The following is a 57,671-nucleotide window of genomic DNA, read 5'->3' as shown; positions in this document are numbered from 1 at the left end:
GATGGACTGCAGGAAGCCCGGCATCTGTTGGATCACTACGAAATGATCTGGCGGCAGCGCGCCGACCGGATCGCTGAAATTCTCACTGAAGATGAGGAAAGGGATCTGCCATGACTGTTGTCAGCGTGGACAAGAATGTTGAGAAACTGAGCCTCACTGTCGTTGCCGAATTTGATGCCGACGTGGAGCGCGTCTGGAAAATCTGGGAGGACCCGCGCCAGCTCGAGCGGTGGTGGGGACCGCCCACATGGCCCGCCACGTTCGAAACCCACGAGTTCACCACCGGAGGCAAGGCCTCCTACTACATGACGGGCCCGGACGGCACTAAAGCCCACGGCTGGTGGCGGTTCACCACCATCAACGCCCCGGACCACCTGGAATTCGACGACGGTTTCGCCGATGAGCATGGCGCTCCCGACGACGCATTGGGCGTCACCCACGCCAGCGTGAAGCTCGAACCCGTGGGCGACCGCACCCGCATGACCATCTCCACCGCCTTCGAATCGGAGGACCAGCTGCAGAAGATGTCCGAGATGGGCATGGAAGAAGGCTTGCGCGAGGCGATCAGCCAGATCGACACGCTCCTCGCGGAGACGGCCAACGCCTGACGCGTCTGAACCGAATAACAAACTAAGCCGACGACGGCGGGGGCGTCCCGTCGTCGTCGGCGTATCGTTTTAAGTCCCGGCCGCCTCTCGAACGGACTTGTGTCATGACGCGATTGATCATCATGGGGCCTCCGGGCTCCGGCAAGGGCACCCAGGCAGAACACATCGCGCACCACTTCGCGATCCCCGCCATCTCCACCGGAGACCTTTTCCGCGCCCACGTTCGGGATAAAACCACGCTGGGAGCCGAAGCCGGCAAGTATATGGATCACGGCGAGTTTGTTCCCGACGGCATTACGACGGCGATGGTCAGTCAGCGGCTTGAGGAACCTGACGCCGGGGCCGGCTTCCTGCTGGACGGATTTCCCCGAACCGTTGCACAGGTTGATGCGCTGGAAGACCTTCTTTCGGCGAAGCAACAGCCCCTGGATGCGGTGCTGGCGTTGAGCGTCGATGACGACGAGTTGGTGGCGCGCATGCTCCGGCGTGCTCAGGAACAGGGCCGCAGCGATGACACCGAATCGGTGATCCAGCGCCGGCTCGAGTTGTATCGGGATGAAACGGCGGCGGTGGTTTCGGCGTACTCCAAACGCGGCATCCTGCTGATAGTGGACGGCTCTGGCGATCGGGAGCAGATCACGGCAAAGGCCATTGCCGCGGTAGAGAGCGCGTTGACGGGCTGATCCCAGAGTCTTTTGGCGGAACCCCCCAACGCCCCGGACCCCCGCAAAAGTTCCCGTTGGTCCCCATGTGAAGCGCCATGTTCACAGCTTTTGTCATACGTGTCACATCACCCTGTCATTACGCATGACACTTTTCCTAGGCTGGAGAGGCAAGTACTCCCGAGCCAAAGGAACACCATGCCGAATTCACAACAAACGTCCATTTCAACCGATTCCCACAGCCCTCCGGGCAAGAACCGCGGCACAAGCCCACTCAAACCCGGCTTCCTCAGCAACCTCAGCGCGGACCTCCCCGCATCCCTCGTCGTCTTCCTCGTAGCTCTCCCACTATCGCTCGGCATCGCGGCCGCGTCCGGGGCGCCCGTCATGGCAGGCCTCATCGCGGCAGCCGTTGGCGGCATCGTCGCCGGCAGTCTCGGTGGCTCCCCGTTGCAGGTGAGCGGCCCAGCCGCCGGCCTGACCGTCGTCGTGGCCGGTCTGGTTGACGAGTTCGGCTGGCAGGTGACGTGCGCCATCACCGCAGCTGCCGGCGTCGTGCAGCTCTTGCTGGGCGTTAGCCGCGTTGGCCGGGCCGCGCTGGCAGTGTCGCCAGTGGTGGTCAAAGCCATGCTCGCCGGCATCGGGATCACCATTATCCTGCAACAACTCCACGTTCTCCTGGGCGGTCAAGCTGCCGGTTCCGCAATCGAGAACTTGACCAACCTTCCAGCGGCCATCACCAACGTTGAGCTGCATGCCGCTTTGCTTGGCCTGGCCGTGGTGGCAGTCCTGCTCGCCTGGAAGTACCTCCCCGCTGCGGTGCGGAAAATTCCGGGGCCACTTGCCGCCGTTGTTGCCGTCACTGGGCTCTCGGTGGCCGTCGCGCCCAGCGTCGAGCGCATCAGCTTCAGCGGCTCCATCTTCGACGCCATGGCACTGCCCGGCCTGCCCGACGGTAACTGGCGCGGCGCAGCCATGGCAGTCATCACCGTGGCCCTGATCGCGAGCATCGAATCGCTGCTCTCCGCGGTGGCCGTCGATAAAATGCACACCGGCTCCCGAACCAACCTCAACCGCGAACTCGTGGGGCAGGGCTCCGCGAACGTGGTCTCGGGCATGCTCGGCGGCCTCCCGGTGACCGGTGTGATTGTCCGCAGCGCCACCAACGTGGAGGCCGGCGCCGCCAGCCGCACGTCTGCCATCCTGCATGGCGTGTGGGTGTTGGTGTTCTCGGCGTTGTTCGCCGGCCTCATCCAACTGATTCCGCTGTCTGTGCTCGCGGGCTTGTTGCTGGTCATCGGAGCGAAGCTCATCAAGGTGGCCGATATCAAGACGAGCCTCCGCACCGGCGACCTCCTGGTCTACGTCGTCACGCTGGGCTGCGTGGTCTTCCTCAACCTGCTCGAAGGCGTGATCATCGGCCTCGCGCTTGCCGCATTGTGCGTGCTCTGGCGGGTGCTTCGCGCACAGATCCACGCGCACGAGCCGTCCGCGGAGCAGCTTCCGTGGCGCGTTACCATCGCCGGTTCCTGCAGCTTCTTCGCCTTGCCGCGGCTCAACCGCGTCCTCCATTCCGTGCCTGAATCCCGGAACGCAGTAGTGGAGCTCAACGCCGACTACCTCGATCACGCCTTCCGGGAGGCCTTGGTCGCATGGCAGAAGCAGCACCGAAATTCCGGCGCCACCGTGGTCCTTGAGGAGCACGGCACCACCGCTTTCCGTGATGCCGCTGACAGTACGCCCCAGCGGCAGGATTCCCGCGAATTCCCGCTGCCGCCCCGGACCTCCTGGCAGGCCGGCCCACCTTTGGAGGCGGACAACCAAGCAGACGACGACGGCGGCCGGCGCCTGCCGCTGCGGTCAATCCTCCTGGGCATCGACAAGTACCACCGGCGGCACGCGGACAAGGTTCGTCCGCTGGTGCAGGATCTCACCGAGGGCCAGAACCCGGACACACTGTTCGTTGCCTGCGTCGACTCCCGGGTTAACCCGAACCTGATCACCAGCAGCGGCCCCGGCGACCTGCTCACGCTCCGGAACATCGGCAACGTGGTGTGCAGCGACGGTCACGATGCCTCGATCGACTCCGCGTTGTCCTTCGCCGTCAAGGGGTTGTCCGTGGATTCGATCGTGATCTGCGGACACTCCAACTGCGGCGCCATGAAAGCCGTCCTTTCAGATGCCGAGGGTGCCGGCAACGCCGTGCTCGGGGCGGGCTTCGATTCGTGGCTCGGGCATGCCCGGCCCAGCTACCGTTCGCTCCTGAACGGCCATCCAGTGGCTGTGGCCGCCGAGGCCGCCGGTTACAGCCGCCTCGACCAGCTCAGCATGGTGAACGTCGCAGTCCAGCTCCGGAAGCTGGAGGAGCACCCGGTCACTGGACCAGCTCTGGCATCGGGTCGGGTGCAGGCCACCGGATTGTTCTATGACATCTGCACGGCCCGCGTGGTCCTTGTGACAACAGAAGGAATCGAGCAGTTGGATCCGAGCCTGGCAGTCCGGTAAGCGCTTGGCAGTCCGGTAAGCGCGAGCGCTTCTTCATGACCCGCTTTGCCGGGAGGACAGCCCCGACACGTCGAATTTCCCGGCGTGTCGGGGCTGCCCGGGGTTCAAACAAGGTCACGAAAGGAACGCCCAGATTCAGGACTCAATCGATATGTTGCAGTTTCGCCAATTTCTATGACGAGATCGGTCAATAATCCCAAAAACTGGATATGCTCCATTTGTGGCTGTCGGGTTGGGGGACTGCAGCTCATTCCCTTGCCTGTCGGCGCAATTCTCAGTTGGTTCTCTTCAGAATTCACTCGAAAGGCGCACCATGGCTAAGGACAATACCCAAACCTCATCACGCATTGCTGAGCTCGACGCTGGCCCCGCGTTGCTTTCCCGGCTCGGAGCCGAGGCTATCGGCACGTTCATTCTAGTGTTCGGCGGCGTGGGCACGGCATTGCTTGCGGCGAAATTCCCTGACTCCTCCGATACCTTGGGCGTCGGCGTCCTGGGTGTGGCCCTGGCTTTTGGCCTGACAGTGGTCGCGGGGGCCTACGCCTTCGGCCATATTTCCGGCGGACATTTCAACCCGGCCGTGACCATTGGCTTGACCGTGGCAGGCCGCTTCCCGTCGAAGGATGTTGTGAGCTACATCCTGGCCCAGATTGTGGGCGGCGCAGTCGCTACGAGTTTGCTGGCCGTGATCGCTGCCGGTGGTCCTGACGGTTTCTTCAGTGCTGCCCGAGCCGGCGGATTCGCGTCGAACGGCTTCGGGGAGCATTCCCCGGGAGGCTTTGGCCTGGTGACCGCGATTGTCATCGAATTCATCCTGACGGCGGTCTTCCTGCTGGTCATCCTGGGCGTCACGGACCGGCGTGCGACCCCCGGTTTCGCGGCACTCGCCATCGGCCTTAGCCTGACGCTGATCCACCTCATCAGCATCCCCGTCACCAACACATCAGTGAACCCGGCCCGCTCCATCGCCACTGCCATCTACGCAGAAGGCTGGGCTTTCGGTCAGCTCTGGGTATTCATCGTGGCGCCCATCGCCGGGGCCGCCGCCGCGGCACTGCTCTACAAGGTGGTTTTCGAGCGCAAGGCTGCCTGAACCACGCTGTTCAAAGCAAAGACGTACGACGACGGCGGGAGCCTCCAGCCGTCGTCGTACGCGTTTCTCTGTCCCAGGAGCCAGGGCCCTGCAGCGACCGGGAGTTTTGCGGAATACTGGACGCAGAACCACGATGTCCGGCGGTCGAGGGCTGCCGTGCGAGGGGGTGGCACGCGTGAATACGGAGAACAGTGCCTTCAGGCGGCGCCTGGAGCGCGGGGCCGAATTGCGCGCGGTGCGGGCCTCCGGAGGCAATGCCCGGGAGGACGCGGAGCTTGAAGCCGCAGAAGCCGACGAACGCGGGAAGCGCCGAAAGGTCGAAGACGCCGCCCGGGTTGAATACCTCATTCGTGACGCCATGGCCCAAGGCAAGTTCGACAACCTGAAGTATGCCGGCAAACCGATCCCCGGTTTGGGGGAAAGCTACGACCCCGACTGGTGGGTGAAGGGGCTCATCCAGCGCGAGCACCTGAGCGGGATTGGCCCTCCGGCGATCCTGCTGCGGATCGAGGACGCGGAACTCGACGCCAAGCTGGACCAGCAATACACCGAGAAACAGGTTCGCGACATCCTGGAAGACTTCAACAAGCGGGTCATCGAAGCCCGCCGACAGCTCCAGGGCGGCCCACCGGTTGTCACCAAACTCCGCAATGTGGACGGGGAGCTTGAGCGCTGGCGTGAACGAAGGGCCGCGGCGGCGGCGCCTGAGCCCGAAGCCGGTCCGCAGGCGAAACGCAGTTGGTGGCAGCGAATCTGGAACGGCCCAGGCTCGGCGTAGGGCGTTCCCCGCTAGACCAGGCTGTCTTCCTTGGCCCCCTCGGAGCGGGTTTGCTCCGGCTCCTTGCGTCCACCCTTGATCAGGGAGGACAGGTGCGCCTGCTGCTGGCGGAAGTGGCCGTGCGCGGTCAGGCCGAATTCGTAGGCCGACTCGGCGTGTTGGGTGAGGTCCACTCCGGTGACTTCGTGCTCGTGGGTGACGCGGAAACCGATGGTCTTGTGGATGGCCCGGCCAATGACCCAAGTGCCCAATCCTGACAAGGCGATGGTGATGAGGACGGCAACCGTCTGAGCCACGAGTTGCTGAAGACCGCCGCCGTAGAACAGACCACCGGCGACACCGTCCTGGGGGAAGGCGATGAAGCCCAGGGACAGGGTGCCTATCACGCCGGCGCCGAAGTGCACGCCCACAACGTCGAGGGAATCATCGAACCCAAACTTGTACTTCAGGTCCACGAAGACTGCACATGCGGCGCCGGCCACCAGGCCGAGGCCGAGTGCTGCGAGCGGGGTGATGTTGGCGCAGGAGGGGGTGATGGCCACGAGGCCGGCAACCACACCGGATGCTGCACCGAGCGAGGTTGGGTGTCCGTGGCGGACCTTCTCCACAACCAGCCAGCTGAGCATGGCCGCGGCGGGGGCCACCAAGGTATTGACCCAGATGAGGCCTGCCTGCGCTGCCGTGGTGGCGGCGCCGCCATTGAAGCCGAACCAACCGAACCACAGGATGGCTGCACCGATCATGATGAAGGGAACGTTGTGCGGGCGGTGGTTGGGGTCCTTGGCGAATCCGTGACGCTTTCCCACGATCAATGCGAGGACGAAAGCGGCTGTCCCGGAGCTGACCTCAACTACCGCACCACCGGCAAAGTCGATGACCTGGCCGAAGATTTCGGTGACGGCACCGCCTGCGCTCATGAGGCCACCGCCCCAGATCATGTAAGCCAGCGGGCAGTAAACCACGGTGACCCAGATGGGGACGAAGAGTGCCCAGGCGCCGAACTTGGCGCGGTCGGCGATGGCGCCGCTGATCAGGGCCACCGTAATGATGGCGAAGGTGGCGGCGAAGCCTGCCTTGATCAGGTCGGGCGAACCCATGAGGTCCTGGAGGCCGAAGTGCGCGAAGGGGTTGCCGAACAGGCCCAGGAAACCGTCGCCGGTGGTCATCGAGTAGCCCCAAAGGATCCATACGACGCCGACGATGCCTGCCGAAATGAAGCTCATCATGATCATGTTGAGCGCTGCCTTGGCCCGGGTCATGCCACCGTAGAAGAGGCCGAGCCCCGGAGTCATGAAAAGGACCATTGCCGCTGACAACATCATCCAGACGTGTTGCGCAGAGATCTCCACCTGCGTTTCCCTTCTGATCAAGCCTGTCCGAAACGGGCCTGAAGTTGTCCGGCCCTCGTTACCCCCGATCAATACTCGGTGAGCTATGTTTCCGACTCAGAAGAGCTAAGTTGCAGGAAAGTTACAGAAAACCATCCTTCGTGAAGATCACGTGACTGACGTGTTTCGGGGATGTTAACGGCGCTTCTCGCGCGCCCCCGCAGGGTAGCCCCCGCGGCGGCTGACGACCATGATCACCAGCGCGATTGTGGTGGGCACTGCTGCCGCCAGCGGAACCCCGTGCGCTCCAACGGTTGTCAGGGCCAGAGCGCCGTACCCCGCCCCGACGGCGATGCCCAGCTGGATGGTCACTACCGTGAGTCCATTGGCGGCATCCTTGTGCTCACCTCCGGCGCGTAGGATCGCCGCCTGGTTGTAAATACCAATGGCCCCGAAGGAAACGCCCCACAGCGCCATCAGCGCGAAGACACCAATCCAGGTGCCGCCCAACACGGGCAGCAGGGCGAACGCAAGCAAGAGAAGGGCGACGGCGGCAATCACCGAGCGTCGCGGATGGGAATCGGCGGTCAGGCCGGCGATCCAGATCCCCGCCAAACCGGAAATTCCCACCACGGACAGGGAAGCGCCGGTAACAGCTTCGGGCATGCCTGAGGAAAGGAGGAACGGGGCCACATAGGTGAAGAGCGTGAAGTGGGCCAGCAGCAGGAGCGGCCAAGCCGTTGCAACAGCAATGACTCCGGGTAGTTTCAAGGCCGCCCTGATGGACGGCGTCTTGTGGGTACTGGCATCGTGAGCCGCAGGAAGAAGCCATACTGCCATGAGCGCCAAAACCGCGCCCACCCCCGCGAGCACAATGAAGGAAACACGCCAGGTCAGTACGGATCCCATGAAGGTTCCGATCGGAGCCCCGACGGCCAACGCGATGCTGGTTCCGCTGAAGACCACCGCCATTGCCTTCCCCACAGAGTGGGCCGGGACGATCCGGGACACGTACGGCGCCATGCTGGACCACAGCATTCCATGGGCAATGCCGCCCAGAAGCCTTGCGGCAATGGCCAGGCCAAGATGTGGGCTCAAAGCCAACAACACGTTGCTGACCGCGAAGGTGAGGACGGTGGCGATCAGCAGGGTTTTCCGCGGAACCCTTCCTCCCAGCAGCCGGGACAAAGGGAGGGCCGTGAAGACAATGACAGCAGCATAGACGGCGGTCAGCGAACCTACAGCGGATTCTTCCACTCCCAGATCGCGGCTGATTTGGGGAAGCAAACCCGACGGGAGGAGCTCAGTGGTGACGGCAGTAAAACCTGCCGCAGCAAGAAGTAACAGGCCGCCCCAAGGGATTTTGGCGGCCGGCATGGGAGAGTTGGCCGCTGCCTGCGTCCGGGCTGCCTGGGTTTTGACCGCGGAAGGGTCCTGATTCAACGATTGCTCCTCGGTGATGAAACGCGCTGGGATGCGAGTAATGACAACGCTACGCAGTCCGCGCAGGCCGTGGGAGTCTCTGACAGACACCCCCAACCCCTTGGAAAGCCCGGGGCTCCTCCCGCAGACTTGGCCTGTGAAACCCTTCCTATTGTTGGCCACCCGTGACGAAGACGCCGCGGCCGATGACGAGTATCAGGCGTACCTGCGCTATTGCGGGCTCAAACCTGAGGAACTGGTCCGCGTCAGGCTGGAATCCGGCCCGTTGCCCGCCCTTGACCTGGCCGACTACTCCGGCGTGATTGTCGGCGGCAGCCCTTACACCTCCAGCGACCCTGTTGAGGAGAAGAGCGAAGCCCAGCTGCGTGTGGAAGCTGAGCTCTCAACTCTTCTGGACTTGATCGTGGCCGAGGATTTCCCGTTTTTTGGCGCCTGTTACGGAGTCGGCACGCTCGGCCTGCATCAAGGGGCCACCATCGACCGCCGATTCGGTGAGCCGGTGGGATCCACGGAGATCAAACTGACGGCGGAGGGCGAGCGTGACCCCATGCTACGCGGCGTCCCGCACACCTTCGACGCTTTCGTCGGGCACAAGGAAGCGTGCAGCAAATTGCCGGGCCACGCTGTGTTGCTCGCGAGTTCGGCGGCCTGCCCGGTGCACATGTTCCGGATCAAGAACAACCTGTACGCCACGCAATTCCATCCCGAACTGGACACAGACGGCCTCATCACCCGCATCAAGATTTACAAGAACGCCGGTTACTTCCCGCCACATGCGGCCGAGCAGCTCATTGAAACAGCCCGGCAATCTTCGGTGACGGAGCCCATGCGGGTCCTGCGGAATTTCACGGAGCTCTACGCCCGCTAGTTGTGGGGCCTGCTTTGCGCCTCTAAATCCAGGAGTGGCGCGCAGATCGGGCCCCGCAACGTGGGGTGGGTTTGTGTGGGTTTGTGTGGGTTTGTTGTGGGGCCTGCTTTGCGCCTCTAAATCCAGGAGTGGCGCGCAGATCGGGCCCCGCAAGGTGGGGTGGGTTTGTTGTGGGGCCTGCTTTGCGCCTCTAAATCCAGGGGTGGCGCGCAGATCGGGCCCCGCAACGAACGACGACGGCGGTCGTTGAGCGCCGCCGTCGGGCCCCGCAACGCGAGCCTTACCGACCCGTGAGCCGCGGCACGGCGGGCACAGTCGCAATCGGCGCCGGCGCCGGTGGGGGAGCCGGGGACGCGAAGGCGCCGCTGGGGTAGAGCCTGGTGGCTTCCATCATGTAGTTGGCCCACTGCGGACCGGCGATCATGTAGCCGTCCAAGGATTTGTAGAACTTGCCATTGATGGTGACGTTCTGGCCTGCCCGCTGTTGTCCCGCGGTCGTGTCACCAAAGAACGACGCCGTTGCGAGCGTGGTGGTGTATCCGGCCACCCAGGTGGCACCGTTGTTGTTGGACGTGCCCGTCTTGGCGGCAACCGGAACCTGGCTCTGGACTTTGGGGTTGATGTAGACGCCGGAGCCCATCTTCAGCACATCCTGCAGCACCGCATTGACGCCGCGTGCCACGGAAGGTTTCACGGCCTCCCTGCATTGGGGAGTCTGCGCGGTGTACTTCCTGCCCTGGGCGTCGCTGATCTCGGTGATGGCGATCGGCGCGCAGTACGTTCCGTCGTTGGCGAACGTGGCGTAGGCGCTGGCCAACACCAGGGGTGCGACGCCGATGGAGCCCAGCAGGTTGCCGATCTGGTGCATGTTAATGGGCGCGTTGTCCAAGGCACTATGGAGTCCCACGGTGTCCACCATGCGCTGGATGCCGCAGAAATCCAGCTGCGCAGCGGTGGCGAACGTGGCGGTATTGATGGAGTTGTACAGGCCATAGTTGATGGGCATGGGGCGGTAGTAGCCGGCGTCGTTGTTCTGAAGGTCGTCATCCGCACCTAGGTTGGCAGCCTTCTGGGCGCTGCTGTACCCGCCCAGGACGCGTCCGCAACTGGACCGCCACGGGAAACCCACCGGGTACACGCGGCGGGAGGCATCCACTACGGCGGTGGGATTCTTGCCCTCGTTGAGCCACTCAGCGTAGATGAACGGCTTCATGGTGGAGCCCGGCTGGAATCCGCCGGCTCCGTTGAGGTCGTAGCCGTTGGCATCCTTGGCGTCCACGTTGAAGTTCAACTGGGTATCGAACTTCCCGTCCTGCGGAACGAACACCGTGTTTTGCGCCATGGACAGGATCTTGCCGGTGCCCGGTTGGACGGTGGTCATCGCGGCGCCCCATTTGTCAGGGTTGTCGCCAGCTGAGGCATCCACTTGTGCTTGGGCTACTGCCTGCAGCCGGCTGTCCAAAGTTGTGGTGATCTTCAGGCCGCCGCGGTACAGCAGCCGCTCCCGCTCGTTGACTGTTGAACCATAGGCTTCGTCGTTGAGGATGAGGTGCGAGACGTAGTCACAGAAGTACGTAGCGATCGAGGCTCCTGCACAGCCCTGCAAGGACGGCGTGATGTTGAGTTCCACCGGCGTGGCAACAGCGGCATCGTGATCCACTTGGGTGATTTTGCCCTGCTCCACCATCCTGTCCAGCACGAGGTTGCGGCGGTTGAGCGCGGCGGTGGGGTCAACAGTGGGGTCGTAGATGCTCGGGCCATTAACCAAACCTGCAAGTAGCGCGGCCTGGGGCAGGTTCAGGTCCTTTGCGGAAGTACTGAAGAAGTAGCGTGAGGCGGCCTCGATCCCGTATGCGTTCCGGTTGAAGAACACAATGTTCAGGTAGCCCTCAAGAATCTGGTCCTTGGTGAAGCGTTTCTCCAACTCCAAAGCCAGCTTGACCTCGCGGAGCTTGTCGCCCATGGTCTTCTGGCCGCTCAACACCACGTCTTCCGGACGTCCTTCCGACAGTCGCGACTCGTTGAGTACGTTGGTGACGTATTGCTGCGTCAGCGTGGAGGCGCCCTGCCGCGTTCCTTTGGTCAGGTTCGATGTCAGTGCCCGCATGATGCCTTGTGCGTCCACTCCGGCGTGTTGGTAGAAGCGGTTGTCCTCAATGGCAACGATTGCGTCGCGGATAAACGGCGACATCTGGTCCAGCGGAACCTTCACCCTGTTCTCGGCGTAGAACGTTGCGATGAGCGTCCCGTCGGCTGCGACAACGGTGCTGGACAAGGACGGCGAATCGACGTCCAGCTGGCTGGGCAGGCTTTCGTAGAAACCGATGGATCCGCCCACAGTGGTGCTCGTGAACGCCACCACGGGAACAACCAACCCGGAGATCAGGACCCCGCAAAGGATGCTCACCAGGAAGAATCCGAGGACCCTCGTGAGGGACGCGGCCAGACCGAACTTGTGTCCTCTGTTCCGTGACATTCCGTGCCATTCCGTCAGCTGTCAGGCTTGAAAGTAGCTACAGAATACGTCCGGTGACGCCGCCGATCCATGCTCAGGGATCCAAATAAGGTCCCAAATCGGACTCAATCCAGCGGCAGTGTGACCTTCACTGTGGTGCCCTGCCCAGCCGCAGAATCAATCACGACTGTCCCGCCGGCGTCGTGCACTGCTATCGACATCAGCAGCAGTCCGAAGCCATGACGCCGGCCACTTGGGGCGGCGTGAATCTCGAAGCCTTTGCCGTCATCCGTGATGGTCATCTGGATGCCGTGGTAGACGGCATTGAGCTTGACAGTGAGTTCGCTGGCTTCCGCGTAGTTGAGGGTGTTGCTGAGCGCTTCCTGGGCCACGTGGTAGAGGAGCGCGGCGCTCGCAGCCGAGATCTCGATGCCGTGGTGGGGAGTCTGCCAGTAGACCTTGACCCCCGAGCGGCGAAGCGGCTCCGCAAGCCTGTCGATGCATCCCGCCACACCCAAAGCATGGAAATCCACGGGGTGCTGGTCCTGGATGATGCCTTTGACGGCCATCACCTCGCTGGGTGCTGGTGCATGTTCCATGGCTTCCCCCACATCATTGCGGTGCTGCTGAATCCGACGCCGGAACCCTTTGTTCCAGTGGTCCGTCTGCTTCCAGCGTGGCTCTGCAACATCAAGGGTTACGTCGCTTTGGCTCAATTTCGGCTCAAGTTTGGGACGGCGGGTTGCGGGGGCGGGCCACGTCGTGCGATGGGCTGCTGATACAGCCGGGCCCGACGGCGGCACTTGGCTGCCGCCGTCGGGCGCTGATCGGTTAGTCCTGCAGCAGTTGGGCGATCACCAGCCTGCAAGCGCTCGGGACAGGCTCGATGATCTCGACGGCGGTCGCTTCGACGAGCCTGCGGGCGGTGGCGCTGAGTGGGCCACCGGCAATGATCACTGCCTGTGCGCCGTCGACTTTCGTGGACTGCTGGACCGCGCGGGCCAACTCCTGGAATTGACGTTCGGGATCAGCCGCCAGGACCAATGGTTCCGAATCCGTCAGGCGCACGCCGACAAACTGATCCGGGAACCCGTGCTCGGCAACCAGTTTGCCGAGCGCATCCACCAGCAACGGCGTGCTGGTTGCCATGCCGAAGTTGCGGAGCTGTCCGTCCGGGGTGTGGGCGGCCGCGTGGATGGAGCCTTGGCCGATGCCGACCACAGGGACGTTGAGCTCTTCGGCCAGTCGTGCGCGGCCTGGATCGCCGATGGCGGCGACAACCACCGCGGCAACGCTGCCGCCGTCGGGACCTGACAAGTAGCCGTGGACCGCATCCCGCACGTGGGCTTCGGACTCAGCCAGGGAGACCGGATCCACGATCATTGCCGGTCCGGCTGCGGCGGTAATCCCTGCAACGCGCAAGCCCCGGGGCGTGAGCGTCTCCTTGGCAAGGTCGGTCATCATGGCCGTTGTATTGCTGTTGGTGTTCGGGTTGACCAGCAGCACGGTCCGTTGCTTAGTGTCCATAGATCGCGGCCTCCTGGTCGCCATTTGCGTCGGCGTCTTCTTCCAAGGGCTTGCCGAAGGTTTCCGGCGGGAATTGGACCACGATCGCTAGCACGCAGAACAGCACAGCCAATGTGGTGAACATGCCCGGTAGGCCTGCGGAGTCGAACACTGCGCCGGAAATCAGTGGGAACAGACCACCGGAGAGAGACCCTGCGGCCAGGATGATGGACGTTCCGAAGCCGCGGGTGCGGGTGGGGTAAAGCTCGGGCGCGAACAGCCAGATGGTGGTGTTCAGGATGATGACCGAGAAATTGAAGAGGACGCCAAAGATGACCACAAGAACGATGTCGCTGGCCAGGAACGCCATGGACAGTCCGGACAGGCAGCCGAGGATTGCGGCAGCCGTGAGCACTTTCTTGCGGGGAAGCCGGCTGGCCAGGTAGGCGGCCGTGCACGCGCCGAGCAACGAACCCGACTGCATGATCAAGGTGAACCAGAGGCTCGTGTTCACGGCATATCCACGGGAAACAAGAATGGTGGGCATCAGCGTCAGCATGGAGATCTGGGCGGCGTAGGACATGCAGACGGCGATGCACAACAGGACTGTGCGCTTCAGGAGTTTGCCGCGGAGAGCGTCCTTCCAGTGGCCGGACGACTTCACCACTGTGGAATCAGGGACGGCCGTGATGTACGTTTCGGGATCGGTGATGGGACCTGAAAGCTTGTTGCGCGCCAAGCGCGTGATGACCAGGTTTGCCTCGTCGATTTTGCCTTGGGACGCCAGGAACCGGGGAGTCTCGGGGACGAAGCGTCGGAAGAACATCACCAGCAGGGCTGGAATGAAGAGCAGGCCGAACACCCAGCGCCACTTGTCCGGGCCGTCGAAGAGGGTGAAGACGAGGATGCCGAAGGCCGGTGCCAGCATGTTGCCCAGGCCGGCGGCTGTGACATTGATGAGACCCACGGCAGTGCCGCGGTGTTTGGCGGCGAAGAACTCCGCCATCATGATCACCGCGACGGCGATTTCGCCGCCCAGCCCGAACCCGACGATGAAGCGTCCGGCCGCCAGTATGGGGTAGTTCGGGGCTACTGCGCAGAGCAACGAGCCGCCGGCGAAGATGATGAGGTTGATGACCAGCATGTGCCGCCGGCCGTATTTATCGACGATCAGGCCCGTCGCCAGCCGTCCGAGTGCGGTTGCCGTAAACGTCATTGTGTTCAGCAAACCGATTTCGGTAGCCCCAAGTCCCCACGACTGGCGCAGGATGGGGCCGGTAATGCCCACGGCGTTTTGCTCGAGGGCGTCGAAGAATACGCCCAACAGGATCATGAAGACGATCTGGCGGTGGGCGCCAGTCACCCCGATCCGCTGGTAGGCCCCTTCGATTTGTTGTGCCAGGGATCCGTTCTGCTTTGGTGCAGCCTCCTGGGCAAGGTCTTTTTCCACAGTGCGCTCCTTCACTGAGCTCCGAATGGTTCCGTCATGCGGAATAGGAATGTCGCATGAGGGAATGTGATGGAGATTACTCGTTGGGATACCAAAAGACCATGGGTGGCGTGTAAACAGAATGTGACCGGGTGCTCAAGGGGCTGCTGTGGATGGGTGTCCTGGTGACCTTGTTTGGGGTGGCCAGCTCTCTAATTCAACTGAATCAGGTTGGTTTATGGCCGTGAGGGGCGCAAAAGGGATCAGGTAGCGGCACGGAACAAGCTACTCTGCCTCACCAAGCCGGAGCCGCTGATCGGCGTCCCGATCGCAAAATAGTATGCCATCGCGGTGTGAGCTCCGCGAGGACCGAGGAGCGGTCACTTTGGAATACAGACGAATTCTGCTGGATCATTCGGCCCTGGGCCGTGCCGAACCCCTTGTTTCCAAGGGACCGAACCCCTTGTTTCCAAGGGACCGAACCCCTTGTTTCCAAGGGACCGTTCGGCCGATGCACCGAATGATCCAGCAGAAATGGACCGGAAACCCTAGCGGCGCCCGCCACCTCCTCCGGGACCCTGTGACTGCGTGTACTCACCCGCGGTCACAGTGCCCAGTTGTTCGGCGCCATCAATGGAGCCCGTGGTCACACCGGCTTTAGCCTCCGCGGTGCCTCCTGTGTAGATCGTGTAGGTCTCACCGGCAGTGATCGCGGACGAGGAGAACACCAAGGAAGCGATGGTCTTGGTGGTCACGAAGGTGGAGACCACGGTTCCTGATGAGTCCACGATGTGTACGGGCGTGCCCGCAGCCACCGATGAGTTGAACGTCAGTTGCACACCCGATTGCGTAGAGGAAGTCCCCGGGGTGACGGCCATTCCGGCGCTGCCCGCTGCAGCCACGGTGCCGCCGGTGACCGTCAATTCGCCGTTCACATCGAGCGCACCGTTGCCATCGTTGGTGGGTCCGTTGACCACTACGGTGCCGCCGGAGATCGTGGCGTTTCCGTTGGAGTCGAGACCGTCACCTTGCGAATTGATGGTCAGGTTACCGCCGGACACCTCCACGGTGTAGTCGCCCACGGTTTCGCCGCCGCCGCCCATCCCGCCGGCCTGAGCCCCTCCGGCGTCGCTGGAAGTGGAAGACCCGCCGGATGCATTCACGCCGTCGTCGTTTGACGTGACACTTACCGAGCCGCCGGAGAGCACGATGTGCTGGGCTTCCAGGCCCTCTTCGGACTCGGCAACAGTGACTGTGCCGCCGGTGATGGACAGCGTGTTGAAGGCCTTCACTCCGTCGTCGCCGGCGTTGACGGTCAAAGCGCCGCCGCTGACAAGGAGCCACCCGCGGCCTTCGTCGGTCTCGTTGTCAGCCTTCACGGCGTCGCCACCGGCTGTCACGTCGTAGGTGCCATCCAGCAGCACGGTGTAGTCCTTGCCGCGGATGCCGTCGTCAACGGCATCTACAGTGACTTTGCCGGAGGCCATGACCAAGCCGTCTTTGGACACGATGCCGTCGTTGTACTTTCCATTGACGGTCAAAGAACCGGGGCCTGCGATGGTCAGGTCGGCCATGGAGAAGAGTGCCGCATTGGGGGCGTCCTCGCCTTGATCGGCGTAGGTTGTGGCGTCGGTCAGCGTGTTGGTGCTGCCGTCTTCCAAGTACACGATTGCTTCATCCGTGCTCTGGACCACCAACGGTGAGCCCGTTGGGTTGCCGAGTTCCACGCCGTCGAGGATGATCCGCACGGTATCGGAATCTCCGGCGGCCACCACGATTTGGCCGTCGCTCAGCGAACCGCTGAGACGGTACGTGCCAGCCGCGCTGATGGTGACGGTGTTGCCGTCAACCGCCACGCCAGTGGATGACGACGACGTCACTTTGCTGCCGCCGTCGGCCAGGCTGACAGCCACTTCAGACGCGGCATCCCACGTGAGGTCGTCAGCGTCGTAGTGGGTGTCTTCTTCGATGGTGGCGGCTGTGACGGTTTGGGCGGTGCTGGAGGTGGCGGATCCGGAAGACGTAGACGACGACGTGGTGGCAGCGGCTGAGCAGCCGGCCAGTGATACGGCCAGTGCGACGGCGGCAACGGACAAGTAGGTGCGGAAAGAGCGCATGGTGGATTCCTAAAGGGTTGTGGGGAAATGCTGGTGGATGGGACGCAGGGGCATCCTGCGCCGCAATGTCTGGTTCCAGCGATTGGCCGGGAGCTCGGGGTGGAGGGCTGCCATGCCGGTCGCGAACTTGGAGATGCGGCAGGGCCTGACGCCGTTGGCCCACAAGTGCCGGTCCAGGGGGCCGGCGGCTGAGCCGGATTTCGTTTCGATGACCACGGCGTCGTCCAGGATCCAAGGTTGTCCGTCGGGGCGTTGCCACGTGACGTCCGAGTCGATGGTCGCCCGGCTGCCGGATTCGGGGAGGAACAGTGTGGTGCGGTCGTAACGCGTGGACAGGACGGGTTCCAGAGGGCCGAAATTCGCGTCACCAAGGGTGGCCGCAAGCGTCTCATTGACGTAGGCCAGGCCTTCGTCGGTCAGCCGGTCCCGGTCGCACAGCTCGTAGGGGATGCGTTCCTTGACGGTGGCTTCCCGTGCGCCTTCGGTCTTGACTTCCAGGAAACTGACCGCGCTGTCCAGATAAGTGCGCGTGCGGATCTTGAACCGACGACGCCGGCCGTGCGCCGCCAACAGGTAGCTGTCCAAGCCGGGAGTATCGAAGTACACCGAGTCGTAGGCAAACGTGCGCGACCCGTCCATTTCCAGGACGCGGGTTTCTGCGGTGAACGTGGACATAATCTTGCGGGCCGTCGCCGACGGGACCAGGTACTTGCGGTCCACCCGGGTCAGGAGCGCGGCCTCCGTGGTCAGTTCTTCGAGTCCGACGGCGGGCAGCTGGTGCAGCTGCGGCATGATCGGTTCGGCGTCGACGCGGCTCACGCCACACCTGCCGAGGTGGGCACGGACTGCTGGGGCTGGGTCGATGAAGGCCGGGTGCCGGGAGCCGGGGTCAGTTGAACCGGGAGTTCCTGGGGTGCAGGGGTCAGTGCGCCGGCCGGCTGGTCGAAGCCCAGCTGGTTCTGTGACGGGCTACCGTGCGGGTGCCCGGGCTGTGCCGTAGCCGGGAAGGAAGGGCGGGCGGCATACCGGACATCGACGATCGTCTTGTCATTGACCAGGTCCAGCTCCTGGATGGTGGCCGAGTGAACGGTGCCATTGAGGACTTCTTCGAGCCGGACGTGCAGTTCACTCTCGTTGCTGATGGCCCGGTCCAGGACCACGGTCTGATGGCGGTAGGCGGGGAGGACCTTGGGGTTGTCACCGATGAACATCACCAGCAGGACCATGCCCATAAGCGACAGCGTCAGCCACAGCGGCTCCACACCGATGCCGGCAATGAGGCCCAACGCCAAGGCCGAGAAGTAGTAAGCCACTTCATGCTGGGCAAGTTCCGTGGAGCGCAACCGGATGATGGAAAGAACACCGAAAAGTCCCAAGCCAAGCCCGATGCCGGCAGCCGAACCGGACAACGCCGTGGCGACTGCCAGGACGCCGACGTTCATGCCGAGGTAGGAAACTACCAGGTCACGACGCCGGTGCCGGCGTAAGTAGAGGGCGAAGGTCAGGACGGTGATGGCGGCGAGGTCCGCTGCAATGAGGATGATGGTGTTCATCGGATTCTCCGGAATCTGTTGGTGGACTGGTTTCCACGATTCCCGGTCCAGCTGTGCTGAAACTGTGTCGGGACCAAGGCTGGGATATGACTGTCGACGGCGGGCGGTTCAGCCGGGGTGGTGGGTGCCGGTTGTGCCGCCGCTGACTTGCCCGCGAAAAGGAACCGGTGCTGCACCGCGTAACTCACTCCCAGCAGTGTGGCTTCAGTGACGAGCTTGGCTGCGAGGTCCGGAACTGCCAAGGATGTGAGGGCCCACATGATGGCGTAGTTGGCCATCAGCAGCACAAACACCAATGCCGCGTAGCCGGTCGCTGCGGAACGCAAGGACGTTTCCTTGCCATGCTCAAAGACGAGTCGCCGGTTGACCAGGAAGTTCACGCCTGCACTGATGGCACGGGCGCCCACAACGGCCACCAAGAGCGAATCCGTCGCCGCCATCAGGAACAGGAAAGCCGTTGTATCCACCAGGAACGCCGAGAAGGACGAGCCCAGAAATTTCAGCAGCGGGGCGTAGATCCTGATGGAATCGGCCACTGGACGGAAATGTGAACCGGAATTGTGATCCAGGTACACAGTTGTGACATCCACAGTTTCGATCCCGTACCCGGCCCGCTTCGCCTCAAGCAAAAGGTTCAACTCGTACTCGTAGCGTTCGCCGCGGACGGAGACCAGCCACGGCAACATATCGGCCCGGTAGCCCCGCAAACCCGTTTGCGTGTCAGAGACCTTTTGGCCTGTGGCAAGCCGGAACAACCAGCGGGTCACCGTATTGCCGATCTTGCTCCTCGCAGGGACATTGCCGGTGAAGTCACGGGTTCCCAAGACCATCGCTGCGGCGACCCCGCGCACCCGGTCGGCCACAGCGAGGATGTCGGCCACACCATGTTGGCCGTCGCTGTCCGCGCAGACCACATCGTGGCCGGGAAACTGTGACGCGATAAAGCCGAAGCCGCTCTTGAGGGCGTGTCCCTTGCCGCCGTTCACGGCGTAACGCAGCACATGGCACCCAAGCCGGGCGGCGTCGTCGAACACGTCCTGGTAGTCCGGTCCGGAACCGTCGTCCACCACCACGATGGACAGCCACGGGTCGGCGGCCTGAATCGTGTGAACCAGGTTGATGAGTTGGTGGTCCGGCTCATAGGCCGGTATCAGGATGATCATGGCTACTGGGCGATGTAGAGGATGTCGGAGGTGCCGCGCTCTTTGTTTTCGCCGAGCGGATTGTTCACCAGTGAGCCGTTGAAGTACATGGTGGAGGAGCCGCCGCCGTCGATGTTGTACGCGGTGGTGGCGCCGAGGTCCTTCATGATCTGCGCGAGTCCGGTCATGGTGACACCGGCGGAGTAGCCCGGGCTGCGGCCGTCCACCACAACGAACACGAGGTGGTTCTCGTCAATGACACCCACGGCGGTGCGCGGCTGCTCGCCTTGGATGGAGTGGTTGCCGAAGTTCGTATCGACTTCAACGTCCTCGATGCCTGACGCGATCTCGCCGTTGTCCAGCAAGGAAGGCCCGAACGAGAGCGTGTTCCAGACCCCGTCCGCGACGAGCTGGTCAGCGGTGGTGCTGGTCTCGTCATACACCTTGACCGTGCCGTCTTTGTAGAATGCCAAGCCCTGCCGCGCCCCTTCGTCGCGGTACACCACGCCGTTGCGGATCACGATGCCCGTATCCCGGAAACCGTAGTAGTCGCCGTTGATGGCGAAGATTGCGTTGTGGTCTTCGGCGATCGCGGACGTGGTCTCCGTGATGTTCTCGCCGTAAGTGTCCTCGGCAAACGCCGACTTCAGCGTGGTGGCGTCATCAAGCACGACGTCGGCAACGTAGTACGTGACGGTGTCGTCACCGCTGCCCGTGGTCACCGTGGAGATGGTGACTCCGGTGTCGCCGGACGTGTAGGAGGTATCTGTGACCGCGGCGCTCGCGGACGTGCCGTCCGTCGTCGTGCCCGTGTTTATGGTGCCTGTTTGGCTGGCTTCGTATTCGGAGACGTTGGTGATCTGTGCGTGCGGCACGACGAAGCGGTCCAGTGCCCAGGCCGCGGCGCCTCCTGCAGAGAGAGTGACCGCCAGAACGGCGGAGACGACGACGCGCCGGGTCCGGCGGCCTTTACGGTGTTCAGTCTGTTGAGGAGTCATGCCTCATTTCTACGGAGGCAGGCTACGCCGGAGGTTTGCTCCACATATGCATAGGCTGTGAAGGTTCGGCTCAGTAGGTGAGATCCGCCTCCCGCGCGGCTTCCTCGATGCGGTACCGGTGCGCTGCCCATTCCTCCGAATTGCGCGCCGGTATGTTGGGATCGCCGGGTCGTTGGCCCGCGGAGCCGTCGATGAGTTCCCGGATGATGTCCGCGTGCCCGGCATGCCGCGCCGTCTCCACGCACATGTGCACCAGGATCTGGTGGAGCGTCACGTTCCGTTTTTCCCCCGACCACCATGGCACCACGCCCGGGGCGTCCAAGGGGAGGGACTCGATGGTCTCATCGCTGTGCTTGGCAGAGAAGTAGTGCAATTCCAGGATTTGTTCGCGGGTCTCAGTGACCGGCACCCACATGTCGGAATCCGGTTCGGCGCTCTCCGCCAACCACGGCAAATCGAGGCCGCTCGGACGCCCGAACGTCTCCCCGAAATACCCCAACTCCACGCTGGCCACATGCTTCACGAGCCCCAACAGGTTGGTCCCCGTGGGAGTCATTGGCCGCCGGGCATCGTACTCACTGAGGTTCTCCACCTTGCCGAGAAGGTCCGCCCTCCGGAGCCGCAAATAACTGAGCAACGTCGCTTTGTCATCCATGGCTTGCACTCTACCCAAGGGCCCCGACATCCCCTGCGAGGTACTGCTTTATTCCTCCCTTCCGCCTCGCGTTGACTTCAACGCAAGCCAGTGGAGGACCCGGCGAAAGGCGCCGGACCATGTCCAGCCACGAGTGTTAGGAGCAGCTCCTTGTCACTTCAATTCCCACGCCGAACCCTGCTTCAGGGTGCCGGTGCATTGTCCCTTGCGGCCGTGGTCAGCTCGATGTTCGCCCAAAACTCCTGGGCGTCCGAAGAGCCGGGTGCAGCGGAGTTCGCAGCGTTGCGGAACCGTTGGGTGGACCAGATCACCGGCCGTACCGTCATCCAGGCGGGGGATTCAGACTTTGCCACTGCCATCGCCGCATTGAACAACAAAGCCGCAGCCTCCCTTGCCAAGCTCAACAGGACCCCGGGCCGAACCTCAGTGTTCACGGATTTGTCGTTCGCCAAGGACGCAGAGATGGTCACCACCTATACGCGCCTGTCCCAGCTCGCCACCGCCTGGGCCACTCCTACGGCGGCGGTGTTCGGGGACGCCGCCGTGCTGGCGGACATCAAAGCGGGCCTGGCCGATGCGAACGCACTTTGCTACAACGACGCCAAGGAAGAAGTCGGGAACTGGTGGTCTTGGGAGATCGGTGTGCCCAGGGCCTTGGCTGATGCCATGGTCCTGCTTCACGCTGAGCTGTCCGCCGCTGAGATTCAGGCCTACTGCGCTGCAATCGACCACTTCGTTCCCGATCCGTGGCTGCAGTTCCCACCCAAACGCGGCAAGATCACCTCTGTTGGTGCCAACCGCGTGGACCTTTGCCAGGGCATCATCATCCGCTCGTTGGCGGGGGAGGATTCCGCGAAGCTTCAGCACGCAATCGAGGGGCTCAGCCAAGTGTGGCAGTACGTCACCAGTGGAGACGGATTCTTCCGGGATGGTTCCTTCATCCAGCACAGCACAACGCCATACACGGGTTCCTATGGAGTAGTGCTTCTCACCGGGCTGTCCAAGCTTTTCGCGCTCCTTGGCGGGACGGCGTTCGAGGTCTCCGATCCATCCCGGAGCATTTTCTTCGATGCAGTGGAGGGCTCGTTCGCGCCGCTCATCATTAACGGCGCCGTGGCGGATTCCGTCCGTGGCAGGAGCATCAGCCGGGAGGCCAACACCGGCTACGACCTCGCGGCCTCCGCCATCGAAGCCATCCTGCTCCTTGCCCGTGCCATGGATCCCGCCACGGCCAAGAGCTGGCGAGGCCTGTGCGCAGGGTGGATCACGCGCAACACCTACCGCCCCATCCTCTCCGGAGCCAGCGTGCCCCGGACGGCCTTGGTGAAAGAGCTGCAATCCAGTGGCGTTGCGCCTGTGGCCGAGGTCGCCGGTCACAGGCTTTTCCCGGCGATGGACCGCACCATGCACAGGGGGAGCGGCTGGGCCTTGTCCCTGTCCATGGCCAGCAACCGCATCGCCTGGTACGAGTGCGGGAACGGTGAAAACAACCGGGGCTATCACACCGGTTCAGGTATGACGTACTTCTACACCTCTGACCTTGGCCAATACGATGACGCTTTCTGGGCCACCACAAATTACAACCGTCTGCCCGGCACCACCGTGGACACCACACCCTTGCCCGACAAAGTTGAGGGCGAGTGGGGAGCAGCTGTCCCCGCGAACGAGTGGACTGGCTCCACAGCGCTGGGCGAGGTGGCCGCCGTCGGGCAGCACCTGGTGGGTCCCGGCGGTACCGGACTGTCTGCCAGGAAGTCGTGGTTCGTGAGCACGGGCGTAGCCGTTTGCCTTGGTGCCGATATCACAACCAAGAGCGGCGCCCGCGTTGAAAGCATCGTGGACCATCGCAACCTCCACAAAGGCAACAACAAACTCACGACGGCGTCAGGCACCATCGCTGCATCGGCCGGCAGCGCTGAGGTGCTGAGCGATGAGCGCTGGGTTCATCTGGAAGGGTTCGGCGGCTACGCCGTCCTTGATGCCTCACCGCTCACGGTTCTCCGCGAGACCCGCTCGGGTAGTTGGTCCGCGGTGAACATCAACGGCAGTGCAACGGTGCATCAGCGCAATTACGCAACGCTCTTCGTAGACCACGGAGCCGGGGCGGCGCAGGGCAGCTACGCCTATGTGGTGGCTCCGGGGGCGTCTGTGGACCAGACCCGGAAGCTGGCAAAGGGAAACGAGCACGCTGTAATCCGCAACGATGCCACGGCGCAGTCCGTGCATTTCAAGAACGAGGAGATCACGGCAGCCACCTTCTGGAAGCCCGGAACTGCGGGGGATCTTGGCTCGTCGGGACCCGCCTGCGTGGTCTACTCCAGGCACGGGGATGTCCTGGGCCTGGCGGTCAGCGAACCCACCCAGAAAGCAGCAAGCCTTACGTTGACGCTGCCGGAAGGTACGTGGCTGACTGTGTTGGAGGGCTCCAGGGCGACTCTCGGTGCTGATGCCGCAGGCCGTTCCACGCTTACCCTGGATACGGCTGGGCTTGGCGGCGGAACGCAGACGTTCAAGCTAGGGCGCTAAGTTCCCCTTGTGGGGCCTGCTCTTCGTGCCATGTGGCGACTATGGAACGCAGAGCAGGCCCTGCAACGGGCTAGAGATTCTTGACCAGCTTCGCTCCGCAGGAGTCGCGCACCACGATGCGCGGCCTGAGCCGGATCTGGTAGAGCGGGCAGGCATCGCCTTCGGTCAGTCGACGCAACAGGACATCAGCCGCCATGACGCCAAGCCTGTGCTTCGCAGGGGAGACAGCTGTAAGCGGGATCTGGGCGAGATCGGCCATCTCGTCGTCGTAGGAAACCAATGCCAAGTCCTGAGGAACCCGGATCCCTTGCCTGGCTGCGGCGCCTTCCAACAGGGCAGCCTCCCTGTCGCCGAAAACCAACGCGGCCGTGGCGCCGCTTCCCGCCAGCAGCTCGAACATATGCTCGGCTTGGTCGACTTCCCACTCAGGTTTGGTGGCGCTGAATGCCAAGGGGTGTTTAGCATCGGATTCCAATCCGAGCGCCTTGATGGCGCTCGTATAGCCGGCGATGACGGCGGCCTGGGTGGGATTGCTGCTGCGTGCGGCGAGGTTCGCGCGGGTCAGAAGCCCAATCTTTCGGTGACCCAAGCGGTGAAGGTGCATCACGGCGTCGTACGCTCCGCCCTGGTGATCCGAACAAACGTGCTCGGTACGGTCTCCTGGCCCCAGATCATCCAGGCTCCGCTCCAGCAGGACTACAGGCACGGGTAGCGCCATCAGCTCCGCAACACGCTGTTGGGGGTCATCCAGTCCAGTCAGCGTGGGCACCAGGATGAGCCCGTCGACGCCGGCATCCAGGAGAAACTGGATGCTGGCGTTCTCCCGGGTGAAGTCGTAGTGGTAGGTGGACAACTGCAGGCTCGCGCCCCGGGCGGACAGGTGTTCCTCGATGCCCTGCAAGACACGCGGATAATACAACTGCGTGTCCGGCAGCAGGACTCCGATGACGAATCGGGAGCGCTTCTGCAGGCGTTGGGGTGCGGCCACGAAGCTGCCGGCGCCCTGCCGCCGCACTACCAGCCCCTTGCTGACAAGGTCCTCGAACGCCCGGCGGACTGTGGTGAGCGAGAGCCCGGTTTCGAGGGAGAGCTGCTGCTCGGTGGGCAGTTTGGTGCCCACGGCCCACGTTCCCGCGAGAATGCCCCTGCGGAGGTCGTCGCTGAGGTTCTGGAACTTCAGGTTTGCCTTTGCTGTATCTCGGATGCTGGCACCTGCGGGCTCCGTCGGAACGGGTTCCGATGTCTTCCTTGGCATGATCGGGTTCCACTTCTCTGAGGACGTTTTCCTCCCATCATGCATCACTCGTTAGATAGTTTTTAGGGTGTAATTTCGGCGTGAGGCAGTTGTTTCGTGAGCGTTGGGGAAATGCATCTTGAATCCTTGCCTCGGCGCCACATAGGAATGGGCTGTGACCAACAAGAAGCCGAACATCCTCTTCATTCTGAGCGACGACCAAGGGGCCTGGGCCCTTGGCTGCACGGGAAACCAGGAAATCCACACGCCCAACCTCGATGCCCTCGCTGCCCGCGGCACGCGACTGGAGAACTTCTTCTGCGTCTCGCCCGTCTGTTCGCCCGCCCGGGCCAGCCTGATGACAGGAAACATCCCATCGCGGCACGGAGTGCACGACTACTTGTGGGGCGTTGAGACGGGCTCGGGAGCCGTCGACTTCCTGGACGGCCAGCGACTCTTCACTGATGACCTTGCCGACGCCGGATACAGGCTGGGCTTGTCCGGTAAATGGCACCTTGGGGCCAACGATGTTCCGCGCCTGGGCTTCAGCCATTGGTATGCCTTGGAAGGCGGCGGCAGTCAGTATGACCAATCCGTGATGCACAGGTCTGTGGCCGGAGGCAGCCAGCGTGAAATGGTCACCGAATACATCACGGACGCCATCACCCGGGACGCCCTGGAGTTCGTCACGGACGCCGCACGCGCAGCGGAGCCGTTCTTCCTCGCAGTCAATTACACGGCGCCGCACAAACCCTGGAAGGGCCAGCACCCTGCCGAATTCGAGGCCCTGTACAAGGATTGCGAGTTCGCCAGCTGCCCACAGGAACCGATGCACCCGTGGACTCCCACGGTGGACGGCGTTCCGATCGGCGGCGAAGCGGATGTCCGCGCCGCCCTGGTGGGGTACTTTGCTTCCATCAGTGCGATGGACGCCGCAATTGGTGACATCCTGCACCGATTGGTGGCGCTGGGAATTCGGGACAACACGCTGGTGATCTTCAGCAGTGACAACGGCTTCAACTGCGGCCATCACGGTGTATGGGGCAAGGGCAACGGCACTTTCCCGCAGAACCTCTACGACTCTTCCGTCAAGGTCCCGGCGATCTTCGCCCTGCCCGGCCGAATCCAGGAAGGGGCCGTCCGGACAGAGCTGTTGTCCGCATACGACGTGGCGCCCACTGTGCTGGAACTGGCCGGGCTCGATGCCACGGGTTTCGAGGCCGGGCCCGGGCAATCGTTCGCGGAATTGCTGCGTACCGTTGCGGTCCCGTCCCTGGTGACAGGAGGGGCGGACGTCACCTCTGGCGACCCCGACGACGACGCTCGCCTGGCCGGTGCATCGAAGCGGGCCGTTGTGGTCTTCGATGAATACGGCCCGGTCCGAATGATCCGCAGCGCCGAGTGGAAGTACGTGCACCGCTACCCGCACGGTCCGCACGAACTCTATGACCTGGTCGCCGACCCGGATGAGCGGACTAATCTGGCCGACCACCCTGCGCAAGCGGATCAGGTAGCGCGGCTCCGGACGCAGTTGCAGGGGTGGTTCCAGCGCTACGCAGTCCCGGGCCATGACGGCAGCTGGCTACCGGTCGCTGGGGCGGGCCAGACTGCACCCGTGCTCGCGGATCCCTTGGGCGCCTTCACTCCGCCCAATTGGGATGGCACGGCTGCAGCCGGTCCGCGCTCCTAGGGGACTTCGCTCAGTGTCCGCGCTGCGTCAAGGCTGTGCAGTGCGGTCGGCTCAAGCACCACGGGCATTCCGGATTCGGCTGACTCGTACGCCGCGAGGACAACCTCAACGATGTGCCGGGCGTGGCCCACGCTGACTTTCGGAGTCCCGCCGTCGAGCACTTTGATGAAATCCTGCAACTGCAGGAAGAAGCCTTCCTGGATGTCCTCGGGTCGCGGTTCCCAAACCGTGCTGGTGAGACCGTTCCGGCGTACCAAGGTCCCCTTGAGCGGTCCGCACAAGATCGTCCCGTGCTCGCAAATGATGAGTACTTCGTCCGTCCGCTGGGCTGCATCGGAGACCACGCTGATCATGACGTTGACCCCGTTCCGCAGCGTCAGCGAGATGGACCCATCCGTCTCCACAGGAACACCAAAGCGGTTGAGGGTCGAACAACTCACTGATTCAACCGGGGCTCCGCCGAACCAGATTGATCGGTCCAGGCAATGGCCGCCGATATTCATGAGTGCGCCACCGCCCGCCATGCCCTTGCTGAAGAACCACTCGGGCCGGGTCCCTGGGCGGTAGTCGGTGGTCCGGTAGTCCCGGATCATGAGGACGTGGCCCAGCTCGCCACTGGCCAGCAATTCCTCGACCGCCAGCTTTTCCGGCAGGAAGTGTTGGATTTGTCCGATCACCATCTTCACTCCGGACTCTTGGCACGCACTGATCATTCGGTCGCAATCGGCCACGCTGGTTGCCATGGGTTTTTCCACGAGCACATGAAGGCCGTGCCTTGCGGCGGCCAACACCATGTCCAGATGCAGGGCATGGGGAGTATTGATGATCACCGCGTCCAGGCTGGCCCCGCGGAACATTTCCAAGTAGTCCCCGTAGGTTCGGGCGCCCCAAGGCCTTGCCACTTTTTCGGCAGCTTCAGGTTGGAGGTCGCAGACGGCGGCCAACTCCACGTTACTGATCCGCCCGGCAGATGCCGCGTGGAAGTGTGCCACGGCGCCCGCCCCAATGATTCCAAGTCGTATCAATTTCCCTCTTTAGCTCGGAGCCGAAGCGCGGACGCCGGGAAATCGGTCTGCCCGCGCAGATCACCTTGATTGTTGGGGAGCCAAAAGGGAGGAATAAATGCCTAATCCAAGGCAATTCCCACTGTTTTCCCGGGCAAAGGCGCGTCATCAAGGCGCGCTGGAGAAAGTTTCGAAAATACTCATTGAATCCTGCTTTCCGGGGCTGTGAGAGTCGTCTAAACCGAACCGCTTCAGGCTGGTTCCCCTCACTTGAAAGGTGATCCCCATGGGCAAAACAGCCCGTCATCTTCGCCCGCTGGCCGTTCTCCTTGGTGCAGCGCTTGCCATGTCCACGGCCGCCTGCGGCGGAGCCACCGAAGCCTCTACGGCAGCTGAGGCCATCGACATTTCCGGCTCCATCTCGGGCCAGACCATCAACTACTGGTCAATGTGGAAGGACGGTGAGCCCCAGCAGAAAGTCATTGCCGCGGCCATCGCAGACTTTGAAAAAGAGACTGGCGCAACGGTCAGCGTTCAATGGCAGGGACGAAGCAACTCCGAAAAGCTTGTTCCTGCGTTGAATACCAACAATGTGCCGGACCTCGTGGACGGAACCTACGCCAAACTGGCTCCCGTCATCGGCGATACTGGCCAGGCGAGCCCGCTCACGTCCGTTTACTCCTACCAGGTTGATGGCAAAGCCGTCAGTTCGCTGATCCCGGAGAAGTTCACCAGCAACGGCGTGTTCAATGGAGAGGACGGACAGCCGTGGATGGTGCCCTACAGCATCAGCTCGGACGGCATCTGGTTCAACGCCGCAAAGCACCCTGAGCTCAAGGCGAAGCCGCCTGCAAGCTGGGACGAATTCATTGAGGTGCTGGACAGACTCAAGGCCAGCGGAAGTGCCCCCATCGCAGCTGACGGCGACATTGCCGGCTACAACTCCACGTGGTTCGTGACCACGATGCTGCGGCTGAAGGGAGCGGGCAGTTTCAAAGCGCTGGTGGAGGATAAGTCCGGCGCTGGTTGGGATGATCCCGCAGTACTCGAGGCAGCCCAAAAGGTGGAGACCCTGGTCAAGGGTGGTTACTTGAACACGGGCTACAACGCAAGCAAGTTCCCGGCACAGCAGCAGCTGTGGGCGAATGGGGATGCCGCGCTTATCCTCAACGGTTCCTGGACGCCCACCGAGACGGGAACGTATGCGGCCCCAGGTTTTGAATACTCGTCCTTCCAATTCCCATCGATTGACTCCAAACCGGCAAGTGCTCGCGTGGACTTCATCGGATTTGCCGTGCCTGCCAAGTCGAAGAACCAGTTGCCTGCGCAACGGCTTGCCGCGTACCTGCTGAGCTCCAAGTACCAGAATGCGCTGGGAACGGAAGCCAAAGTGCTGCCGGTACGGCCGGACGCACCGGTTGCGCCCGCCGTCGAGTCCGTCAAGGCTGCCATCGACGCAGCCCCGGCAACCCACCTGCAGAACGACGGCGTGACGTTCCCCGGCTACATGGAGAAGGTCTTCTTTCCCAAGGACGACGAACTGTTCCTCGGGAAGACCTCCGCAGCCGGGTTCGTCGCGAAGATGAAGGCCGCCCAAATCCAGTACTGGAAGGACAACGGCTAATGACCCTCGGCCTGAAGGAGAGCCGGAGAAGCGATGCGGCAACCCAACGTGAGGCTTCCCGGAAGCTGGTGACTCCACGGCAGTCCCCAAACGGCAGCCGTCCGCGGGGGAGTTCCATCGACGAGCAGCGGAAGAAGTTGTTGCTGCCCTTCGTTGGTCCGGCATTTGTCCTCTATACCGTGCTCTTCATCGTCCCCGCCCTGGGCGCTGTATGGATCAGCCTCCATAAGTGGGCGGGCTCGGGCCCCATGAAGTTTGTGGGACTGGACAACTACGGCAGGATCTTCCGGGACCCCCTGTTCCTGTCGTCCTTCGGTAATACCCTGCTGTTGTTGTTCGTAGTGGGGACCGCGATTTTCGTCTTGGCCTTTGCCATGACGTTGGTGCTCCGGGACATGGCCGGAAAGAAGATCGCACGCAATGTGATCTTCTTTCCCCACCTCGTCAACGCCTTGGTCTTCGGCGTACTGGCAGGCTTCGTGTTCAATCCGGGTGGAATCGTCAACAGCCTCCTCGCACCCTTTGGAGTCACCGACCCGCCCAAGTGGCTGGCCCAGGACAACATCTTCCCGCTCATCATGGTCACCCTGGTCTGCACCACCACCGGTTACTTCACAACCATCCTGATGGCCGGCGTCGACCGTATTCCGGCTTACTACTACGAGGACTGCGCACTGGCCGGAGCTTCAGCTTTTCAGAGGCTGCGCTATGTCATCCTGCCCCTCACTTGGGATGTCTTTGGCACCTGTGCGGTGTTGTGGACCATCTCCTCCGTCAAGATTTTTGAGATCGTCTGGGTCTTCGGCGGAAGCAGCGGGGCAGGAGTGCCGCCAACACAGAGCTGGACGGCTGCCGTGTACACGTATGTGAACGCCTTCTCGGGCCAATCCACACCGGCCTACGGCGCAGCGACCGCCTCCGCGGTACTGTCCCTGGCCCTGATTTCCGTCCTGGTTGTCTTGCTGCGACGCGCGATGCGCCGCGACGCCGTCGAGTTCTAGTCGTCGAATTCCAAAGGAAGAATCATGAGCGAATACAAACTCCTTGCACCTGACAGCCTTCGACGGCGGCGGGCCGGGCGTGGAACCAGTCCAGCCTTGCGCGGCGAACGGAGCATCGTTCGGGGTATCGGCGTCGGGCTGCTCTGGTTGGTGGTCGTCATCAGCATCGCTGCGCTGGGGTGGATGGTGGCTCAGGCTTTCCGGGATACGCGTGCCATCCTGGACGATCCGTGGGGCGTTCCGACGTCCTTGGATTTTGGGAACTTTGTCCGGGCGTGGACTGTAGGCGATTTCGCCGTCGCAACGTGGAACAGCCTGTTGACCACGGTGGTCTCCTCGGTCCTGACCGTGGCCATCGCCGCGCCGTGCTCGTACTACTTAAGCCGCGTGGAGAACAGGTTGACCCAAGGGTTGAGCCTGTATTTCATCCTGGGGCTAGGCATCCCTGCGCAGGTCATCCTGATTCCGCTGTTCGTGATGCTCAACAAGGTTTACCTGACGGACAGCATCATTGGCCTGAACCTCGTATACATAGGGATTTCCATGCCATTCACCGTCTTTCTGTTGACCGCGTTTTTCCGTTCCCTTCCCCTGGAGATGGAGGAGGCGGCCGCCTTGGATGGGACCACGGCGTTCGGTACGTTCTGGCGCATCACGTTGCCGTTGGCGAAGGGAGGCATCCTGACGGCTTTCATCCTTCAGGTCATCTCGCACTGGAACGAAACGCTGCTGGCGCTGACACTCCTGCAATCCACCGAGAAGTACACGCTGCCGGTGGCCCTGATCTCGTTCGTGCAGCAGCAGACCTACTCGGGAGCCGATTGGGGCGGACTCTTTGCCGGGCTGGTCATTGTGGTCCTGCCGATGCTGGTCATTTACGTATGGCTGGGACGTCGACTAACGGAGGGCCTCACCATGGGGATGGGCAAGTAGCCCGGCTCCACCCAAGTAGCTCGTATTAGTGGTTGCTCAACGCCCTCTCAGAACAACCACTATTGCCAGTTACTTGGGGCCAGTGCCACAGTGAGCCATGGCCACCGAAGAGGACGTCAGGAGAATCTGCCTGGACATGCACGGCGTCAGCGAACGATCCAGTTGGGGGCAGCCCGCATGGTTCGCCAAGACCCTCATGGCCCGCATCTGGGAAGCCGGGGTTGTCACGGTCAAGACCAATGAACGCGAAGCGCTCGGAGCCATGGAACCGGACACCTATTTCTGGACGCCGCATCACCAGCAATCCCCGAATCTGATGCTGATCCGGCTGGAAAACATCGACGTCGACGAGCTCGACGAACTCCTCCAAGAGTCGTACAGAATCGCTGGCGCCCCGGGCAAGCCCAACTAGGTAGCAGCAGAGCGCGTTTTGAGGGCTCATAACGCGCTCTGCTGCGACTTAGTTGGGTGCGGACGCGCAGTTGCCGTGGGCCGCCGCCGCTGAGTTCGCCGGAAACGCACGAAATCGCCGGAAAACTCCAGCGAACTGGCAGCCTTCCGGCGATCTCGGCGAAGCAAGGACTAGGTGAGCTTCACCTGGCGGTTCATGTCCTTGTACAGCAGGTAACGGAACTCGCCCGGGCCGCCGGCGTAGCAGGCCTGCGGGCAGAACGCACGCAGCCACATGAAGTCGCCGGCTTCCACCTCAACCCAGTCGTTGTTGAGCAAGTACATGGCCTTGCCTTCGAGCACATACAGGCCGTGCTCCATGACGTGGGTTTCCGGGAAGGGGATCACACCGCCGGGCTGGAAGGTGACGATGTTGACCTGCATGTCGTGGGCGAGGTCGCTGGAGTCCGTGAAGCGCGTGGTCTTCCAGACGTCGTCGGTGTCCGGCATGGAGGTGGGCTCCACGTCCTTCTCGTTGGTGACGAAGGACTTGGCCTCGAAACCTTCAAGGCGCTCGTAGGCCTTGCGGATCCAGTGGAAGGAGACGATGTCGTCGGAGACGTTCTCCAGGCCCCACTCCGCGCCGGCAGCAAGGTAGGCGTAGCCGCCCTCTTCAAGGTGGTGCAGTTCGCCGTCGAGTGTCAGGTTCACCTGGCCTTTGGTGACGAAGATGACGCCTTCAACGCCTGCCTCGAACTCGGCCTTGGGAGCCCCGCCGCCCGGTGCGATCTCGACGATCAGCTGGGAGAACGTGGTGGCGAAGCCGGAGATCGGCCGCGCGATGATCCACGAGCGCGTGTTGGAGAAGCCCGGCAGGTTGCTGGTGACGATGTCCGTCATGACGCCCTTGGGGATCACGGTGTAGGCCTCGGTGACGATCGCCCGTTCCGTGGTCAGGTGGGTCTGCGGCGGCAGGCCGCCCTGCGGGTAGTAGTACTTGCCCATGCGAGATGCTCCTATCAGTGCGAAGTTGGTTGCGCGAGCCGCGGGTGCGCCAGTGCAGTCAGCTGTGAAAGTTCGACGCCGGCAAGCGCCTTGACCTCGTCGGTCCCCACTGCGCCGCACTGGACGCCGCGGAGGACGAAGCCAGCCAGGGCGCGGGCGGTAGCAGGCTCGTCCATAACGCCGCCTTCGGTACGCTCCACGTAGTTGCGGAGGCGGAGAGCCGCTGCGGGCAGGCCCTCGCGGTAGAAAGCGTACGACGCCGAGAAGCGGCTGGGCAGCTGGGCTGCGTGCAGATCCCAGCCCTGGTAATAGCCGTTCTCCAGGGAGCGGCGGACCAGTCGGCCGTGCAGCTTCCAGGCGTCCTCAACGGCGTCGCCCACGGGGATGATGTTGGTGGAACCGTCAGAGAGACGAATACCAGTGCCGGCAACCGCAAGCTGCATGACTTCCTTGGCGAAGTCGGCCACGGGGTGCTCCATGGACTGGTATTCCGCAGAGATTCCCAGTGAGGCGCTGTAATCGTAGGTCCCGTAGTGCAGGGCGCTGATGCGGCCCGGCACCACGTGGGGGAGTTGTGCCACGGGAGACGTTCCGTCGGCGCCCAGAATGAGCTGCGGCGTTTCCACCTGGACCTCAAACCGGAGCCGTCCAGCCGGAAGCCCATGGACTTCCTCAAGGCGGGACACTGCGAAGTCCATGGCCTGCACCTGGGCCACCGTGGTGACCTTGGGCAGGGTGAGGATCAGTCCGGCAGGGAGTTCCCCGGCAGCAGCCAACGTGGACACGAACAGGTCCAGTGTCTTCAGTCCGCGGGCCCGGGTGGGGGCTTCGAAGCATTTGAAGCGGATGCCGATGAACGGCGGAGCTGTCCCGGCCGCAACCGCAGCGGCAACAGCCTTGGCGGCAGCAACGGCGTCGGCGTCTTCTGCCTCGTCGCCCCGGTCGCCATAGCCGTCTTCGAAGTCCAAGCGCAGGTCCTCGATCGGTTCAGAGGAGAGTTTCGCCGCCACACGGGAGGCAACAGCGGCTGCCAAGTGAGGCTCCTGGCCCAGCAACTGGCCGAGCTTTTCCAGACCACCGTGAGCTTCCGCCGTCGCGAGCGCCTGGGCGCCCCACTCTGCCGCTATGGAAGGCGTGAAGCGGTCGGCCGGGATGTAAACGGTGTGGATGGGTTGGCGGGAGCCGTCGTCGCCGGGGTAGTTACGGTCCAGGAGTTGGTCCGTCGCCTCAAGCTGGGACTCGATCCGAGCCAGATCAGCGGGGGAGAATGAGCCCATCTCAGCCCACCAGTTCGTAGGCGGGGGTGGTGAGGAAGTCCGTGTAATCGTCGGACAGGCAGATGTCCTCGATCAGCTTGGATGCGGGCTCGTAGTACGCCTTGAAGTTCTCGTCGCCGAACTCGATGCGCAGGCGCTCGGTCTCTTCGCCCAGGATCCGGCTGACGAGTTCGCGGGTCACGGTGTTGCCCGTGTCAGCGAGCACCGACTTGTTGCGGATCTGCTGCCACACCTGCGAGCGGGAGATTTCCGCCGTTGCGGCGTCTTCCATGAGGTTGTGGATGGCCACAGCGCCGCTGCCGGAGATCCAGACACCCGTGTAGGCGACGGCGACATACAGGTTCAGCCGCAGGCCGGCCTCGGTGACGGTGCCACCGGCCGAGGCGACGTCGATCAGCTGCTCAGCGGTGACGCTCACCTCTGGGCGCTGCTTGTCCAGCTGGTTGGGACGGTCGCCCAGCACGGAATCGAACACTTCGCGGCACGTGGACACGAGGTCCGGGTGGGCAACCCACGAGCCGTCGAAGCCGTCGTTTGCCTCACGGGTCTTGTCGGCGCGGACCTTGTCGAAGGCGGCTGCGGTCACGTCCGGCTGCTTGCGGTTGGGGATGACGGCGGCCATGCCACCCATGGCGAAGGCGCCGCGCTGGTGGCAGGTCTTGACCAGGAGCTCGGTGTAGGCGCGCATGAACGGCGCCGTCATGGCCACGGTGGCGCGGTCCGGGAGGACAAATTCTTCGCCTGCATCACGGAAGTACTTGATGATGCTGAACAGGTAGTCCCAGCGGCCGGCGTTCAGGCCCGATGCGTGGTGGCGCAGTTCGTAAAGGATCTCGTCCATTTCGAATGCGGCGGGGATGGTCTCGATGAGGACCGTGGCGCGGATGCTGCCCTGCGGGATGCCGAGGAAGTCCTGGGCGAAGACAAAGACGTCGTTCCAGAGGCGTGCTTCCAAGTGGCTTTCCATCTTGGGCAGGTAGTAGTACGGACCGTGGCCGTTCAGGAGCAGCTGCTTGGCGATGTGGAAGAAGTGCAGGCCGAAGTCCACCAGCGCACCCACGGTGGGTTCGCCGTCGATCAGCAGGTGCCGCTCTTCCATGTGCCAGCCGCGCGGGCGGGCCACCACAACGGCCAACGGAGCGTCGGTGCGGAGGCTGTATTCCTTGCCCTCGGGCGAGGTGAAGCTCAGGGTACCCTGGGCGGCGTCGCGGAGGTTGAGGATCGCGTCGATGACATTGGGCCACGTAGGCGTGCTGGCGTCTTCGAGGTCAGCGAGCCATACCTTGGCGCCGGAGTTCAGGGCGTTGATGGCCATCTTGGCCGGCGTTGCCGGGCCGGTCATTTCAACGCGGCGGTCCTGCAAAGCTGCCGGTGCCTCGGCGACCTTCCAGTCGCCGTCGCGGATGTCCTGGGTCTCCGGGAGGAAGTCCAGGCGACTCGTGTCGGCAACGTGCTGGCGCTTGACCTTGCGGGCCTCCAGCAGCTCGGCGCGGGTGCCGGCGAACCGCTTGTGCAGTTCTTCGATGAACCCCAGTGCCTTGGGGGTGAGGATTTCCTCGGCGCGATCGATCGGCCGGGGATCAGTGACAGTGATAGCCATTTGGCGGTGTCCTTTTCTAGAGTGCGCTGGCGGCGTTGGCGTGCGCAGCTGCTGCTACGGCACTAGCCACATCGGCGGCAACATGGGGATCGAAGACGCTGGGGATAATGTAACTCGCGTTCAGCTCATCGTCAGCCACCCGGTTGGCAATTGCCTCCGCCGCGGCCACCAGCATGTTCGGCGTAATGTCCGATGCTCCGGCGTCCAGCAGGCCCCGGAAGAAGCCGGGGAAGGCCAGCACGTTGTTGATCTGGTTCGGGAAGTCACTGCGACCGGTAGCAACCACAGCTGCGTGCTTGGACGCGATCACGGGGTCGATTTCCGGCGTCGGGTTGGCCATGGCGAAGACGATCGCGTCCTCGGCCATCGAAGCAACCTGCTCTTCGCCGATCACATGCGGGGCGCTGACACCAATGAAGACGTCCGCTCCCGTGAGGGCGTCGTGCAGGGTTCCGGAGAAGCCTTCCTCGTTGGTGTTCGCGGCGATCCAGCTGCGGTGCTCGTCGTTGTATACCTCGCCGGCGTGGATGGCGCCCGAGCGGCCGGCGGCGATGATGTGCTGGGCACCCTGGGCCTTGAGGAGCTGGATGATGGCGGAGCCGGCAGCGCCGACGCCCGAAACCACGATCTTGACCTCGGAGAGCTTCTTGTCCACGACGCGGAGCGCGTTGACCAAGGCTGCGAGCGTGACGATGGCGGTGCCGTGCTGGTCATCGTGGAAGACCGGGATGTCGAGTTCTTCGCGGAGGCGGTTCTCGATCTCGAAGCAACGCGGCGCGGCGATGTCTTCGAGGTTGATGCCACCGTAGACGGGGGCCATGGCCTTGGCGATCATGATGATTTCTTCGGTGTCCTGTGTGTCCAGGCAGACCGGCCAGGCGTCAACGTTGGCGAACTGCTTGAACAGCGCAGCCTTGCCTTCCATGACGGGCAGCGCGGCGGCGGGGCCGATGTTGCCGAGGCCCAGAACGGCGGAACCATCAGTGAGCACGGCGATGGTGTTGCGCTTGACCGTCAGGTTGCGGGCAGCTGCGGGGTCTTCTGCGATGGCCATGCAGACGCGGGCGACGCCGGGAGTGTAAGCGCGGGACAGATCGTCGCGGTTGCGAAGGGCTACTTTGGGGACGACTTCGAGCTTGCCGCCGAGGTGCATCAGGAAGGTGCGGTCGGAAACGTGCTGGACCGTGACGCCGTCGAGTGCGTTCAGGGCATCCTTCACGCGGGCAGCGTGATCATCATCCGTGGTGTTGCACGTGACGTCTACAACGAGCGTCTCGTGGTGGGATTCCGTGACGTCCAGCGCGGTGATTGCGGCACCCGCGGCGCCGACGGCAGCAGCCAGCTCGCTCGTAGCGGTGAAGCTGGACGGTGCGGCGACGCGCAGGGTGATCGAGTTTCCGGGGCTCGGATTCGCCATTGAAATTCCTCCTGTTAGGCCCGTTCCCGGGCCGCCGTTCCAAACTGAATGTTTTCGTATTATGGATATTATTATCTACAAAGTGGAAACACAACCCCTCGGTCGGTCATGTTCGGTGTCATCGCGCTCTTGGCTGGCGTGCTGTATCTTGGGTGTTCTAAGCAATTCTTTTCACGATGCGGATAAGAGTTGTCGGAATCTGAGTCATTGGAGACAAGGGAATGGCTGAAAAAGCCTCCGGAGGCGTGCAGTCCGTTGAGCGCGTCTTCGAACTGTTGGAACTGATCACGGATGCGGGCGGGGATGTCACGCTCAGCGAGCTCTCGTCATCCACTGACCTGCCCTTGCCCACCATTCACCGCCTGCTGCGCACGCTGGTGTCCCTCGGCTACATCCGCCAGCTGCCGAACCGTCGCTACGCCCTGGGCCCCCGGCTCATCCGGCTCGGCGAAGGTGCCAGCAAGCAGCTCGGCGCCGTAGCCCGCCCGCAGCTGAAGTCCCTCGTGGAGCGCCTGGGTGAGACGTCCAACATGGCCGTTCTCGACTCCGACATGGTCATCTATGTGGCCCAAGTACCGTCCATGCACTCCATGCGCATGTTCACCGAGGTCGGCCGCCGCGCCCACACGCACGATACCGGCGTGGGCAAGGCCATCCTTGCCCAGCTTGATGATGACGTAGTCCGCGGCATTGTGGCACGTACCGGCATGCCCACTCCCACGTCCAAGAGCATCGGCGACATCGAATCCCTGCTGGCGGACCTTAAGCTGATCCGTGAACGCGGCTACTCCATCGATGAGGAAGAGCAGGAGCTTGGCGTGCGCTGCTTCGCCATGGCGGTGCCCAACGCTCCTACTCCTACCGCGATCTCCGTCTCCGGCCCCATCACCCGCGTGGACAACCACTTTGGTGACCGCGCAGTGCCCATGCTCCGCGAGGCCGCCCTCGCGATCTCCGCGGAGCTCAACCAGAACTAGCACTTTCCTCCGCGCCCTCGCGCCGAGTTGGCATTTGACGCCCACGTTTTCCAAGAACATGGGCGTCTTTGTCATTTCGGCGGTGCTTTTGGGCGCGTTGCCCGCTTCAGCATGGCGTTCACCACAATGGGGTGGACCGGCCGCACGACGCCAAAGTACAGCTTCCCCCGCCACCCTTTGAGTACGACGGCGGTGGTCACCCGAATGATCCGGCCCACCGGATCCACGCCGACGGCGGCCGCAAAATCCAGGTGCTTGTCCCGGACAAAGATCAGGGCCTCTTCGCCCGACTGCTCGCTCACAGTGAAGGTGTCTTCCGGGGCCCTGGGGATGCCGATCAAGGGCACCAGGGCCTGCCGCAGCCCCATTGCTCCTGCGACCCACCGTGGCATTGACTCCATGGAGAACAACCGCTGGGCCCATTCCGTGGGATCCGTGCCTGCACCTTCGGGCAGGGTGGCCAGGCACACATCCGCATAGTCGGGACGGGGGATCTCGCGCAGGGCGAGTGAACGGAAGCAGGGCAGCTCGGTCATTCCGTGAGCCTACAAGCTGGGTTGCTACAAATGCAGTAACCCGGGCTTTGCGGTCCGTGACTGCCGCCGGGTGGCGAGTGTCGCCCGGCGGTGTGTACCGCCGTCGTACGTTTGCGTGAGCCGACAAAAGGCGGCAGTGTCCCCCAAGGAAACACTGCCGCCTGTCACTGCTGAAGAGTGTCAGTGGTCCGACGCTGTGGACGTCTTGACCGGAACTTCCTTGCCGTCGGCGTCGATCAGCTTGCCGTTCTCGAAGCGATCGCCTTCAGTCAGGCACTTGATGTCCTCCTCGCTGACGATCCTGTCCGTGCCCGCAACGAAGACGGACTGGTTGTCAGAGTTGCCGGCCTTGAAGTGGTTGAACAGGATGTTCAGCAGGATCGCCATGACTGCCGCGGAGCTGATGCCGGAATGGAAGATCGTGGAGAACCAGGACGGGAACTGGTCGTAGAACTTCGGGGCCGCGATGGGGATCATGCCGAAGCCAATCGAAGCGGCCACGATGATCAGGTTCATGTTGTTCTTGTACTCGACCTTGGCCAAGGTGCGGATACCGCTGGCTGCTACCGTTCCGAAGAGCACGACGCCGGCGCCACCGAGGACGGGTGTCGGAACGGCTGCGACAACGCGGCCCAGGATCGGCAGGAGACCGAGGACCACCAGGATGAGGCCGCCGGCGCTGACCACGAAGCGGCTCTTGATGCCTGTAATGGCCACGAGTCCGACGTTCTGTGCGAAGGCGCTCTGCGTGAAGGAGTTGAAAAGCGGTGAGATGGCGCTCGAGAGCATGTCGGCGCGGAGGCCGTCACCGATGCGGCGGGAGTCCACCTTGGTTTCGACGATTTCGCCCACCGCGATGATGTCGGCGGAGGTCTCGGTCAAGGTCACCAGGATGACGATCAACATGGAGACGATGGCAGCGATTTCAAAGGTCGGAGCGCCGAAGGCGAAGGGCGTGGGGAAGGCAACGATGTCGCCCTGGCCAACCTTGGAGAAGTCCGCCATGCCGGCAACAAACGCAATGATGGTGCCGATGACCATGGCAAGCAGGATGGAGAGCCGGGAAATCGCGGCGTTGCCAACCTTGCTCAGGAGAAGGACCACACCCATGGTTGCTGCGGCCAGCCCGATGTTGGCCATGCTGCCGTAGTTCCCGGCCTTCGCGTTGCCGCCCATGGCCCAGTTGGCGGCAACGGGCATCAGGGTCAGCCCAATGGTGGTGATGACTGTGCCGGTCACCACGGGTGGGAAGAATTTGATGATCTTCGAGAACAGGGGAGTGATGGCCAGGCCGATCAGCGAGGCCACAATGACCGAGCCGAACACCGCCTGGATCCCGCCGCCGCCTTGGACGATTGCCACCATGGTGGAGACACCGGCAAAGGAAACGCCCTGGACCAACGGCAACTGCGAGCCGAAGAATGGGATGCCAACCGTCTGGAGGATGGTGGCGAGACCGCCGACAAACAAGCAGGCGGCAATGAGGAGGCCGATGTCCTGCGAGGACATGCCCGCAGCTGCGCCGATGATCAGCGGCGGTGCGATGATGCCGCCGTACATGGTGAGGACGTGCTGGAAGCCGTAGGCGAACGTGCTCCCGATGGAGAGGCGCTTGTCCTCGGGCCGTGCCGGCAGGGTATCCGCAGGGTGGGATTTCTTCTTCGTGTTCATGGCAGACTTTCTGGGTTCATGACAGACGCCTTCGTCTGACTAACGTGGTCTGGCTAACAAATTCTGGAGCTTCTTGGGTTTTGTGGGGTTTTTGGGGTCGTTTGTGTGCAGATCAGGCCTCAGCGGGGAGCCCGAACGGGCCTGACCTGCACACAATCCCTTGGAGTGGTGCGGTTTAGCAGAAGCCGGCGATGCCGCTCCATGCAACGGGCGCGGCTGTGGTGTTGTCGCGCTGGACGGTTGCTTCGATGAGGCCGTACGGGCGGTCGGCTGCGAAGAAGACCTCGTTGGGGTTGTCCAGGCCGAACGGGCTCAGATCAACCAGGAAGTGGTGCTTGTTGGGCATGGAGAACTTGATTTCGTCCACTTCGCTGTGCGCTTCGAGGACCTTCTTGCCCATGTCGAACAGCGTCTGCTGCAGGGCGTGGGAGTAGTTCTCGGTGAAGCCTTCCAGCAGGAGTGCCTTGATGTCTTCGTAGCTCTTGTTGAAGTCCGTGCCGGCGAAGTCCAGGTTGGTGTTGTAACGCCAGCGGGCGGAAACATCAGTGGCCAGGATACGGTCCGTGGTCTCGGGCAGGGTGGTGTACTTGTCGCGCGGGTAGCCGACGAAGCCGGACTGGGTGGTCTTGAGGACGGTCAGGTCCTTGAGGCCGGAAATCAGGTGGGTGGTTGCGCCATCCCGGACGACGACGGCGGTACGCACCTCTTGTCCGTTGCGGACGAAGCTGTGGTCGTGTCCCTCGCCATGTGCCTGGATGCGATCCCAGCTGTAGGACTCGGCTTCCCAGCGGCCGCCGGTGACCCAGTCGAATTCACCGGTGAAGTGGTCTGCGAGGCGCAGGAGGAAGGACTCGGGGGATCCGATGCCGTCACGGGCAAAGGCGTAGACGGTGTTCTTCTGGGTGTCGGTGGCAACGACGTGGCCGTTGTCGCCTTCGAGGTGGGCCGCCTGGAAGTCGCCGCGGAGCTGCGAGGTGACGTTCAGGTCTTCGATGTGGTGGCGGTCCGTATCCCGAGTGACCTTGACGACGCGGACTTCTGCTTTGCCGTACTGGTTTTCGCCGAGGACGATGTTGTTGCTCATGGTCATATCCCAACTTCTGTGAGGTGGAACCTACGTTCCATCAATGAAATTAAGCGCGTGTTTCCACCGCGTTTCTGGTGGAGCCGACCCCAACAAAAAAGAGCCGGCATCCATGGATGCCAGCTCATTACGACCCTGCCTGCTGCTCTCAGGTTACGTGACCTACGCCACGAACTGATTCGAGAGTAGCGCACAAAATCGGCTTGTGTATACGGGTTTCAGAAGATCGTTATGAACCAGCGAAATGTGACCGGGGCAACTCCAGCCGGGCTGGGAGTGTCTTGACGCTTCGTTTGGGAGCTGCCTACACTTTCCACATAACAATAAAAGTTTTCCGAGGTACGGAAACTGAATGCACTAGAAAGAGGAGGAACAGATGGACCCGAAGGATACGAACCGCGTCGTGGAATTCCCGGCACCCGGTCAGGAGCTGTACCTGCCGTTCGGTGCTACAGATCCCGACTTCTACATTCCGGCCGACTGTGACCGCAAAGCCGGCGGATTCTCCCGCTGGCTCCGCGCGCTCCCGGTGTTCGGCCGGCAGCGCCCCTAAGAATTCCTGCGTCGAAGGGGCGCGGACTCTGCGCAACAGAGCCAAAGAGGCGGGCGGTACCTGGGGAGGTGCTGCCCGCCTTTCTGCGTGCCTTCGATGTGCCCGTTTCGATGCCTCGCTGCCATTCGTGCCGTGCGCCCGGCCCATGCCGCAGCGAACCCCCGAGGTGGGGCCGGGGCCCGCCGCGCACCCGGGCTGCCCCGCAAACCCGGTCCCGCAGCGCATCAGGGGCTGCCTCGCATACCCCGTGCCCGCAGCACCCCCGAGCCCGCGGCACACCCCTGCCCGCAAGGAACCCGGGCCTTCGATGTGCCCGTTTGCTCGCCCGTTTCGATGCCTCGCTGCTATTCGTGCCGTGCGCCCGGCCCGTGCCGCAGCGAACCCCCGAAACGGGATCCAGGGGCTGCCTCGCAAACCCCGCGCCCGCAGCGCGCCCGAGCCCGCGGCACACCCCTGCCCGCAAGGAACCCGGGCCCGCAGCACACCCCCGCCCGCAAGGAACCCGGGCCTTCGATGTGCCCGTTTGCTCGCCCGTTTCGATGCCTCGCTGCTATTCGTGCCGTTCGCCCGGCCCGTGCCGCAGCGAACCCCCGAAACGGGATCCAGGGGCTGCCTCGCAAACCCTGTGCCCGCAGCGCACCCGAGCCCGCGGCACACCCCTGCCTTCGATGTGCCCGTTTGCTCGCCCGTTTCGATGCCTCGCTGCTATTCGTGCCGTGCGCCCGGCCCATGCCGCAGCGAACCCCCGAAATGGGATCCAGGGGCTGCCTCGCAAACCCCGCGCCTGCAGCACACCCGCGCCCGCGGCACACCCCTGCCCGCAAGGAACCCGGGCCCGCAGCACACCCCCGCCCGCGGCACACCCCTGCCTCGCAAACCCCGAGCCTGCAGCACACCCGCGCCCGCGGCACACCCCTCTACGCAAGGAACCCGGGCCCGCAGCACACCCCCGCCCGCGGCACACCCCTGCCTCGCAAACCCCGAGCCTGCAGCACACCCGCGCCCGCAGCACACCCCCGCCTTCGATGTGCCCGTTTGCTCGCCCGTTTCGATGCCGGGCTGCTATTCGTGCCGTGCGCCCGGCCTGTGCCGCAGCGAACCCCCGAAACGGGATCCAGGGGCTGCCTCGCAAACCCTGTGCCCGCAGCACCCGCCGCGAGCTGGCGGCCTAACCGGCGGCTCGAAGGACCCTGAGCACGCTCGTTTTGAACTCCTGTTCCTGAAACAAGTGCTGCCACGTGATCCGAATGAACTTCCAGCCCTGGGCCATCAGGGCCTTCTCGCGTTGCCGTTCCTGATAGATGACCTCGGCTGTGGGGGCGTAGTCGAAGTACTTGACTCTGCCATCGAACTCCAAGGCAACCTTCCTTTTCCGCCACGCGAAGTCCAGCCGATGACGACCCTGCGCAGACGAAACCTCTACCTGTAGCTCGGGGAGTTCGATCCGCAACCGTTGGAGCAATTCACGGGTCAGGGTTTCGCCAGGTGACTCGGAACGGGCGTCGGCGTTCTCCAGGGCCCGGCGCAAAGTGCGAACACCGTTGCGCCCCGCCAATGACGTGCACATCTGCTGGATAGTTCCCGCATCTACACCCATCCGAAGGGCGTGGTCGATCAGCACCAGGGACTGTTTGTAGTTCAGCATGAGACAGCAGTCCACTACGGTTCGCTCCAGGGAAGTGCAAGGCATGCCGCTGATGACCACGATGTCTGTTGGTTCAAGCGTGCGGGCATGCGGCACAACATCTTGGCCGTGGGACGTTCGCGATGCTGTTGAATCAGCAGTGATATGCACGCGGTCGTCCACGTCCCACAGGAACAGCCCGTGCAGGCGCGCCGCTGAGGTGTGGCTATAGACCAAGCCGCCAGCCGACGTCGTGAGTGTTCCGTGAGAATGTGCAGCAATCAGTTGCCGGCTGCGAACCCATGGCTTTTGGGCCGCCCAGGTGCTGCCGCGGATATAGCAACCTCGACGAATGCGTACCAAGCCGCGGTTCCGCACCAGCGAGGCAATCTTCCTGTCATTGAAGCCCAACTCATGGAGCTCTCTGGTCCGCCACAAATCCATCTCGGGTGGGAGCCCATGTCCGTTGCTGTTCGCCATGGAACAAGCCTTGAACGAATTCGGCGGCACGAATAGCTGCGTGCTGCAGTATGTGGATAAACCCGTTTCGTTGGCTCGCTGCACAGAGTGCCGTGCGAACGGCCTGCTGAGCAGCGAAGCATCGAAACGGGACGGAAAGTGACCCGCGTCATATTTCGACGACGCCCAGTGCCCTTCACGTATGCTGGGCCGACGGCCACCCTCCGGGTCTTCAAGGCCGTGGCGACCCTGACTGATGGGTTGCGCTTGCTCGCTCGATGGCGCCGGACACTACGTCCGCACGTGTCGCATTGCAGCATGTCGAGTCATGACTGACGCTCGTCATCGAGCCGTGCCGGGGCATGTTCCCCGGCTGATAACCCTGCCCTGGCAGGAGACAAAAGAGAGCCGGGAGTGGGGATCCGGCGCCGCAGCAGCTTCGATCTGGCTGCTACCCAAAGGAACACATGATATGAAACTCAAGGTCTCAATGCTTGGCGCGGTGATGGCGTTGGCTCTATCAGGGTGCACAACCCCGACACCGACACCGTCGTCAACCGCCACGGCACCAACGTCGACGCCGAGTGCAACTTCTGCAAGCCCGACCCCGACGCCGAGTGCAACTTCTGCAAGCCCGACCCCGACCCCGACACCGACGTCTACTCGTACTGCGACGCCGACGCCGACGCCGACGCCGAGTGCGACTGGTTCAAGCCCAACCCCAACCCCAACCCCAACCCCCAGCCCGTCTCCAGGCACCGGGAGCCTCGCGAACCTGGCCAGGGTTCCATGGGATGGCGGGCCTGCCTACTGGGCAAAGTTCCCGGGCGCGGCCAAGCTGAACAACCCGAACCTGTTCCCGATCAGCGTCTACTACGGCAAACCTGAGCACGCAGCGCAGCTGAAGGACATCGGCGTGAATGTGTATCAAAACGCCGAGCACGACGGTTCCACCATGGCGTCCATCACGAACACGGGAATGCTGGTCATTGCCGGTACTGAGTGGTCCCGCGCCGAAGTGGGCAGCAACGCGGGCGTTGTCGGCTGGGACACGTACGATGAGTGCGACATGCTCGGCTTGGGCTGCAACGGCTCTACATACGCCCAAAATCTTCAGCAGATGAAGAACAAGGTGGCCCAGATCAGGGGCTTCAATGACGGCAGGTTCGCGTTCGCCAACTACTCCAAGGGCATCCTGGACACGTACTGGTCGCCGGGTATCATGGACGATTTTATGGCCGCTGTTGACGCGGCTTCCGTGGACAACTACATGTACACGCGGGCGGATCTGCAGGACGAGATGAACCGGACTCCGGCCTGGCCATCGGGCGCCAAAGCAGCGACGTCGGCGGCCTACGGCTGGCAGATGGACCAGATGCGGAAATTCCAGTCAGCACCGGGCATCCACCCGAACTGGATCTTCGTTGAGTCCGCGAAACCGTTCCTGAACGCCCCCAACGACCGCACCATCACGCCGGAACAGATGGAAGGTGCAATGTGGTCCGGAATTATCCACGAGGCACGCGGGATCAGCATTTTCCAGCACAACAACAACGGCCAAGCAGGCTTCGGGACCTACTCCCTGGTCCAGGCCCCGGCTGACCGAAAGGCGAAGATCAAGACCGCACTTGCTGGTATTCAGGCCCTCGCACCCGTCCTCAACACCCAGAGTTATGTGTGGAACGCGGGCGCACCAGGCGCGGACACGATGCTGAAAGCCAAGGACGGCAGTGCATACCTCTTCGCAGGCATCGGTCTAAACGGCACCACGGGTTCGAAGACGTTCACGCTGCCGGCGGGGATTACCGGGACGCAGGTGGAGGTTGTGGGCGAGAACCGGACCCTCACTGTGGCCGGCGGCAAGTTCACGGACTCCTTCGCGAACGAGTACACGCATCACGTGTACAAGGTCAGGATCTAGGTAGCCACGCCCGTTTCGATGGCTCGCTGCCAACCATGCCGTGCGTACGGCCTGGTGCGCAGGGAACCATCGAAACGGGCGGCCCAGCCAAGCCCGGCCCAACCAACAGAACCTACCCACCCACCAGCTTCCGCGCCGCCGCAGAGTGCTCGGCGATCAGCCCTGTTACGTCGAGCCCGGGAATTTCACCGTCCACTACCCGCCAAGCACCCCCGATCATCACGCGATCAGCACGGTCAGCGCCGCACAGCAACAACGCGGCAACGGGGTCGTGGCTCCCGGAAAACCTCAACGAGTCAAGCTTGAACAGGGCAAGGTCGGCTTGAAGGTCAGGAGCCAACTGCCCGATGTCGGAGCGGCCCAAAACGGCGGCAGACCCGCGCGTTGCCCAGCCCAGGGCCCGCTCCACAGGGACGGAAGCGCCGTACCGGAGCCGCTGCAAATACAGGGCTTGGCGTGCCTCGAGGATCATGTTGGAAGCATCGTTCGACGCAGATCCGTCCACGCCCAGCCCCACGGGCACTCCCGCTGCCTCGAGTTCCAGAACACGGGCGGTACCGGATGCGAGCCTCATGTTGGAGGTTGGGCAGTGCGCGACGGCGGTGCCCGCGGCTCCCAGCCTGGCGATCTCGTCGTCGTTGAAGTGGATGCCGTGTCCAAGCCAAGTGCGGGATCCGAGCCAGCCCACGCTTTCCAGATAGTCCACAGTCCGCAGCCCAAACATGGAGCGGCAGAAGTCTTCCTCGTCAATGGTCTCGGCAAGGTGTGTGTGCAGCCGGACATCGTAGCGTTCGGCCATGGCTGCGCTTTCGGCCATGATTTCTTTGGTCACCGAGAAGGGGGAGCAAGGGGCCAGGGCTATCTGCACAGACGCGCCGTCCCCGGTTTCGTGGTACTGACGGATCAGCCGTTCGCTGTCCGCAAGGATCGCCTCGGGTGACTGGACCGTGGTCCTGGGCGGCAGCCCGCCGTCGTCCTCTCCCAAGGTCATGGAACCACGGGTCAGTGTTGCCCGCATCCCCATGGACCGGACCGCCGCGACCTCGATGTCGATGGCGTCTTCCATGCCGTCGGGGAACAGGTAGTGGTGGTCGGCGGCGGTGGTGCAGCCGGATAGCAGCAGCTCAGCGAGGGCAACCTGCACCGCAAGCTCAAGGCTGCGGGGAGTCAGCCGCGCCCACACGGGGTACAGGTTTTGCAACCAGGGGAACAGGGGAGCGTTGGCCACCGGCCCCCAGGCGCGGGTAAGCGTTTGGTAGAAGTGGTGGTGCGTGTTGATCAGGCCAGGCAGAACCACGTGTGAGGAAGCGTCAAAAACGGACGCGGGCAACGAAGGCTGTCCGCCTGTGGGCACGAGCTCCACGATTTTCCCGTCGGAGACCACCAAACCGCCACCGGCGTCGAGGTCGTTTGCGGTGAAGATACCCAGCGGGTTCTTGATCCAAAGAGGGGTCATGACAGGGTCCTTGTCTGGTCGGCATGTATGCGTTCCAGCTCAGTTAGGCCCTGTCTGCTGATCCAGGTTTCCGGGCGGCCAGAGCGCGGCCCAGTCCAAAAAGCGTAGGATGCTCGACGGCGGCAGTCAACGCCCGCGGGCACGTCACGGTCATATTCGGACGGCAACACCCTCGAATCACTAATTTCGTATGACGAAATTAAATTTTCAAAAAACTATGGCGCGGCTCACAAACGTGGTGCTACGCTCTAACTGCCAAAGGCGGGCACCCGGACCTCGGGAAGCTATCTACCAGGCGCAACTTAACCTTCATCGCACATGCTGAAGCCTGGTAACCAAGCTAACTGGAGCTCCTCTCTGTAGCGCCCCCAAACAGGTCACCCGGCTTCCACAGCACTAAGGAAGTCGCAACATGAGTACAACCGTCACGGCCGAGCAATTCCTGGCCACATCCATTGAGCTGGCAACAGCCAATGTCCTCAACAGTGGTGGCCCCTTCGGCGCCGTCATTGTTACCGCGGATGGACAAGCCTTCGAAGGCGTCAACCGCGTTACCGCCACGAACGATCCCACCGCCCACGCAGAAGTTACGGCCATCCGCAACGCCTGCCGCGAACTGGGAACTTTCGATCTGAGCGGTGCAACCCTCTACACCAGCTGCGAGCCATGCCCCATGTGCTTGGCCTCCGCACTCTGGGCACGCATCGATCGCGTGATTTTTGCCGCTGACCGTCACGACGCCGCATCCGTCGGCTTCGACGACGCCGTGTTCTACGAGTACTTCGAGAACGAGAACCGGGACGCGCTGATGCCGGTGGCCAAGCTGGAACTGGGCGACCCCCAGGCTCCGGCGGTCCTCCAGCCGTTCAACACTTGGAACACGCTTGATTCCAGGATTGACTACTAGGGCCCGGTGGCTGACATGACAATCCTGGATCCCGCAGAAATGCAGACCGCAGCTGAAAAGCAGGCTGCGCTCCTCCCCAACGGAGGCAAAAGCGCAGAGCCCACAGCGGCAAACGCAAAGCACACGGCAACCGGCAACAACAAGCCTCCGGTGTCGAACTCCTTCCTGGATAAGTTCTTCCAGATCTCCAAGCGTGGCTCTACGCTGGCCCGCGAATTCCGCGGCGGCCTGGTCACCTTCTTCACCATGGCGTACATCGTCATCCTGAACCCACTCATCCTGGGTGGATTCTCGGCCGACAACGCCCCTGTTGATGTGGCCGGCGGATGGCTCTCGGCAGCACAGGTGGGCGCCGTCACCGGCCTCACCGCCGGTGTCATGACCATCGTTTTCGGCCTCGTCGCCAACCTTCCGTTCGGCCTCGCGGCCGGCCTGGGCATCAACTCGTTCCTCGCCGTCGCGGTCATCCAGGAAGTCACATGGCCAGAAGCCATGGGCCTGGTGGTCATCAACGGCATCCTGATCGTCCTCTTCGGCGCCACCGGTGCCCGTACGGCGATCTTCAAGGCAGTCCCCAAGGAACTCAAGGCCGCCATCACCGTGGGCATCGGCCTGTTCATCGCCTTCATCGGCTTCGTCGACTCCGGCTTCGTCCGTCCCACCAAGGGCGGCCCGCCGGTCCAGCTCGGCACGGACGGTTCCATCACGTCCATCCCCACGCTTGTCTTCATCATCGGATTGCTGGTCATGGGTATCCTCGTGGCACGAAAGATCCAAGGCGGACTGCTGATCGGCATCGTCGCCACCACTGTCCTTGCCGCTGTTGCCGAGGCTGTGTTCCATATTGGTCCGGGCACCGCCGACAACCCCGGCGGCTGGCACCTCAACGTGCCCATCCTCTCCAGCCAGCTGATGTCCGTCCCGGACCTCAGCCTGGTAGGCCAGTTCGATCTCTTTGGTTCGTTCGCCAGGATCGGTGGATTGGCTGCCACAATGCTGGTCTTCACCCTGGTGTTCACCAACTTCTTCGACGCCATGGGCACCATGACCGGCCTGGCCAAGAGCGCAGGCGTGGCACACAAGGACGGTACGTTCCCCAAGCTGAAGTCGGCCTTCATCGTTGAAGGCATGGGCGCAGTAGTGGGTGGCGCGACGTCGGGTTCTTCCAACACGGTGTACATCGACTCAGCGGCCGGCATTGGCGAAGGTGCCCGCACCGGTCTCGCTTCGGTGGTCACAGGTTTGTTGTTCCTGGGCTCGATGTTCTTCACACCGCTCACCTCGGTAGTCCCGCTGGAAGTTGCTGCCGCAGCACTGGTTGTGGTGGGCGCGATGATGATGGCGCAGATCCGCGAGATCAAGTTCACCAAGTTCGCCATTGCCCTGCCGGCGTTCCTCACCATCGTGACCATGCCGCTGACCTACTCCATCGCCAACGGCATCGGCGTCGGCTTCATCTCCTTCGCCGTCATCAGCGCGGCGTCCGGGAAGGCCAAGAAGGTCCATCCGCTCATGTGGGTGGTCACCGCGGGCTTCATCATCTACTTCGCCCGGGGCCCCATAAACGCCCTGATGGGTGTCTAGCCCGGAGCCCCAGCCCGCGCCGGCGGGTCAATATCCGGCACATCGAACGGCGGTCCATCCGCACCCACCGCACGAATAGGCGTCAACCGTCGTGATCCTTTGGGAAGAGGCACGACGGCGGGCGGCGGCCCTGCCGGTCAGCTCCCCTGGCCGGCGGGGGCGGGTGCTGTTGCTCCGCTATGGAGTGGGGCAGGGAGATGAAGCCCTGCCCCACTCCTATGAACCCGCTAAACCAATTAGCCGCGACTCCCTCCGCATCCTCAGGAAAATGAGAATATGAGGGCAAGATCGCGCATTGCTCCGGCCGGGCCATCTGGCCGGTGCACCTGAAATAAGGACGTGTTGCCATGCTGGATCTGATGCCTTCGCTGGGCAGTTGGCGGCCTGCGGTCTCTGGCCAACGATGCGCTGTGGCCACGATCGTCGGTACGGGCGGCTCTGTGCCGCGGCCTATGGGCACCTCCATGATGGTCTCCGAACAGGGCGAAATCCTGGGCAGCTTGTCCGGAGGTTGCGTGGAAGGTGCCGTCGTTGAGGCGGCCTTGGAAGCAATGCGCGACGGCGGTCCCCGGCTGGAGTCGTTCGGCTACAGTGCCGAGGACGCGTTCGCCGTCGGACTCACCTGTGGAGGAGAGCTGGAAGTCCACATCCAGCCGCTCGGGGTTGAGTCACGCGAGCTGGCCCTCTTCACAAGCCATGGCGCCCAAGCCCCTGCTGCCATGGCACTTATCCGCAGGCTTGACGCGGGCGGAGGTGCCGTCGTCGTCGATGATCCTGTCAGGTTCCGCGCCATGGAGTCACCGGACCTGGCCCGGCTGGTGGGCGATCATCCCGCCACGCTCTTCGCGGCTGCCGCGCAACTTGAGCCGCTGCTCCAGGGTGGCCGCACCGAGCTGGTCCGGCTGGCACCGCCCGAAGGATGCATCGACGGTTGGGTGACTGTGGAAAGGTGGGAATCCGCCGACCCCGAAGAAGAAGAAACACAGCCCGAGCCCATTACGTTGTTCGTCGAAAGCCGCTTGCCGGCCGCACGGATGCTGATCTTCGGCGCCAACGACTTTGGCGCCGCTTTGCTCCCCGCCGCACAATTGCTCGGCTACAACGTCACGCTCTGCGACGCCCGCCCCGCGTTTGCCACGCAATCCCGCTTCGCCGGCGCGGACCAAGTGATCACCGACTGGCCGCACCGCTACCTCGAAAGCGAAGCAGCAGCCGGCCGGATCGATGCCCGAACCGCGGTGTGCGTCCTGACCCACGACCCCAAGTTTGATATTCCCCTGCTCGAAACCGCACTGAAACTTCGGCTGGCCTATGTTGGTGCGATGGGATCCCGTCGCAGCCATCGACAACGCGTTGACGCGCTGCTCGACGCCGGTACTCCCGCCGAAGCCCTCGAGCGGCTGCATTCACCGATCGGGCTGGACCTGGGTGCCGTGACTCCCGCTGAAGTAGCGGTATCGATCACGGCAGAGATCGTCGCCGGGCGGGGGAGCGCCGCCCGCCAAGCTGCTGCCGGGTATGCACCCGCTTTTCCATCTCTCAAGGACGTCTCCGGACCGATCCATTCGGCACGTCAACACCTCACTCAGGAGGACCCATGGACATGAACACCATCGAGGCCGTGGTGCCCACCACGGACCCGGCGCAATGGCGCGACGGCGATGCCTGGCTGGCCGGAGGAACCGTCCTCTTTTCCTACGGGAGCACCGTCCTCAAGCGGCTCCTCGACTTGGGCGAAGCGGGCTGGCCTGCCATCACTGTGACCGAGCATGGCATCGATCTCGCGGCAACATGCACAGTTGCCGAGCTCTACGCCTTGCCACGCGACGCGGAGATTGCTGACCGCGAGTGGCCCGGCTTGGCGTTGTTCCGCCCGTGCTGCGACTCGTTCGTGGCCTCCTTCAAGGTTTGGAACATGTCCACTGTGGGCGGCAACATCTGCACGTCCCTTCCGGCGGGACCCATGATCTCGCTCTGCGCAGGACTCGACGCCGTGGCAACGATCCTCAGCCCGGATGGCGGAAGCCGGACCGTTCCGGTGGCCGATTTCGTCGTGGACGATGCGCAGAATGTGTTGGCTCCGGGGGAGCTCCTGCGTAGCATCCACCTTCCGGCTTCGGCGCTGTCAGCCCGGGTTGCCTTCCGGCGGCTTTCGCTCAGCAACCTCGGACGTTCCGGTGTCTTGCTGATCGGGCGGCTCGACCCCGACGGCGGTCTGGTCATCACCGTGACTGCGTCCACCAAAAGGCCGGTGCAGTTGCGGTTCCCCGCCGGGCAGGTGCCCGACGCCGGGACGTTGGCTGACGCCGTCGAGAATTCCATTTCGTGGCCGCTGTACCACGACGACATCCACGGGCTCCCGGCATGGCGTCGAGACATGACGTTCAAGTTGGCTGAGGAAATCAGGGCCGAACTCCGGGGCGAATCGATGGTGGTGTCGGGCGACTTCTGGCCGCCCCACGCAACATCGCCGCAACCGTCCGCGCAGCCCGCACAACCAGGCACCCCGTAGAAGGAGGCCCACCATGGCAATTGAAATCAACGGCGCTGCCACGCAGGCCACGCCCCGCCCCGGCCAATGCCTGCGCACTTTCCTCCGCGAACAAGGAAACTTTGGCGTCAAGAAGGGCTGCGACGGCGGCGACTGCGGAGCCTGCACCGTCCACGTTGACGGCACTCCGGTCCACAGCTGCATCTACCCGGCCGTCCGGGCAGAAGGCAAGGCAGTGACCACCATCGAAGGCCTCTCCAAAGACGGCGAGTTGCACCCTGTGCAGGAGCAGTTCCTGGAGGGGCAAGGCTTCCAGTGTGGCTTCTGCACCGCCGGAATGATGATGACCGCGGCCACGTTCGACGACGAGCAACGGGCCAACCTTCCGCGCAGCCTCAAGGGCAACCTATGCCGCTGCACCGGTTACCGCTCCATCGCCGACGCCGTCTGTGGACTTGGCGGCGACCACCACCATGACGCCGGCTCAACGGGCCAGCTCGGCGACAATGTTCCAGCTCCCGCAAGCCACGCTGTGGTCACGGGAACCGCGCGTTACACGCTCGACGTGCCGGCCGAGCAACTGCAAGGCCTGCTGCACCTCAAGCTGCTCCGTTCGCCGCACGCCCACGCTCGCATCATCTCCATCGACAAGACCGCGGCCCTCGCGGTTCCCGGCGTCCTGGCAGTGTTCACTCACGAGGACGCACCGACGCAACTTTTCTCCACCGCCCAGCACGAGCTCTACACCGACGACCCCGACGATACCCGCGTGCTGGATAACGTGGTGCGGTTCATCGGGCAGCGTGTAGCAGCCGTTGTGGCTGAATCCGTGGGCGCTGCAGAGGCCGGAGCTCGCGCGCTGGTGGTGGAGTACGAACTGTTGGACGCTGTGTTCAGCCCGCACGAGGCGCTTCTGCCAGGGGCCCCGGCCATTCACGGTGAGAAAGATGGCGAAACTTCCCGGATTTCGCGTCCGCACCAGAACGTCATCGCCGAGGTCCACACAGAGCTGGGCAGTGTCAGCGACGGTTTCGCGAACTCCGACTTCATCCACGAGCACACTTACCAGACGCAGCGCGTCCAGCACGTTGCCATGGAAACCCACTCGTCCATTGCATGGCTGGACGAGGAAGGCCGCTTGGTGGTTCGATCGTCCACGCAGGTTCCCTTCTTGGTCAAGCGCACGCTGGGACGGTTGTTTGACCTGCCGGAAGACCGCATTCGGGTGGTGGCCGGCCGGGTTGGCGGCGGCTTTGGCGGAAAGCAGGAAGTCCTGACGGAGGACCTGGTGGCACTTGCCACCCTGAAGCTCCGCCGCCCTGTGCAGGTGGAATTCACCCGCACTGAGCAGTTCACGGCCACAACAACCAGGCATCCGTTCACCATCAAGCTCAAGGCCGGTGCCAGCAGGGATGGTCACCTGACAGCGCTCCAGGTGGAAGTTGTCACCAACACCGGCGCCTATGGCAACCACGCGCCGGGCGTCATGTTCCACGGCTGTGGTGAATCCCTGGCCCTGTACAAATGTGCCAACAAGAAAGTGGATGCCCAGGCCGTCTACACCAACACCGTTCCGGCCGGCGCGTTCCGCGGCTATGGCTTGAGCCAGATGATCTTCGCGATCGAGTCCGGCATGGACGAGCTCGCGGTGGGCATTGGCATGGATCCCTTGGAATTCCGGCTCAACAACATGGTTCGGCCGGGAGATGACATGCTCTCCACCAGCCCCGAGCCCGAGGAAGACGTCCACTACGGCAGCTACGGCCTGGACCAGTGTGTGTCACTGGTCCGGGACGCCTTGGACAGGGGCAAGGAACGCTACCGGGCAGCAGGCCTGGACGACCTTGGTCCGGACTGGGTCACCGGCGAAGGCGCAGCGTTGTCCATGATCGACACCGTCCCGCCGCGCGGCCACTTCGCACACACCCGGGTGAGCCTGGAAGCGGACGGAAGGTTCGCCGTCGACGTCGGAACTGCCGAGTTCGGTAACGGCACCACAACTGTTCACGCCCAATTGGCGGCAACCGCACTGGCGACGACGGCGTACAACGTGACTGTTCGCCAGTCCGATACCGACCTTGTGGAGCACGACACCGGCGCCTTCGGTTCGGCCGGTACGGTGGTGGCCGGCAAAGCGACGCACGCTGCCGCCGTCGAACTTGCATCCCGCATCCGCGTGGTAGCCGCGGCACTCGAAAGGGTGCCGGAGGCAGACTGCGTGCTGATGGCCGACGGCGTTCTGGTTGCTGGATCGCGCACGGTGCCGCTCACCGAAATTTTCGACGCCGCCAGGCACCAGGGCGTGCAGCTCGCCGCGGACGGGAACTGGGGCGGGACGCCGCGTTCGGTAGCGTTCAACGTGCACGGATTCCGTGTTGCGGTCAACACCGGAACGGGTGAGCTGCGGATCCTGCAGAGTGTGCAAGCTGCTGACGCCGGCGTTGTGGTGAACCCGCGGCAGTGCCGTGGGCAGATCGAGGGCGGGATCGCGCAGGCACTTGGTGCGGTTCTGTATGAGGAAGTGAAAGTGGACGACGCCGGACGCGTCACCACGGACATCCTGCGGCAGTATCACATTCCGTCCTTCGCGGACGTGCCGCGCAGCGAGGTCTACTTCGCATCCACCAACGACACCACCGGTCCGCTCGGCGCCAAGTCCATGAGCGAGAGCCCGTTCAACCCGGTGGCGCCAGCACTGGCCAACGCGATCCGCAACGCGACAGGGATCCGCTTCGGCGAGCTGCCCATCGCCCGCGACAAGATCTACTTGGCCCTCCGCGACCGTACTCTCATTCCCAACTGAGTCGCAGTTGAGCGCGTTTTGAGCCGTCAAAACGCGCTCAACTGCTACCTACTTGGGTGAAAGCTACTTGGGCGAAAGATCGAGCTCCATGAACACGCTGTTCGGGTCCAGGGTGTAATCGGCAAACGGTGGGCACTCGGTAAATCCGTGCCGGGCGTACAGACGACGCGCGGGCGCAAAGTACTCCTCGGTTCCCGTCTCCAAGCTGACGCGGGCGTAGCCGCGCTCCGATGCCTCGGCCACGATGTGCTTGAGCATCAGGGTGGCCACTCCGCGTCCCCGTGCTTCGGCGGTGGTGCGCATCGACTTGATCTCTGCATGCCCGGTGGACAACGCTTTCAACGCGCCACACCCCAGCAGAACGCCGTCCTCGCGCGCGGTCCAGAAGGTGATCGCGTCGGTGGACAGCGCTGAATGGTCCAGCGCATGCACGCTCTCAGCGGGCGACGTAGCGAACATGTCAGCCAGGTGTTCATCGAGTAGCCGATGGACGTCGGGGAGTGTGGGATCGTCAGTTTCGATGCGGATCATGCCCCCAAATTTACCGGTCCGGGCAGGTTCACATATCCAGCAGGTGCAGCTGATCCTTGGTGTCCAGGTCCTCGCCGGAACAGAGATCGCTGCAGTCCACCAGATCCACCAGTCCCGGGTGCGCCTTCAGGAAGGACCGCGCACCCGTGTCACCATTGGCGGCTTCTGCCGCTTGGGCTCGGAGTTCGACGTCGATAATCACCGGGTGCCGACGCTTGAGGTGACCTGACTCGTCCGGGTAGGCGGCTGCCGTGACCCGTCCGGAATGGTGGCTGCCCAGCAGCCTGCTTACCGCCGTCGGGGTTAACCCTGGTTGGTCCACCAAAGCAACCATGATGCTGTTGCCGGGTGCGGCGGCTTCGATTCCTGCGCGGAAGGATCCGGCCATGCCCTTGGCCCAGTTTTCGTTCACTACCACGAGGTGTGGACCCAGGTCAGTGGTACTCCGGACGCGGTCCGCCTCTGCGCCCAGCACCACCACAACTTCGCGGCAACCGCCGTCGAACAGGGTGTCGGCAAGGACCTCTACCAGCGTCCGGCCGCGGAAGGGCAAGAGGGCTTTGGGCCCTCGGCCCAGTCGCGTGCCGGCCCCCGCGGCAAGCAGGACGCCCGTGGTCGGCGCCGCGCCGGATTCGCTCATAACCTCACCATACGCGCGGGCTTCCGTGAGGTCTCTAGGTCCTTTCGTGCTTTCCATTTCATCTACCTAAATCGGTTGCAAATTACTCGCGGGTAGGTCTGTTGGTGGCCTGAATTGGCCATTATTGTCGGGAACGGAGTTATGAAGTCAGCTCGGGCGCGACGATGCGTGAAGGGTAAAGGGGAACATGGCGGGTAGTTTCGAGATTCTCAAAGCCGGACAGGACACATTCCGGTTCCGGCTAACAGACAACGACGGCAGGATTGTGGCAGTGTCGCCACAGTTCCCAAATCTGAAGGCCGTAGTGGCCGGTATCAACGCGGTCCGCGAGAATGCCGCGACTGGCTTCATCGTTGATCACAGGAACCTTGGCACCTGAGCTTGGCTCGGGTTCCCGGCGAAACGCAATTGGCGGCAGTGTTCTTCACGAACACTGCCGCCAATTTTTGTTGGTTCGGGTTTAGGCGTCGCCGCCTGATCCGCCGGTGGTCCCGGCGTTCACGTCAAGAAGCTTGTACCGATCAATGGCGTACGACGGCGCGCCCTCCTCGACTTCACCCCTCGCCGCCAGCAACTGGAGGGTTTTGGCGACGATGGAGTGGGTGTCGTTTTTGAAGTAGCGGCGTGCGGCTTGGCGGGTGTCGGAGAAGCCGAAGCCGTCTGCTCCGAGGGAGGCGAAGTCGTTGGGGATGAATTGGCGGATTTGGTCGGGGACGGCTTTCATGTAGTCGGAGACGGCGATGACTGGTCCGGTGGTGCCGGCGAGTTGTTCGGTGATGAACGGGGTGCGGGCGGGTTGGCCGGGGTTGAGGAAGGCGTGTTCTTCGGCGGCGAGTCCGTCGCGTCGGAGTTCGTTCCAGGAGGTCACGGACCAGACCTCGGCGGCGACGTTCCAGTCTTCGTTGAGGATGCGTTGGGCTTCGAGGGCCCAGGGTACGGACACGCCGGAGGCGAGGATGTTCGCGGTGGGGCGGGTGTTTTCTCCTGCGGGGGCGGGGTTGAGGTGGTAGATGCCTTTGAGGAGTCCGTTGAGGTCCAGGTTTTCTGGTTCGGCGGGTTGGGTGATGGGTTCGTTGTAGACGGTGAGGTAGTACATCACGTTTTTATCTGTACTGTCGTCGCCGTACATTTGTTCGAGGCCGTGGCGGATGATGTGGCCGATTTCGTAGCCGTAGGCGGGGTCGTAGGTGAGGACGGCGGGGTTGGTGGAGGCCAGGATGGGGGAGTGTCCGTCGGCGTGTTGGAGTCCTTCGCCGGTGAGGGTGGTCCGTCCTGCGGTGGCGCCGATGATGAAGCCGCGGGTCATTTGGTCCGCGGCGGCCCAGAAGGAGTCTCCGGTGCGTTGGAAGCCGAACATGGAGTAGAACACGTAGATCGGGACCAGGGGTTCGCCGTGGGTGGCGTAGGCGGTGCCGGCGGCGGTGAAGGCTGCGACGGCGCCGGCTTCGTTGATGCCGGGGTGGATCAGTTGCCCGGCGGGGGATTCTTTGTAGGCCAGGACGAGGTCGCGGTCCACGGAGAGGTAGTTCTGGCCCTTGGGGTTGTAGATTTTCGCGGTCGGGAAGAACGCGTCCATGCCGAAGGTGCGGGATT

General features: G+C 63.2%; 49 protein-coding genes (1 of these 49 running past the window's edge). 23 read left to right on the top strand and 26 right to left on the bottom strand.

Features of this window, described 5'->3' with window-relative positions:
- The 6 genes from ACIQC5_RS12705 to ACIQC5_RS12680 form a co-directional block, all read left to right on the top strand.
- Window positions 1-114, top strand: partial view of an ArsR/SmtB family transcription factor gene (locus tag ACIQC5_RS12705; protein WP_400282563.1) — the 3' portion only. It extends 252 nt beyond the left edge of the window; 114 of the gene's 366 nt are visible here — the last part of the coding sequence; its start codon lies beyond the left edge, outside the window; its stop codon occupies window positions 112-114.
- A complete protein-coding gene (locus ACIQC5_RS12700; RefSeq protein ID WP_400282560.1) occupies window positions 111-608 on the top strand; it encodes an SRPBCC domain-containing protein in 498 nt (165 codons plus the stop codon). The genes ACIQC5_RS12705 and ACIQC5_RS12700 overlap by 4 nt, the downstream gene beginning before the upstream one ends.
- Window positions 609-712: 104 nt before the next feature.
- On the top strand, window positions 713-1,291 hold the full coding sequence (locus ACIQC5_RS12695; protein ID WP_400282557.1) for an adenylate kinase: 579 nt from the start codon (window positions 713-715) through the stop codon (window positions 1,289-1,291).
- Between the two features lie 177 nt (window positions 1,292-1,468).
- Window positions 1,469-3,775, top strand: coding sequence for a SulP family inorganic anion transporter (locus ACIQC5_RS12690; RefSeq protein WP_400282554.1), 2,307 nt, complete (start codon window positions 1,469-1,471; stop codon window positions 3,773-3,775).
- Between the two features lie 313 nt (window positions 3,776-4,088).
- The gene (gene aqpZ / locus ACIQC5_RS12685) at window positions 4,089-4,868 is read left to right on the top strand and encodes an aquaporin Z (protein ID WP_400282552.1); all 780 of its coding nucleotides are present in this window, start codon (window positions 4,089-4,091) and stop codon (window positions 4,866-4,868) included.
- A 175-nt stretch (window positions 4,869-5,043) separates the two neighbouring features.
- The gene (locus ACIQC5_RS12680) at window positions 5,044-5,646 is read left to right on the top strand and encodes a DUF1992 domain-containing protein (RefSeq protein ID WP_400282549.1); all 603 of its coding nucleotides are present in this window, start codon (window positions 5,044-5,046) and stop codon (window positions 5,644-5,646) included.
- Between the two features lie 11 nt (window positions 5,647-5,657).
- Here ACIQC5_RS12680 and ACIQC5_RS12675 read toward each other — a convergent pair whose 3' ends face one another.
- Both ACIQC5_RS12675 and ACIQC5_RS12670 read right to left on the bottom strand, forming a co-directional pair.
- Entirely contained in the window at window positions 5,658-6,995 is a 1,338-nt protein-coding gene (locus ACIQC5_RS12675; protein WP_400282546.1) for an ammonium transporter, read from the bottom strand.
- A gap of 174 nt (window positions 6,996-7,169) precedes the next feature.
- The gene (locus ACIQC5_RS12670) at window positions 7,170-8,351 is read right to left on the bottom strand and encodes an MFS transporter (RefSeq protein ID WP_400283214.1); all 1,182 of its coding nucleotides are present in this window, start codon (window positions 8,349-8,351) and stop codon (window positions 7,170-7,172) included.
- 202 nt (window positions 8,352-8,553) lie between these two features.
- Here ACIQC5_RS12670 and ACIQC5_RS12665 point away from each other — a divergent pair, with 202 nt between their 5' ends.
- A complete protein-coding gene (locus ACIQC5_RS12665; protein ID WP_400282544.1) occupies window positions 8,554-9,285 on the top strand; it encodes a glutamine amidotransferase in 732 nt (243 codons plus the stop codon).
- 280 nt (window positions 9,286-9,565) lie between these two features.
- Here the strand turns inward: ACIQC5_RS12665 and ACIQC5_RS12660 are convergent, their stop codons facing one another.
- The 10 genes from ACIQC5_RS12660 to ACIQC5_RS12615 all read right to left on the bottom strand — a co-directional run bounded on the left by ACIQC5_RS12660 (window position 9,566) and on the right by ACIQC5_RS12615 (window position 21,140).
- Window positions 9,566-11,761, bottom strand: a complete 2,196-nt coding sequence (locus tag ACIQC5_RS12660; RefSeq protein ID WP_400282541.1) for a transglycosylase domain-containing protein — start codon at window positions 11,759-11,761, stop codon at window positions 9,566-9,568.
- Between the two features lie 104 nt (window positions 11,762-11,865).
- Window positions 11,866-12,339, bottom strand: a complete 474-nt coding sequence (locus ACIQC5_RS12655) for a sensor histidine kinase (RefSeq protein WP_400283212.1) — start codon at window positions 12,337-12,339, stop codon at window positions 11,866-11,868.
- Between the two features lie 232 nt (window positions 12,340-12,571).
- Entirely contained in the window at window positions 12,572-13,267 is a 696-nt protein-coding gene (locus tag ACIQC5_RS12650; protein ID WP_400282538.1) for an aspartate/glutamate racemase family protein, read from the bottom strand.
- Entirely contained in the window at window positions 13,257-14,696 is a 1,440-nt protein-coding gene (locus tag ACIQC5_RS12645) for an MFS transporter (protein ID WP_400282535.1), read from the bottom strand. Before ACIQC5_RS12645 ends, ACIQC5_RS12650 begins: the two co-directional genes overlap by 11 nt.
- A gap of 527 nt (window positions 14,697-15,223) precedes the next feature.
- Window positions 15,224-16,792: a carbohydrate-binding domain-containing protein gene (locus ACIQC5_RS12640; RefSeq protein WP_400282532.1), complete on the bottom strand. Its 1,569-nt coding sequence runs from the start codon at window positions 16,790-16,792 to the stop codon at window positions 15,224-15,226.
- Window positions 16,793-16,801: 9 nt separating this feature from the next.
- Window positions 16,802-17,584 (bottom strand): polyphosphate polymerase domain-containing protein, encoded by a 783-nt coding sequence (locus ACIQC5_RS12635; protein ID WP_400283210.1) that lies wholly within the window; start codon window positions 17,582-17,584, stop codon window positions 16,802-16,804.
- 23 nt (window positions 17,585-17,607) lie between these two features.
- Window positions 17,608-18,345: a DUF4956 domain-containing protein gene (locus ACIQC5_RS12630; RefSeq protein ID WP_400282530.1), complete on the bottom strand. Its 738-nt coding sequence runs from the start codon at window positions 18,343-18,345 to the stop codon at window positions 17,608-17,610.
- Window positions 18,342-19,508 carry a GtrA family protein gene (locus ACIQC5_RS12625; protein ID WP_400282527.1) on the bottom strand — a complete coding sequence of 389 codons (1,167 nt, stop codon included), beginning with the start codon at window positions 19,506-19,508 and terminating at the stop codon, window positions 18,342-18,344. Before ACIQC5_RS12625 ends, ACIQC5_RS12630 begins: the two co-directional genes overlap by 4 nt.
- 2 nt (window positions 19,509-19,510) lie before the next feature.
- On the bottom strand, window positions 19,511-20,485 hold the full coding sequence (locus ACIQC5_RS12620; protein ID WP_400282524.1) for a phosphodiester glycosidase family protein: 975 nt from the start codon (window positions 20,483-20,485) through the stop codon (window positions 19,511-19,513).
- Window positions 20,486-20,555: 70 nt separating this feature from the next.
- Entirely contained in the window at window positions 20,556-21,140 is a 585-nt protein-coding gene (locus ACIQC5_RS12615; RefSeq protein ID WP_400282522.1) for a DinB family protein, read from the bottom strand.
- A 150-nt stretch (window positions 21,141-21,290) separates the two neighbouring features.
- Between ACIQC5_RS12615 and ACIQC5_RS12610 the strand changes: the two genes are divergently transcribed.
- Entirely contained in the window at window positions 21,291-23,666 is a 2,376-nt protein-coding gene (locus tag ACIQC5_RS12610) for a polysaccharide lyase 8 family protein (RefSeq protein WP_400282520.1), read from the top strand.
- 70 nt (window positions 23,667-23,736) lie between these two features.
- Here ACIQC5_RS12610 and ACIQC5_RS12605 read toward each other — a convergent pair whose 3' ends face one another.
- Window positions 23,737-24,921, bottom strand: a complete 1,185-nt coding sequence (locus tag ACIQC5_RS12605) for a substrate-binding domain-containing protein (protein WP_400282517.1) — start codon at window positions 24,919-24,921, stop codon at window positions 23,737-23,739.
- Window positions 24,922-25,075: 154 nt separating this feature from the next.
- On the opposite strand from ACIQC5_RS12605, the gene ACIQC5_RS12600 reads away from it, so the two are divergent.
- The gene (locus ACIQC5_RS12600; RefSeq protein ID WP_400282514.1) at window positions 25,076-26,590 is read left to right on the top strand and encodes a sulfatase-like hydrolase/transferase; all 1,515 of its coding nucleotides are present in this window, start codon (window positions 25,076-25,078) and stop codon (window positions 26,588-26,590) included.
- Here ACIQC5_RS12600 and ACIQC5_RS12595 read toward each other — a convergent pair.
- Window positions 26,587-27,615: a Gfo/Idh/MocA family protein gene (locus ACIQC5_RS12595; protein WP_400282512.1), complete on the bottom strand. Its 1,029-nt coding sequence runs from the start codon at window positions 27,613-27,615 to the stop codon at window positions 26,587-26,589. The two genes, ACIQC5_RS12600 and ACIQC5_RS12595, sit on opposite strands and share 4 nt — an antisense overlap.
- 265 nt (window positions 27,616-27,880) lie before the next feature.
- Between ACIQC5_RS12595 and ACIQC5_RS12590 the strand changes: the two genes are divergently transcribed.
- From ACIQC5_RS12590 to ACIQC5_RS12575, 4 genes are all read left to right on the top strand, one after another.
- Window positions 27,881-29,218: an ABC transporter substrate-binding protein gene (locus tag ACIQC5_RS12590; protein ID WP_400282510.1), complete on the top strand. Its 1,338-nt coding sequence runs from the start codon at window positions 27,881-27,883 to the stop codon at window positions 29,216-29,218.
- The gene (locus ACIQC5_RS12585) at window positions 29,218-30,219 is read left to right on the top strand and encodes a carbohydrate ABC transporter permease (RefSeq protein WP_400282508.1); all 1,002 of its coding nucleotides are present in this window, start codon (window positions 29,218-29,220) and stop codon (window positions 30,217-30,219) included. Before ACIQC5_RS12590 ends, ACIQC5_RS12585 begins: the two co-directional genes overlap by 1 nt.
- 24 nt (window positions 30,220-30,243) lie before the next feature.
- Window positions 30,244-31,152: a carbohydrate ABC transporter permease gene (locus tag ACIQC5_RS12580; RefSeq protein ID WP_400282506.1), complete on the top strand. Its 909-nt coding sequence runs from the start codon at window positions 30,244-30,246 to the stop codon at window positions 31,150-31,152.
- Window positions 31,153-31,249: 97 nt separating this feature from the next.
- Complete coding sequence (locus ACIQC5_RS12575; protein ID WP_400282504.1) at window positions 31,250-31,564, top strand: MmcQ/YjbR family DNA-binding protein; 315 nt, start codon at window positions 31,250-31,252, stop codon at window positions 31,562-31,564.
- A 170-nt stretch (window positions 31,565-31,734) separates the two neighbouring features.
- Here the strand turns inward: ACIQC5_RS12575 and ACIQC5_RS12570 are convergent, their stop codons facing one another.
- Genes ACIQC5_RS12570 through ACIQC5_RS12555 form a run of 4 tightly spaced genes read right to left on the bottom strand, consistent with a single transcriptional unit; the run spans window position 31,735 to window position 36,841 of the window.
- The gene (locus ACIQC5_RS12570; protein ID WP_400282501.1) at window positions 31,735-32,547 is read right to left on the bottom strand and encodes a bifunctional allantoicase/(S)-ureidoglycine aminohydrolase; all 813 of its coding nucleotides are present in this window, start codon (window positions 32,545-32,547) and stop codon (window positions 31,735-31,737) included.
- 14 nt (window positions 32,548-32,561) lie between these two features.
- Window positions 32,562-33,824 (bottom strand): DUF6986 family protein, encoded by a 1,263-nt coding sequence (locus tag ACIQC5_RS12565; RefSeq protein WP_400282498.1) that lies wholly within the window; start codon window positions 33,822-33,824, stop codon window positions 32,562-32,564.
- Between the two features lies 1 nt (window position 33,825).
- The gene (gene aceB, locus ACIQC5_RS12560) at window positions 33,826-35,424 is read right to left on the bottom strand and encodes a malate synthase A (RefSeq protein ID WP_400282495.1); all 1,599 of its coding nucleotides are present in this window, start codon (window positions 35,422-35,424) and stop codon (window positions 33,826-33,828) included.
- Window positions 35,425-35,440: 16 nt separating this feature from the next.
- Window positions 35,441-36,841 (bottom strand): NAD-dependent malic enzyme, encoded by a 1,401-nt coding sequence (locus tag ACIQC5_RS12555; protein ID WP_400282493.1) that lies wholly within the window; start codon window positions 36,839-36,841, stop codon window positions 35,441-35,443.
- A 221-nt stretch (window positions 36,842-37,062) separates the two neighbouring features.
- Here ACIQC5_RS12555 and ACIQC5_RS12550 point away from each other — a divergent pair, with 221 nt between their 5' ends.
- On the top strand, window positions 37,063-37,818 hold the full coding sequence (locus ACIQC5_RS12550) for an IclR family transcriptional regulator (protein ID WP_400282490.1): 756 nt from the start codon (window positions 37,063-37,065) through the stop codon (window positions 37,816-37,818).
- Window positions 37,819-37,889: 71 nt separating this feature from the next.
- On the opposite strand, the gene ACIQC5_RS12545 is transcribed toward ACIQC5_RS12550, so the two are convergent.
- The 3 genes from ACIQC5_RS12545 to pucL form a co-directional block, all read right to left on the bottom strand.
- Window positions 37,890-38,354, bottom strand: a complete 465-nt coding sequence (locus tag ACIQC5_RS12545) for a DUF2867 domain-containing protein (RefSeq protein WP_400282487.1) — start codon at window positions 38,352-38,354, stop codon at window positions 37,890-37,892.
- Window positions 38,355-38,534: 180 nt separating this feature from the next.
- Entirely contained in the window at window positions 38,535-40,025 is a 1,491-nt protein-coding gene (locus ACIQC5_RS12540) for a nucleobase:cation symporter-2 family protein (protein WP_400282484.1), read from the bottom strand.
- 175 nt (window positions 40,026-40,200) lie between these two features.
- Window positions 40,201-41,115: a factor-independent urate hydroxylase gene (pucL, locus tag ACIQC5_RS12535; RefSeq protein WP_400282482.1), complete on the bottom strand. Its 915-nt coding sequence runs from the start codon at window positions 41,113-41,115 to the stop codon at window positions 40,201-40,203.
- Between the two features lie 370 nt (window positions 41,116-41,485).
- Here pucL and ACIQC5_RS12530 point away from each other — a divergent pair, with 370 nt between their 5' ends.
- Window positions 41,486-41,662, top strand: coding sequence for a hypothetical protein (locus tag ACIQC5_RS12530; RefSeq protein WP_377663898.1), 177 nt, complete (start codon window positions 41,486-41,488; stop codon window positions 41,660-41,662).
- A gap of 1,168 nt (window positions 41,663-42,830) precedes the next feature.
- On the opposite strand, the gene ACIQC5_RS12525 is transcribed toward ACIQC5_RS12530, so the two are convergent.
- Window positions 42,831-43,766: a hypothetical protein gene (locus tag ACIQC5_RS12525; RefSeq protein ID WP_400282478.1), complete on the bottom strand. Its 936-nt coding sequence runs from the start codon at window positions 43,764-43,766 to the stop codon at window positions 42,831-42,833.
- A gap of 504 nt (window positions 43,767-44,270) precedes the next feature.
- Between ACIQC5_RS12525 and ACIQC5_RS12520 the strand changes: the two genes are divergently transcribed.
- Window positions 44,271-44,633 (top strand): hypothetical protein, encoded by a 363-nt coding sequence (locus tag ACIQC5_RS12520; RefSeq protein WP_400282475.1) that lies wholly within the window; start codon window positions 44,271-44,273, stop codon window positions 44,631-44,633.
- A gap of 28 nt (window positions 44,634-44,661) precedes the next feature.
- Window positions 44,662-45,666, top strand: coding sequence for a hypothetical protein (locus ACIQC5_RS12515; RefSeq protein ID WP_400282473.1), 1,005 nt, complete (start codon window positions 44,662-44,664; stop codon window positions 45,664-45,666).
- Window positions 45,667-45,778: 112 nt separating this feature from the next.
- Here the strand turns inward: ACIQC5_RS12515 and ACIQC5_RS12510 are convergent, their stop codons facing one another.
- On the bottom strand, window positions 45,779-47,122 hold the full coding sequence (locus ACIQC5_RS12510; protein WP_400282470.1) for an 8-oxoguanine deaminase: 1,344 nt from the start codon (window positions 47,120-47,122) through the stop codon (window positions 45,779-45,781).
- Window positions 47,123-47,534: 412 nt separating this feature from the next.
- Here ACIQC5_RS12510 and ACIQC5_RS12505 point away from each other — a divergent pair, with 412 nt between their 5' ends.
- From ACIQC5_RS12505 to ACIQC5_RS12485, 5 genes are all read left to right on the top strand, one after another.
- Window positions 47,535-48,029, top strand: coding sequence for a nucleoside deaminase (locus ACIQC5_RS12505; protein ID WP_400282467.1), 495 nt, complete (start codon window positions 47,535-47,537; stop codon window positions 48,027-48,029).
- 6 nt (window positions 48,030-48,035) lie between these two features.
- Window positions 48,036-49,613, top strand: a complete 1,578-nt coding sequence (locus ACIQC5_RS12500; RefSeq protein ID WP_400282464.1) for an NCS2 family permease — start codon at window positions 48,036-48,038, stop codon at window positions 49,611-49,613.
- A 347-nt stretch (window positions 49,614-49,960) separates the two neighbouring features.
- Window positions 49,961-51,220, top strand: a complete 1,260-nt coding sequence (locus ACIQC5_RS12495) for an XdhC family protein (RefSeq protein WP_400282462.1) — start codon at window positions 49,961-49,963, stop codon at window positions 51,218-51,220.
- A complete protein-coding gene (locus ACIQC5_RS12490; protein ID WP_400282459.1) occupies window positions 51,211-52,125 on the top strand; it encodes an FAD binding domain-containing protein in 915 nt (304 codons plus the stop codon). The genes ACIQC5_RS12495 and ACIQC5_RS12490 overlap by 10 nt, the downstream gene beginning before the upstream one ends.
- Before the next feature lie 13 nt (window positions 52,126-52,138).
- Window positions 52,139-54,907, top strand: a complete 2,769-nt coding sequence (locus tag ACIQC5_RS12485; protein ID WP_400282456.1) for a molybdopterin-dependent oxidoreductase — start codon at window positions 52,139-52,141, stop codon at window positions 54,905-54,907.
- Between the two features lie 63 nt (window positions 54,908-54,970).
- Here the strand turns inward: ACIQC5_RS12485 and ACIQC5_RS12480 are convergent, their stop codons facing one another.
- Both ACIQC5_RS12480 and nboR read right to left on the bottom strand, forming a co-directional pair.
- Window positions 54,971-55,438: a GNAT family N-acetyltransferase gene (locus ACIQC5_RS12480; protein ID WP_400282453.1), complete on the bottom strand. Its 468-nt coding sequence runs from the start codon at window positions 55,436-55,438 to the stop codon at window positions 54,971-54,973.
- A gap of 28 nt (window positions 55,439-55,466) precedes the next feature.
- A complete protein-coding gene (nboR, locus tag ACIQC5_RS12475; RefSeq protein WP_400282451.1) occupies window positions 55,467-56,078 on the bottom strand; it encodes a nicotine blue oxidoreductase in 612 nt (203 codons plus the stop codon).
- 187 nt (window positions 56,079-56,265) lie between these two features.
- On the opposite strand from nboR, the gene ACIQC5_RS12470 reads away from it, so the two are divergent.
- Complete coding sequence (locus ACIQC5_RS12470) at window positions 56,266-56,457, top strand: YegP family protein (protein WP_400282448.1); 192 nt, start codon at window positions 56,266-56,268, stop codon at window positions 56,455-56,457.
- Between the two features lie 81 nt (window positions 56,458-56,538).
- On the opposite strand, the gene ACIQC5_RS12465 is transcribed toward ACIQC5_RS12470, so the two are convergent.
- A partial coding sequence (locus ACIQC5_RS12465) for a transketolase-like TK C-terminal-containing protein (protein ID WP_400282446.1) occupies window positions 56,539-57,671 on the bottom strand: 1,133 nt, incomplete at its 5' end.

The organism is Paenarthrobacter sp. NPDC092416, from assembly GCF_044755025.1.
In the GTDB taxonomy this organism is placed as follows: Bacteria; Actinomycetota; Actinomycetes; order Actinomycetales; family Micrococcaceae; genus Arthrobacter.
This window is presented reverse-complemented; position numbering and strand designations above follow the sequence as displayed.

Bases quoted from the DNA above. Each gene is read 5' to 3' on its own strand.
- ACIQC5_RS12655 (WP_400283212.1), bottom strand. From the start codon at position 12,339: ATGGAACATGCACCAGCACCCAGCGAGGTGATGGCCGTCAAAGGCATC.
- ACIQC5_RS12495 (WP_400282462.1), top strand. From the start codon at position 49,961: ATGCTGGATCTGATGCCTTCGCTGGGCAGTTGGCGGCCTGCGGTCTCT.
- ACIQC5_RS12630 (WP_400282530.1), bottom strand. From the start codon at position 18,345: ATGAACACCATCATCCTCATTGCAGCGGACCTCGCCGCCATCACCGTC.
- ACIQC5_RS12510 (WP_400282470.1), bottom strand. From the start codon at position 47,122: ATGACCCCTCTTTGGATCAAGAACCCGCTGGGTATCTTCACCGCAAAC.
- ACIQC5_RS12690 (WP_400282554.1), top strand. From the start codon at position 1,469: ATGCCGAATTCACAACAAACGTCCATTTCAACCGATTCCCACAGCCCT.
- ACIQC5_RS12545 (WP_400282487.1), bottom strand. From the start codon at position 38,354: ATGACCGAGCTGCCCTGCTTCCGTTCACTCGCCCTGCGCGAGATCCCC.
- ACIQC5_RS12660 (WP_400282541.1), bottom strand. From the start codon at position 11,761: ATGTCACGGAACAGAGGACACAAGTTCGGTCTGGCCGCGTCCCTCACG.
- ACIQC5_RS12580 (WP_400282506.1), top strand. From the start codon at position 30,244: ATGAGCGAATACAAACTCCTTGCACCTGACAGCCTTCGACGGCGGCGG.
- ACIQC5_RS12540 (WP_400282484.1), bottom strand. From the start codon at position 40,025: ATGAACACGAAGAAGAAATCCCACCCTGCGGATACCCTGCCGGCACGG.
- ACIQC5_RS12530 (WP_377663898.1), top strand. From the start codon at position 41,486: ATGGACCCGAAGGATACGAACCGCGTCGTGGAATTCCCGGCACCCGGT.
- ACIQC5_RS12650 (WP_400282538.1), bottom strand. From the start codon at position 13,267: ATGGACACTAAGCAACGGACCGTGCTGCTGGTCAACCCGAACACCAAC.
- ACIQC5_RS12620 (WP_400282524.1), bottom strand. From the start codon at position 20,485: ATGACTCCTCAACAGACTGAACACCGTAAAGGCCGCCGGACCCGGCGC.
- pucL (WP_400282482.1), bottom strand. From the start codon at position 41,115: ATGACCATGAGCAACAACATCGTCCTCGGCGAAAACCAGTACGGCAAA.
- ACIQC5_RS12625 (WP_400282527.1), bottom strand. From the start codon at position 19,508: ATGATCATCCTGATACCGGCCTATGAGCCGGACCACCAACTCATCAAC.
- nboR (WP_400282451.1), bottom strand. From the start codon at position 56,078: ATGAGCGAATCCGGCGCGGCGCCGACCACGGGCGTCCTGCTTGCCGCG.
- ACIQC5_RS12590 (WP_400282510.1), top strand. From the start codon at position 27,881: ATGGGCAAAACAGCCCGTCATCTTCGCCCGCTGGCCGTTCTCCTTGGT.
- ACIQC5_RS12615 (WP_400282522.1), bottom strand. From the start codon at position 21,140: ATGGATGACAAAGCGACGTTGCTCAGTTATTTGCGGCTCCGGAGGGCG.
- ACIQC5_RS12505 (WP_400282467.1), top strand. From the start codon at position 47,535: ATGAGTACAACCGTCACGGCCGAGCAATTCCTGGCCACATCCATTGAG.
- ACIQC5_RS12485 (WP_400282456.1), top strand. From the start codon at position 52,139: ATGGCAATTGAAATCAACGGCGCTGCCACGCAGGCCACGCCCCGCCCC.
- ACIQC5_RS12635 (WP_400283210.1), bottom strand. From the start codon at position 17,584: ATGCCGCAGCTGCACCAGCTGCCCGCCGTCGGACTCGAAGAACTGACC.
- ACIQC5_RS12585 (WP_400282508.1), top strand. From the start codon at position 29,218: ATGACCCTCGGCCTGAAGGAGAGCCGGAGAAGCGATGCGGCAACCCAA.
- aceB (WP_400282495.1), bottom strand. From the start codon at position 35,424: ATGGCTATCACTGTCACTGATCCCCGGCCGATCGATCGCGCCGAGGAA.
- ACIQC5_RS12565 (WP_400282498.1), bottom strand. From the start codon at position 33,824: ATGGGCTCATTCTCCCCCGCTGATCTGGCTCGGATCGAGTCCCAGCTT.
- ACIQC5_RS12490 (WP_400282459.1), top strand. From the start codon at position 51,211: ATGGACATGAACACCATCGAGGCCGTGGTGCCCACCACGGACCCGGCG.
- ACIQC5_RS12640 (WP_400282532.1), bottom strand. From the start codon at position 16,792: ATGCGCTCTTTCCGCACCTACTTGTCCGTTGCCGCCGTCGCACTGGCC.
- ACIQC5_RS12605 (WP_400282517.1), bottom strand. From the start codon at position 24,921: ATGCCAAGGAAGACATCGGAACCCGTTCCGACGGAGCCCGCAGGTGCC.
- ACIQC5_RS12470 (WP_400282448.1), top strand. From the start codon at position 56,266: ATGGCGGGTAGTTTCGAGATTCTCAAAGCCGGACAGGACACATTCCGG.
- ACIQC5_RS12480 (WP_400282453.1), bottom strand. From the start codon at position 55,438: ATGATCCGCATCGAAACTGACGATCCCACACTCCCCGACGTCCATCGG.
- ACIQC5_RS12700 (WP_400282560.1), top strand. From the start codon at position 111: ATGACTGTTGTCAGCGTGGACAAGAATGTTGAGAAACTGAGCCTCACT.
- ACIQC5_RS12575 (WP_400282504.1), top strand. From the start codon at position 31,250: ATGGCCACCGAAGAGGACGTCAGGAGAATCTGCCTGGACATGCACGGC.
- ACIQC5_RS12570 (WP_400282501.1), bottom strand. From the start codon at position 32,547: ATGGGCAAGTACTACTACCCGCAGGGCGGCCTGCCGCCGCAGACCCAC.
- aqpZ (WP_400282552.1), top strand. From the start codon at position 4,089: ATGGCTAAGGACAATACCCAAACCTCATCACGCATTGCTGAGCTCGAC.
- ACIQC5_RS12555 (WP_400282493.1), bottom strand. From the start codon at position 36,841: ATGGCGAATCCGAGCCCCGGAAACTCGATCACCCTGCGCGTCGCCGCA.
- ACIQC5_RS12670 (WP_400283214.1), bottom strand. From the start codon at position 8,351: ATGCCGGCCGCCAAAATCCCTTGGGGCGGCCTGTTACTTCTTGCTGCG.
- ACIQC5_RS12550 (WP_400282490.1), top strand. From the start codon at position 37,063: ATGGCTGAAAAAGCCTCCGGAGGCGTGCAGTCCGTTGAGCGCGTCTTC.
- ACIQC5_RS12695 (WP_400282557.1), top strand. From the start codon at position 713: ATGACGCGATTGATCATCATGGGGCCTCCGGGCTCCGGCAAGGGCACC.
- ACIQC5_RS12525 (WP_400282478.1), bottom strand. From the start codon at position 43,766: ATGGCGAACAGCAACGGACATGGGCTCCCACCCGAGATGGATTTGTGG.